The organism is Actinoplanes sp. NPDC051537 (genome assembly GCF_055586105.1).
The window spans coordinates 56,726-105,589 of the sequence record NZ_JBVJIU010000029.1 but is presented as its reverse complement, the minus strand read 5'-3'; the positions used below and the strand labels follow the sequence as shown (position 1 = coordinate 105,589).

The following is a 48,864-nucleotide window of genomic DNA, read 5'->3' as shown; positions in this document are numbered from 1 at the left end:
TGGGTGAGGGTGTCTGGGTGGGGGGGATGCGCGGGTTTGTGGGGAGTTTTTGTTCCTCCTTCTTCGCGGGGAGGGCTACCCCCACCGCCGACAAAGAGGCGCCCCGCACGGATCGTGCGGCCCGCTTCTTGCCGAACTGCTTACTCCCAGGGCGTTCTACTCCCAGGGCGTTCCGGGGCGCCGGCGCCGGGTCAGCGCCATGACCGTCAGGCCCGCCAGCATCAGCACGACCGCGCCGCCGAGGAAGGCGACCGTGTTGTTGCCGGTCAGCGCCAGCACGCCGCTCTTCTCCTGGGTGGTCTTCGCGGCCACCTGGTCGACCGTCGGCGGCTTCTCGCCCGAGTTCACCACACCGTCGTCGTTCGAGTAGGTGTAGTCGTCGCCCGCCGCGGCGGCCTCCGAGCTCTTGCTCGCCTTCGGCTTCGCGGCGGGCTTCTCGGTGGTGTCGCTGTCGGTCGAATCGGCACTCTCGGTGTCGTCCGAGGCCGTTTCGTCGTCGGCCGTACGCGTCTCCGCCGGCTCGACGGTCTTGGTGGACTCGGCCTTCTTGGTCGTCGTGGTCGCCGGCTTGGTCGTGCTCGGCTTCGTGGTGCTCGGCGTCGCCTTCGGCGTGAAGTCGTCCTTGGTCGTCGGCTGGGTGGCGCTGCCGGCCTTGGTCGGCGACGTCGTCGGCGCGGTGGTGGCGTTCTGCCCGCCGCCGTTGTTGTTCCCACCGGTGTTGCCACCCGTGTTCCCGCCGGTGTTGCCGCCGCCGGTGTTCCCGCCGGTGTTCCCGCCGCCAGTGTTGCCACCCGTGTTGCCGCCACCGCCGGTGTTCCCGCCGCCGGTGTTCCCGCCCGTGTTGCCGCCACCGCCGGTGTTGCCGCCGGCCGCGCGGACCGTGATGCGCACGGCGTCGATCGCGGGCGTCTCGTTGGCGCGCTCCATCATCGGCACCCGGTGCGAGCCGTCACCGGCCCATGAGGCGCACTGCGCGGTGCCGATCGCCGGCATGCCCGGCACCTGGATGGTCACCACGTCGGGCGTCTTGCCGCCCTTGGCGTCCTCGGTGGCCACGAAGAACGCCGGAACCGGCGCCGGGTCGGGCGCTTCCTTCGTGCTCGTCAGCATGCGGCAGGCCGTGTGGAAGTGGCCGCGCTCGATGCCGTCCTGCAGGACCGAGCTCTCCACGTAGTACCCGCCCTTGCCGGCCGCGAGGAAGCGGTCGCGGATCAGGTTCCGGGTGCTGACCTTGAGAGTGAACGGCGTGTTGACCGTGACCTGCCGGGGCGCGGCGGTGATCAGCAGCGACGAGTTGTTGGCGGCGGAGCTGACCTCGCCGAACTCGGTCGAGACGCAGCGATCGCCGATCTGGAAGCCGTCGTGCTGCTGGAGCTTGCTGTCCACGCACGTGTCGGTGAGGATCACCTGCCCGTTGACCACCTTGCCGGCGCCGCTGCCCGCGGGCGCGTCGTTCTCCGCGGCACTGGAGATCGTGGTGAACGCGACGACCGCGCCCAGCGCGGCGATGACCGCACCGACCGCGAGGAGCCGCCGGTTGCCACCTGGTGCGGCAGCACGGCGGTAAGCCGACCTACGCATGCGCGATACCTCTTCTTCGGAGAATCCGTCCGGCTCCCTGCAACCGGCTCTCAGACGGTAAGAGGAGAACTGCGAAATAGCAATTCACGCAGCGATTTTGATGAATTCTTAGCCCAAACTTAAAGAAGAAATATGCCGATCGATTCGAACCCCGAGCATCGTCCGAACGGAGGATGCTCGGAGTTCAACAAGATCGCGGAAATTTCCCGCTGACCAGCGACTTTCTGGAATCGCCGGTTCGAGCCCTCGTGACCGGTCGTGTCGCGACCGTGACGCGGCCCGGTACCAAGAAATGTAAACCATGATCGGGCCGGAGAAGCTGAGAATAAGCTAGGAGTGTGAATGGCGCGCCATTTTTATCGGGGCCATGCACCGCGTGCGAGATAGGTTTCGCGCAGCGCGTCGAGGTCGTCCGTCATGATGCCGTCGACGCCGAGGTCGAGCAGCCGGTTCATCTCCGCCGGGTCGTCGACCGTCCACACGTGCACCTGCAGGCCGATCCCGTGGCAGTACGTCACGAACCGCCGGTCGACCACCGTGACCGGTCCGTGCCGCACCGGCACCTGGGCCGCGACCATCGACGCCGGCGGCCGCAGCGGCACCCGGCCCCACGCCGCCAGCCGCAGCCGCGTCACCCAGCGCATGCCGGCCGACGTGGCGACCCGCGGCCCGGCCAGCGCCCGCAGCCGGGCCAGTCGCGCGTCGCTGAACGACGCGAGCAGCACCCGGTTCTCGGCCCGGGCCGCCTGGATCACCGACACGGTCGGCGCCGCCCCCGCGTCGGCCTTGATGTCGATGTTGAACCGCACGTCCGGCGAGGACCCGAGGATCTCGTCGAGCCGGGGGATCGCGGCCGCGCCGCCGACCCGGACCGTCGCGAGGTCGGCCCAGCGCAGATCGGCGATGCGATCGGGCCGGCCGGCCACCCGGGACAGCGTCGCGTCGTGGAAGAAGACGGGGATGCCGTCGGCGGTGGCGTGCACGTCCGTCTCGACGTACCGATAACCGAGCTTCACCGCCCGCTCGAAAGCCTCCGCGGTGTTCTCGTCGCCGGTGGCGGCGCCGCCGCGGTGGGCAAACGCGAGTGGTGTCGGAGCGTCCAGGTAGGCGTAACCAGGCACGATCGCATCCTACGGCGACCGATCTTGGCTGAAGATTTGCTGTGGGTGGGTATCCGTCCAATTTGAGGTAAATAAACGCGACTCGCTTACACGGCTCTGCGCGCTGTCCTACCTTTGGCGACGTCCAAGTGGGGCAAATCATCCGAAATGGAGCGCAGAACTGTGTTCTCTTCACGTTCCTCCAGAGTCGCCCGCGGCGGCCTGGTAGCGGCCCTCGCCTTGATAGCGACCGTCGCGTCGCCGTCCGGCGCGTTCGCCGCCGACGAGCCGCCGGTCTACTTCCCGACGTTCGCGGGCGCCTCGCACGAGCTGGACCGCAACGGGTCGGCCGACATCATCACGTCGTCCGGGCACCTGCGTCAGCGCATCCTTCGGCTCACCGCCGGTGGCTACCGCCAGATGGGCTCGGCCTGGGCCAAGCCCAAGATCAACCTGAACGAGTCGTTCGAGTCGACGTTCAAGGCGTACCTGCACCACGGCAAGCCGGGCGCGGACGGCATCGCGTTCCTGGTCCAGGCCGACGGGCCGCGGGCGCTCGGCGGCTGGGGCGGCGGTCTCGGCTACCGGGGCATCGCCGACAGCGTCGCGGTCGAGTTCGACACGTTCCAGAACACCACCGACCCGAGCAGCAACCACCTGGCCGTGGTGCTCGGCGGCAACCCCGACCACCACTCGGCCGTGGGCGAGCCCTCGATCCCGCTGTACGGCCGGCCGTTCTGGGCCCGGGTCGCCTACAACGCCGACCGCAACGACCTGCGGATCTACGTCCGCTCGCTGCGCGCCGGGGCGACCGAGGAGCTCGCCCTCGAGACCACCGTCGACCTGGCCGACGCGGTCGGCGCCGACTCGGCCTGGGTCGGCTTCACCGCGAGCACCGGCAATGCCCTCTCGAAGCAGGACATCTACTCCTGGATGGTCCAGGCGCCCGGCGCCTGACCGCGTTCGCCGTGGCCGGCGCCGCGCCTATCCCGCGGCACCGGCCGCGCAACCCGCACGCATCACGCACGCATCACCGAGCCTTGGAGAACAGTCATGTCCACGGTCCCCTACGTTCGCCGATCGGCCGGAACGGAGACCGAGCTGCCCCGGGTGGTCGTCCCGTCGGGCGAGCCACTGGTCAGCGTCATCGTGCCGGCCCTGAACGAGGCGCGGAACCTGCCGCACGTGCTGGCCCGCCTGCCCGAGGTCGACGAGGTGATCCTGGTCGACGGCGGTTCGACCGACGACACCGTCGGCGTCGCCCGCCGGCTGATGCCCGGCATCCGGGTCGTCACCCAGAACCGCCGCGGCAAGGGCAACGCGCTCGCCTGCGGCTTCGCGGCCGCCACCGGCGACATCCTGGTGATGATCGACGCCGACGGGTCGACCGATCCGAAGGAGATCCCGAGCTTCATCGCCGCGCTGCGCTCCGGCGCCGACTTCGCCAAGGGCACCCGGTTCACCGGCCCGGGCGGCAGCGCCGACATCACCCGGTTGCGCCGGGCCGGCAACAAGTGCCTCAGCGTGCTGGTCAACACGATGTTCCGCACCGGCTACAGCGACCTCTGCTACGGCTACAACGCGTTCTGGGCCCGGCACCTCGGCGTCTTCGACCTGGACAGCACGTCCCCGGCGCCGGAGGGCGGCGACGGGCGGCTGTGGGGTGACGGCTTCGAGATCGAGACGCTGCTCAACCTGCGCGCGGCCCGGGCCCAACTCAAGATCGTCGAGGTGCCGAGCTTCGAGCAGGCCCGGATCCACGGGGAGAGCAACCTGAACGCGATGACCGACGGCATCCGGGTGCTGCGGACCATCGCCCGGGAGTGGCCACGCCACCGCCGGTCCGGGGCCGGGCGGACGGCGAAGGCCGCGGAGCGCGCCCGGTGAGGATCGGCGTCGTCACCAGCGCGTACCACCCCGATGTCGGTGGGGTGGAGACGCACAGCCGGCGGCTGTGCGCGGCCCTGGTCGCGGCCGGCGACCGGGTGGAGGTGCTGACCCAGCACGCCGCCGCGGCCGAGGAGACCGTCGACGGCGTGCTGGTCCGGCGCTTCCCGCTCACGGTCGCGGCCCGCAACTACCGCTTCTCGATCGCCCTCTGGCAATGGCTGCGCGCCCACGCCGGCCGCTACGACGTGCTGCACGCCCACAGCTACCACGCCCTGGCCGCCCTGCCCGCCGCGCTCACCAACGCCACCCCGCTGGTCTTCACGCCGCACTACCACGGCACCGGGCACAGCCGGCTGCGCGCGGCGCTGCACCCGATCTACCGCCCGGTGGGTCGCCGGATCGTCGCCCGGTCCAGCCGGATCATCTGCGTCACGCACGCCGAGCGCGAACTGCTGGTCGGGCACTTTCCCGAGGCCGCCGACCGGATGGTGGTCATTCCGAACGGCACCGACCCGGCCCGCGCGGCCGTCGCGGAGCCGGACGCCGAGCCCGGCCGCAGCATCGTCTGCGTCGGCCGGCTCGAGCGCTACAAGCGGGTCGACCGGGTGATCCGGGCGATGGTCCACCTGCCCGCCGACCACCGCCTCGACGTGGTCGGCGCCGGGCCGGCCCGGGAGGAGCTCGAGCAGCTGGCCGGCCGCCTCGACCTCGACGCCGAGCGGGTGCGGTTCCACGGCCGCCTGCCCGACGGCGAGTTCGAGGCCCGGATGGCCGGCGCCGCCGCGGCCGTCTCCGCCTCGGCCCACGAGGCGTTCGGCATGGCGGTCGCCGACGCCCTCAACGCCGGCGTCCCGACCGTGGCCTCGTTCATCCCGGCGCACCGCGAGCTGGCCGTGATGGCCGGCGACGGCGTGCCGCTGTGGCTGGTCAACCCGGACGACGAGGCCGCGCTGGCCGACGCGCTGCGGGTCGCGGCGTCCGCGCCCCGGGCCGCCTACGGCCGGCACGCGCTGCCCACCTGGAGCGATGTCGTCCAGTCCACGCGGGAGGTATACGCGACCGTGGCGCCTCCCGTGCGCCTCATACAGCAGAGCGGAGCGGGAGCCACCGACCGATGACCTTGACCGCGCCCGTCGCCGTCCTGCCCGAGACCCCACCCGTGGCCCGCCCGGACCGCACGGCGCCGTGGTGCGCCGGGACCCTGGCCGTCGCGGGGGCGGCCGGGGCGGCGTCGCTCGTCGCGGCGGACCGGGCCGCGGAGTGGGGCCGCGGCCCGGTGTTCGAGCTGTTCTGGCTGGGCATGCTGGTCTTCACGCTGCCGGCCGCGTACTGGGCGGCCCGCCGCGCCGCCGGCCCGCGGCTGCGGCTCGCGGTGCTCATCGCGTACGCCTGCTTCACGTATTTGCCCAAGCTGCTGCGCAACCCGACCGGCCCGCTGTACCACGACGAGTTCGCGCACTGGCGGCAGAGCCGGGAGATCCTGCTGGACGGGCGGCTCTTCGAGGCCAATCCGATCGTCCGGGTGATCGGCGACTTCCCGGGCCTGCACGCCACGGTGGCCGCGATCTCGGCGATGACCGGGCTGTCCGTCTGGCACGCGGCGCTGGTCGTGCTGATCGCGGCGCACGTGCTGGTGGTGCTCGGCGTGGCGGTGCTGGCCGAGCAGATCTGGGGTGACCGGCGCACGGCGGCGGTGGCGGCCATCGCGTACGGGCTCAACAGCTCCTTTCTCTTCTTCGACACCCAGTTCGGGTACGAGTCCCTGGCGCTCCCGCTGATGATCTGGACCCTGGTGACGCTCCACCGGGCCATGCGCGCCCCCGACCGGCCGGCCCGCGCCGGATGGTCGGCCGCCACCGTGCTGCTCGCGGCCGCGACCGTCGCCACCCACCACCTGACCGCCCTCGGCCTGGTCGCCATCATGCTGATCATCGCGGCCACGGTGACCGTCCGCGCCGTCCGCCGGCGCGACGCCGCGGTGCCGGCCGCCTGGACCGCCTGGGCCCTCACCCTCGCCGCCGCGATCCTGGTCGTCGGCTGGCTGTGCTGGGTCGCGCCGCGCACGGCCGGCTATCTCGACCCCTACCTGGGCAAGGCGCTCGACCAGTTCGCCGGGCTGGCCGGGGAGGGCGGCGCCGGCGGGCGCACCCTGTTCAAGGCGTCGGTGGCGCCCTGGTGGGAGCAGAAGGCCGCGTTCGCCGCCCCGGTCGGCGCGTTCGTGGCGATGGCGGCCGCCGCCTGGCGGTTGCGCACCCACCGCGACGCCGACCCGGTCAACCGCAGCGCCGCGCTGGCCATGCTCGCGATCGGCGCCTGCTACTACCCGGCCGCGCTGCTGATCCTCACCCCGTCCGGGGCCGAGGGCGCGCGCCGCTCCTGGGCCTTCAGCTACCTCGGCATCGCGCTGGTGGTGGCGCCGCTCGTGGTCGCGCTGCTCGACCGGGCCGCCCGCGTCGCCGGGCCGGCCCTGATCGCGCTGCTCGCCGTGATGCTGGTCGGCAACACCGCGGCCGGCATGAACCCCTCGTACCGCTTCCCCGGGCCGCCCGTCTACGGCTCGGACACCCGCGCGCTCACCCCCGAGGTGCAGGCCGCCGCCGAGTGGCTGCGCTCCTCGCAGGGCCGCGACCTGCGGATCGTCGCCGACCGCTATTCGGGGCTGATCTTCGGCTCGCTCGGCGGGCAGTTCCCGGTCACCGGCTCGGTCACGTTCCCCACGTACGACATGTATCTCGCCCCGCCGGGCCGGCCGGTGCCGCCCGCGCTGATCGACCAGCTCCGGTCGTGGAACTTCCGCTACCTCATCGTCGACCGGCGGATGGCCGAGGAGGTGCCCGAGATCGGAATCTACTTCGAGACCAACGAGCCGATCCCGCACGACGGGCGGCCCGGGTTCACGCTCGGCCAGCTCACCAAGTTCGACCGCACGCCGTGGAGCATCAAGATCTACGACAGCGGCGACATCGCGATCTACCGCTTCGACTTCGCCTCGCTCGGTTTCGTCCCGCGGGGAGGCCGCAAGTGGTGACGACTCCGCGCCTGCTTCTGGTGGTGGCCGCCGCGCTCGGGACGCTCGTCCTGCCTTGGTTCCACCTACCGTTCCTGCTGGTCGCGCTGGCCGGGATCGGCGAGCTGTGGGTGCGCGTGCTCACCCGGGACGTGCTGCCGGCGGTCACCCGGATCGGCCTGGCCGCGACGACCGGACTGATCAGCCTGCCGCTCGCCGCCATCGCGCTGCACCTGGCCGGCGTGCCGATCCGGGCGCTGTCGCTGGTGGTCGCCCTGGCCGTGCTGACCGCCCTGCTCGGCGGCGCGGCGCTGCTGCGGCCGGGCTCGGTGGTGGCGCCGGACCTGGGGCGGACGCTCGCGGCGCTCACCATTCCCGCGGTGGTCGCGCTGGTCATCGGCGGTGCGGCGACCTTCGCGTACGCCCGGATGCCGCACCCGCCGCAGCCCGGATACACCAGCGTGGCCCTCGGCGGCTGGGCGTCCGGCATCGACCACCCGGTCACCATCCCGGCCCGCGGCCTGGTCGTGCCGCTGCGGGTGAGCAGCGCCGGCGAGCCCGCGGCCACCGTGCCGCTCTCGGTGCGGGTCGGTGACCGGCCGGCCGGCCCGCCGCGGCCGGTGACGATCGCCGCCGGCACCACCCGCGCGATGGACGTGCGCGTGCCCGCCCCGCCCGACGGCTGCCTGCACCGCATCGAGATCCGTCTCGGCGCCGCGAGCACCGTCTTCTACGCGAAGGGGCCGTCCGCGTGCTAGCCCGCGTCGGACGTGACTCGCTGGCCCGCAACAGCGTGCTGATCATGGCGAGCACGGTCGGGACCAGCGGGCTCGGCTATCTCTACTGGATGGTGGCGGCCCGCGAGCTGCCCCGCCCGGCGATCGGCACCGCCACCGCGCTGATCTCGGCGGCCACCGTGGTCAGCATGGTGGCCAACCTCGGCCTCGGGCACATGTTCATCCAGCGGCTGCCGGGCGCCCCGGCCGCCGCCTGGTCCCGGATCGTCAGCGCCGGCCTGCTGCTCGGCGGCGGCGCCACGGCCGGCGCCGCGCTCGCCGCCGTGCTGCTGCTGCCCCGCCTCGAGCGCAACTTCGGCTTCCTCGACGGCCCCGCCCCGGCCGCCGGGCTGGTCGCGACGGCGGTGGCGCTGACCGCGTCGATGCTGCTCGACTACGTCTTCGTCGCTCACCGGGCGAGCCAGGGCATGCTCTGGCGCAACCTGGCGCTGGCGGTCGGCAAGGTGGCGGCGCTGCTCGGCCTGACCGGGGCCGGGCTCGCCGGCGCCGAGGCGGTGGTGCTGGCCTGGACCATGCCGTCGCTCGCGGTCACCGTCGTCACGCTGCGATGGAGCCTGTCCCGGCTGCGCCCCGGCTGCCGCCTCGGCCGCGCCGGCGTGGCCCGCGAGCTGATCCACGTGCGTGGCGCCCTCACCGGGCACCACCTGGTCAACCTGGCCCAGGCCGGCCCGAGCGCGCTGCTGCCGGTGCTGGTCACGGCCCGGCTCGGCGCGGCCGACAACGCGCACTTCTACATGGCCTGGATGACCGCGTCGGTGCTGTTCATGGTGTCGCCGGCGGTGGCGGCGGCGCTCTACGCCGAGCGCACCAACGCGGCCGGCCGGTCGGCGTCCCTGCCCCGGGCGTCGGTGGTGACGCTGGTGGTGATCGGCTTGCCGGCCGCGGCCCTGTTCCTGTTCGGCGGCCGGATCCTGGCCCTGTTCAGCCCCGCCTACGCGGCCGGCGGCGGCGCGCTGCTGAAGATCCTGGTGCTGGCCGCGCTGCCGGACGCCATCACCAACCTGGCCGTCGCGCACTGGCGATCGCAGAACCGGTTGCGCCGGTGCCTGCGCCTGAACCTGCTGATGGCCGCCACCTGCCTGACCCTGACCTGGCTGTGGCTCCCGTCGTACGGCATCGAGGCGGCCGGTTACGCCTGGCTGATCGGCCAGTCCACGGGCGCGGTCGTCGTCGCGGCGCATGCGCTGCTCGGCCGCCGGCCGGCGGACCCCGCTTCGGGCCGCCGGCTAGCCACCCCACACCCCCGCGCCGATCCCCGGCGCCGCGACCCCCGGCCGCTGCTCCACCCGATGATGCGCGGCCGCCCGGCCGTCCGGTTCGGCAACCGCACCCGCCCGGCCCCGCACGCCCGGCCTCGATCGCGATCTTGGAGAGTCCCGTGAGGATCCTGCACCTGGCCAACCTCTACGCCCCGGTCATCGGCGGCCTCGAGCGCAGCATCGCCACCAGCGGCGAGGAGCTGGTGCGGCGCGGCCACGAGGTCACCGTGCTCACCCTGGCCACGCCGAAGACCGCGGCCGAGGAGAACCTCAACGGCGTCCGGGTGGTGCGCGTCCGCAGCGTCGCCAACACGGTGCTGCCGGGCATCAACCAGGACCCGGCCAAGCCGTTCCACCCGACCGCGCCCGACCCGCTGACCACCGCGGACATCCGGCGCGAGCTGCGGTCGGGCGGTTACGACCTGGTGCACAGCCACGACTGGCTGATGTATTCGTACCTGCCGCTGCGGTTCGGCCGGGACGGCCTGCCGCACGTGCACACCGCGCACGACTTCGGGCTTTCCTGCGTCAAGAAGACGTACGCCCGGCCCGGCGGCAGCTGCCAGACCGGTCCCCGCCTCGCGCGCTGCCTGTCGTGCGCGACCCACCAGTACGGACGTCCCCGGGCGGCGGCGCTGACCGCCGCGCTGCGATCGCACCGGCACCGGGGGATCGACGCGCTCATGGCGATCTCGCCGTCGGTGGCCAAGGCGCTCGAGCTCGCCCGGCTTCCCGAAGGCCTGCCCGTACGCGTGGTCTCGAGCCTGGTCCCCGACGGTCTCGACGAGCTGGCCCGCAACACGCCCCGCCCGTCCTGGCTGCCCGACCGCTCGTACCTGCTGTTCGTCGGCGCGCTGGGCCCGCACAAGGGCGTGGACGTGCTGTTCACCGCGTACCGCCGCCTGGTCGAGAGCTGGCGCGGCAGCGAGCCGCCGCCGGACCTCGTCTGCGTGGGCACCGCCCGCCCCGACACCCCGCCGATCCCGCCCGGCGTGCACGTGCGCCACGACGTGCCGCACGCCGAGGTGATGGCCGCCTGGCACGGCGCCGCGGCCGGGGTGGTCCCGTCCATCATGGAGGCGATGGGCCAGGTCGCGGTCGAGGCGCTGCTGGCCCGCACCCCGCTGATCGCCTCCCGCACCGGCGGCCTCACCGACATGATCCGCGACGGCGAGAGCGGCCTGCACGTGCCACCCGGCGACGCCGACGCCCTCTACACGGCGCTGCACCGCCTGCTCACCGACCCGCTTCTGGCCGACCGCCTGCGCGCCAACGGTTACCGCCGGGGTCTCGACTTCACCGCGGCCCGCGTGGTGCCGCAGATCGAGGAGATCTACCGTGCCTGCCTCGCCCTCCCCTTCTCCCTTCCCCGTTAGCCCGCTTCCCTTGAAGATCCTCGTCGTCGGCTCCGGCTGGCGCTTCCTGTCCGGGATCAGCTATTACACGTGCCGGCTCGCGAACGCGCTGGCCGGCCGCTACACCGTCGGCGCGATCCTGATGCGTCAGCTGCTGCCGACCCGCCTCTATCCCGGCCGCGACCGGGTCGGCCGGCGCCTCAACGACCTTCGCTACGGCGACGACGTGAGAGTCTTCGACGGGATCGACTGGTGGGCGCTGCCGAGCCTGATCCGCGCGGTCCGGTTCCTTTCCTCCTTCCGGCCGGACGTGCTGGTCCTGCAGTGGTGGACGGGCGCGGTGCTGCACTCGTACCTGGTGCTCTGCCTGGCGGCCCGGCTGCTCGGCGCGCGCGTGGTGGTCGAGTTCCACGAGGTGCAGGACACCGGCGAGGCCCGCCTGCGCTGGGCGGCGCGCTACACGAGGTGGCTGATCAAACCCTTGCTGGCGGCAACCGCGGGCGTCGTCGTCCACTCGCGCTTCGATCAGGAGGCACTGCGGCGGACGTACGCCCTGAGCACCGTCCCCCAGGTGATCGCGCGCCATGGCCCGTACGACCACCACGACGCCGCCCCCCGCCAGCGAACCGCCCCGAGTGACCACCGCCGGTTGTTGTTCTTCGGAACCATCCGTCCCTACAAGGGCCTCGAGGACTTGATCGAGGCGTTCGCGCTGCTGCCCGCCAACCATTTCCTGACCGTCGTGGGCGAGACGTGGGAGGGCTGGACCCGGCCCGCCGACCTGATCGCCGAGTCGCCGGTCCGGGACCGCATCGAGTTCGTCAACCGGTACGTGACCGACGCCGAGGTCGACAGCTTCTTCGCGGCCGCGGACATGGTGGTGCTGCCGTATCGCCGTAGTTCCGCGAGTGGTCCGTTGCATATCGCGATGAGTCACGGTTTGCCGGTCGTGGTGACCGCGGTCGGGGGCTTGGTCGAGGCGGCGGGGGATTATCCGGGGGTTTGTTTTACGCCGGCGGGGGATCCGGCCGCGTTGGCGTCCGCTATCGCTTTGGCGGGCTCGCTGGTGGGGCGCCGCCATGCGGACCCGTCGTCGTGGGAGGGGACGGTTGCCGCCTATGAGGACCTGTTTACCCGGATCGGGGTGCGGCCGGCTGGTGTGTCTACGTCGGCTCTGCCTGTCCCGGGGGCCGCGTCGCCGTCGGAGGCCGTCACGCCTCCGCCGTCCCCGCGGGCGGAAGCCGCTGCGCCGCCTGCCGAGCGTCGCTGAGCCCTCGGCGCCGCGGCCTCTGTGGACGGTTGCGGGAAAGTGTCGTAGGGGGCTGCTTTGCTGGCCCCACCCAAAAACGGGTGGGGTACGGACGGACGGGCGGCGTCTGTGGATGGTCGGCTGCTCTGCTGGCCCCACCCAAGAACCTCGGATTCCTTGGGTCGTTGCAACATCCGATCGAAGGGTGTTGATGATGGGGTTTGAGGAACGGTTTACCTTGCCTTGGTGGGTCAGGGGATGAACTGTTAGCAGGCGTCCCGGGTGGTTGGGATCAACCCACGGACCGGTAGACGGTGGCGGCACGGCCCGAACCCGATCACCGCCACCGCCCGGCGTGCGGTGCGGGGGCCGGTATGTGAACGAGGACGAGCGGGTGCATATCGCCGACCGCAGGCGGGAACACGCGACGATCCGGCAGATCGCCGCCGCCGAACTCGGCCGGGACCCGTCCACGGTCAGCCGCGAGTTACGCCGCAACGCGCATCCGAGCAACGGCGGCTATCGGCCGCGCGCGGCGTAGCGGCGGGCCGAGGCCCGCCGGCCGCGCCCGAACCCCGCAAGCTCACCACCAACCCGGTCCTGCAGGCCCTCGTCCAAGCTGGGTTGAACCAGCGGTGGAGTCCGGAACAGATCGGGGCACGCGTACGCCGCGAGGATCCCGACCGGCCGGAGCTTTCCGTGACACCCGAAACCAACTACCAAGCCCTCCACCTGCAAGGCCGCGGCGCACTGCGCCGCGAGATCGCGGCCGCGCTGCGCACCGGCCGGGTGATACGCCGCCCCCGCCGGGTAGCGCAGCAACACTCCCCGCGGATGGCCACGCCGATGGTGCTGATCAGCGAACGACCCGACGAGCCGGACGCCGTCGCCGTGCAACTCAACAGCCGACCCCGCAAACCCCTCAACGGGGACACCCCCGCCAAACGCTTCACCACCCTCGTCACACAAGCCAGCTGACCAGCCATGTTGCAACGACCCCAGAATCCGCCAACGGGGGTGGGGGCCAGGCGGGCAGCAGCCTCTGTGGACGACCGCGGAAAAGTGTCATAGGCGGCTGATTAACTGGCCCCCACCCAAGACGAGGGTGGGGGCCAGACGGGGCCAGACGGGGCCAAACAGGGCCAGGCGGGGCCAGACGGGCAAGACGGGACGACGGGACGACCCCGAAGCCGCTCAGGAAGCGCTAACCGCCACGTCGTCGAACCACACCGTGCCGGCGTTGTCGCCTGACTTCAGGTGGATCTGCATGCTGGCCGAACCAGCGGGAGCGACCCCGTCCACCGCCAGCTTGGTCCAACCGGTCGTGCCGGTCGGCAGGGACGCCGACGACGTGCCGCCCAGCCACTTGTCGTTGATGTCGAACCAGCTCACCGCGATCTGGGACTGGCCGGTGGCGGCGTTGCCCCGGGCCCACACCTCGGCGTGCCACCTCTGGCCGGACTGGACCGGGGCGATGGGGGCCACGCGGAACGACGGGGAGCCGGCGGTGGTCTTGCCGGTGGCGGTGAGGCTGACCGACCACTTGCCGGAGTGGGCCGCGCTCGTGGTCTTGACGGCCATGCCCAGCTCCGGCATGAAGGCACGCCACGGGCTGAGGCCGGCCGCGTTCTCGAAGTTGAAGTCGGTCAGCGTCGACGGCATCGCGGTGCCCGTCCAGGCGGCCTTGACCACGGCCGCGGCGGCCTTGGCGGCGCCGTTCGTGCGGTACAGGCCGTAGTTGTACTGCGCCTGCAGCTTGGCGACCTGCGAGTCGGGGATGGCGCCGGCCGCGAAGTCGGTCAGCGTCCACGGGGCCACCGACTGCACGCCGGCGACCGCGGCCGCCTGGAAGACCCGGGCCAGGAACGCGGCCTGCTCGCCCTCGGTGTTCTGCAGGGTGTTGAGGCCGGCCTCGCCGATCACGATCGGGGTCGGGGCGACCGTCGCCTGAGCCCGCTTGATCATCGCGAGCGCCCGCTCGGAGTTGCCGTAGAAGTGGAAGTCGTAGTAGTCGATCGGGCTCGCCGTCATGGCTTCCTTGATCTTGGCCATGCCGGTGGCGCCGGCCGTGCCGTCCACCGAGAACGTCAGCGGCATGGTCGGGAAGTCGGCCTTGACCAGCGGGACGATCTTCTTGGCCCAGATCATGGTGTCGGCGTCGTCGACGTTGAGCTCGTTCTGAAGCTCCACCGAGATCACGCGCGGGTCGGCGGCGTACGGCCGGAGGATGCGGTTCGCCCAGTTGTGGCTGTTGGCGACCTCGGAGTAGGCGTCCCACCAGTCGAAGAGCGTGAGCTTGACGCTCAGCCCGTGCGCGTCGGCCAGCTTGACGAACGTCGCGAGCTCGTCGGTGTACTTGGTCTGCGGCTGGGGGTACCCGAACGTGGTCGGGAAGATGATCGCCCGCACGCTGGTGGCGCCCAGCGCGTCGGCCTTGGCCAGGTCCGCGTCGATCTGCGTGGCGTTGAAGTTCGTCCACATCTTCGACCAGCCCGCAACCGACGGGTAGTAGTTCATCTGCTTGGCCGTCTTCACCGCGGCGAGACGGGAGGCCAGCGTCGGGACCGTGGCGGCCGTGAGCGCGACCGTCTTCGCCACCGGCTTCTTGGCGGCCGGCTTCTTCGCGGCCGGCTTCTTGGCGGCCGGCTTCTTCGCGGACTTGGCACGCGACGCGGCGTGCGAAGCGCGCGAAGCGGCGTGCGAAGCGCGCGAAGCGGCGTGCGAAGCGCGCGAGACGGCGTGCGACGCGTGCGAAGCGGCGTGCGACTGAGCGACGGCGGGGGAGGCCGGCACGGTCAGACCGAACAGCAGGGCGGAGGCGAGGACGGCGGCGCGGCGGCGGGAAAGCTTCACGGGGGGATCGGTCCTTCGTCAAGTATCTTTTCGGGTGCGGCGTGGCCCTTCCTTTCGGCGGGTTGCATCTGGGGTGTCACGGTTCTTTGATTGCATCGGCGGTGTCTCTCGGTGGCACGACGGTTGCCGGCGTTTCCCGCTTTGGCGGCAAGCAATGCTTTATGCCGTCTGAGCTGCGGTTATACAATTGTTAACGCCGTTTGCTGGGCCATCCCTAAAGTTGCCGCCAGGGAGTGGGCACACGAGAACGGTCCGAATCGCGAGGGCGATCCGGGCCGGTCGGCGGCGCGCTTTCGGTGAGTGGGTTGCGAGCTGGTTTCAGCCGTACGGGTAATGCCGTGGCGTGAAGACGCTGGTGACACCGTCGGCCGCCGTCACCACTCTGGTCTGGGTCGAACCGATGAGCAGCAGGCAGCGCATGTCGACCGTCGCCGGGTCGAGATCGGCGAGCGTCGTGACGCGTACCGACTCGGTGGGCCCGCCCACGTCCCGCCCGATCACCACCGCCGTCGACCGGTCGCGGTGCTCGAGCAGCAGCTCACGGGCCCGGACCAGCTGTTCGGTGCGGGACTTCGAGGCCGGGTTGTAGATCGCGATCACCAGGTCGGCGGCCGCCGCGGCGGCGAGCCGGCCCTCGATCACCGACCAGGGCTTGAGCCGGTCGGAGAGGGACAGCACGCAGAAGTCGTGGCCGAGCGGCGCGCCGACCCGGGCCGCGACCACCTGCGCCGCGGTCAGGCCGGGGACGATCCGCACCGGGACGTCCTTCCACTGCGGGTCCTCGGCCACCTCGAGCACGGCCGCGGCCATCGCGAAGACACCCGGGTCGCCGGCCGAGATCACCGCGACCCGGCGACCGCCCTTGGCCAGGTCGAGGGCGAAGGCGGCGCGTTCGGCCTCGACCCGGTTGTCGGACGGGTGGCGGCGCTGCCCCGGGCGGGCGGCGACCCGATCGAGGTAGGGGCCGTAGCCGACCAGGTCCTCGGCGGCGGCGATCGCGGCCCGGGCCTCCGGGGTCAGCCAGCGCGGGTCGCCGGGCCCGAGGCCGATCACGGTGACCTCGCCCCGGGCGCCCGAAGGCGGACGACCGAACGCGGCCGCCGCGGGGCTGGGCAACAGGGCGAGCGAGAAGTACGGGACGGTGTCCGCGTCGACCTCGGCGAGCGGGACCGTCCGCTCGCCGTCGGTGGTGGCGCGCTCGACGTACCAGGCGTCGCCGAGGCGTCCGGACCGTTCGAGGGCCTCCCGGACGGCCGGGAACGTGCGCCCGAGCTTCATGATCGCGGCCGACTCGGTGCCGGTGAGGTGGGCGGTGAGCTCGGCCGCGGGCAGCGTGCCGGGCAGGATCGTCAGCACCTCGTCGCGTTCCATGAGCGGCCGTCCGACGGCGGCCGACGCGGCGCTGACCGAGGTGACCCCCGGGACGACCGTCGTCTCGTACCGGCCGGAAAGCCTTTTGTGCATGTGCATGTAGCTGCCGTAGAAGAACGGATCACCCTCGGCGAGTACGACCACATCGCGTCCGGCGTCGAGATGGCTCGCGAGCCGGGCCGCCGACTCCGCGTAGAAATCGTCGATCGCGCCCTGATATCCGCCCGGATGGTCGGTGCCCTCGGTGGTGACCGGGTAGATGAGCGGTTCCTCGATCTGCTCCGGCCGCAGGTAGGCCTCGGCGATGGCCCGCGCGTTGCTCCGGCCGTGCCGGGCCGCGTGATAGGCCACCACGTCGGCCGCCCCGATGAGCCGTGCCGCCTTCACGGTGATCAGCTCCGGGTCGCCCGGCCCGACGCCCACACCCGCAAGTTTCCCTGGCCCAGCTTTTCCTGCCACAGTCTTTACTCCGCTTCCGAGGCCAGCGCGTTGACCGCGGCCGCCGTGATCGCGCTGCCGCCGCGCCGTCCCCGCACGACCAGGTACTCCAGGTCGGAGGCCGCGAGCGCCTCCTTGGACTCGGCCGCCCCGATGAACCCCACCGGGATCCCCAGTACCGCCGCCGGCCGGGGCGCCCCCGCGCCGATCATCTCGAGCAGCCGGAAGAGCGCGGTGGGCGCGTTCCCGATGGCCACGACCGCGCCGCCGAGCCGGTCGCCCCACAGCTCGAGCGCCGCCGCGCTGCGCGTGGTGCCGAGTCGTTGGGCCAGTTCCGGCACGCGCGGATCGCGCAGCGTGCAGATCACGTCGTTGCCGGCCGGGAGCCGCTTGCGCGTGACGCCGGAGGCCACCATCTCGGCGTCGCAGAGCACAGGCGCCCCGTCGAGAAGCGCCTTCCGGCCGGCGACGGCGACGTTGGGGCTGAACCCGATGTCCCCGGTCAAGTCGACCATCCCGCACGCATGGATCATCCGGACCGCGACCCGGGCCACATCGCCGGGCATGCCGGCGAAGTCCGCCTCGGCGCGAATGGTGGCGAACGATCGCCGGTAGATTTCCGCGCCGTCGCGCTCGTACTCCATCAGACCCTCCTCGCGGCCGAGATGCTCCCGGCCAGGTCGTCGGTGGCCATGCCGTTGACGGTGTAGCCGCCGGCGGTCGCCTCCACGCGCACGTGCTCGCCGGTGGGGGAGCCGCAGCCACGGGCGCAGCCGAGCCAGTGGACGGGCCGGCCCTCGACGTAGCGAGTGGCCCCCAGCGCGTCGGCGCGGACGTCGGCCAGGGACTTCGCGCACCCGGGCCGCCCGGCGCAGGCGGTCACCCCGGACCAGCGGGAATCGGACTTGGTCGGCAGCCCGGCGGTGGGCAGCGCGGTAAGCCAGCTCGCGGCGTCGGCGGGCGACAAGTCCGGAATTATCACCCCGCGCGAGGGGGTGAGGACCAGGCCGCCGGCCGTGGCGAGTAGCGAGATCTGGGCTTCGGTGAGTCGCCCGAGCGGGACGATGGCGCCCACCGCATGGCGGCCGTCCGGCTGGGGGACAAGGCCGATCAGCGTGGATGGCTCCGGGGCCGATCCACCCGCCCCGGGCCTCGCCCCCATAAACGAAATTTCGCGATTTGTCGGGCAAGAAGGATGCGGCACCGCGGGGTCTGGGGCGGTGGGGGAGCGCACGGGCAGGGGGAGAGCCGCGGTCACGCGGGCGGCCACCCGGCGCGGGCCGTCGGGGAGCTCGGCCAGGCGCCATGCCTTTGCGGCCGTGGCGGCGCGCTCATCGAGGAACGCGTGGGCGCTCGCGAGCAGAACGGCGATCACCTGGGCCTCGGGGACTCGCACGCCTTCGTCGTGGCCGGCGAAGACGATCGCGTAACCGTCGGCGGTGGGGAGGGCGGCCACGTCGGCGGCCAGCGGGACCTCGCCGATGGCGAACAGGAAACGGCCGGGCAGGGCGGCCAGGTCCGGGTCGGCGCAGAGGGCGCGGTCCAGGGCGCGGACCAGCTCGCGGATCGGGGGAGCGGCCAGAGGTGGGGCGGCTATGTTGCGTACGACCTCGTGGGTCTCGGACGGCAGCAAGCCGGCGGCGGACAAGCGGGCCGCCAGCATCGTCGGGTTTGCGCTCGTCAATGCCCGCAGCTGGACGTTCGCGCGGGAGGTCAGCTCCAGGCCGCCGTCGCCGTGCTCCGCCGCGATCGCGCCCAGCTCGGCCAGCTGGTCGCCGGTGAGCATGCCGCCGGGGAGGCGGACGCGCGCCAGGGGACCGTCGGCCGCGGCATGCAGCCGCAGCGCGCCGGGGCACGCGTCGGTCTCGGAGGCCCGAGGTGGGCGAGGTGGGCGGGGTGGGCGGGGCACGGCCCGGATACTACGGAGGCGCACCCGCCCGGACGCAGCCTCGGGTCGGGATCGTCACACCGGTGACACCCGCTTGACGGCGAGCGTCGCGGGCCGGAAGGGTGAGGGCCACGAGCGGCGACGCCGCGGAGGAAGCCGGTGTGAGTCCGGCGCGGTCCCGCCACTGTCACCGGGTTTCGAGCCCGGGAGCCAGGAACTCCGGTCGCCGCGATTCCGGCTACCCGGGGCGCGGACCCCGGTGGGGAGTGCGCGTGTTCCTGCTGCTGTCGACCTCCGACACCGATCTGCTCAGCGCCCGCGGCGGCGGGGGGTCGGCCTGGCGGCCGGCCAACCCGGCTCGCACCGGCCTCGACGATCTGCCGGGGCTGCTCGACGGGGTCGAGCTGGTCGTCGTGCGGATTCTCGGCGGGCGACGGGCCTGGGAAGAGGGCATCGACACGCTGCTCGCGGGCTCCGTGCCGGTGGTCGTGCTCGGCGGTGAGCAGGCGCCGGACGCCGACCTCATGAAGCTCTCCACCGTGCCGGCCGGGGTGGCGGCCGAGGCGCATCAGTACCTGGCGTTCGGCGGGGCGGACAACCTGGCGGCGCTGCACGACTTCCTCTCCGACACCGTGCTGCTCACCGGCAACGGGTTCGCGGCGCCGGTGGCCTCGCCCGACTGGGGGCCGCTGCCGCGCGTGGCGGCCGCGAACGACGGGCCGGTCGTCGGGGTCCTCTACTACCGGGCCCACCACATGGCCGGGAACACGGCGTTCGTCGAGGCGCTGTGCCGGCAGATCGAGGCGAAGGGCGCGCGCCCCCTGCCGATCTTCACGGCTTCCCTGCGTACGGCCGCCTCGGATCTCCTTGCCGAATTGCGCAAGGCCGACGCCCTCGTCGTCACCGTCCTCGCCGCCGGAGGCACCAAACCGGCGACCGTGGGAGCGGGCGGCGACGACGAGGCGTGGGATGTCGGCGTGCTCGCCGACCTCGACGTGCCGATCCTCCAGGCGATGTGCCTGACCAGCGGCCGCGCCGCGTGGGAGGCGAGCGACGAGGGCCTCACCCCGCTCGACGCGGCGACCCAGGTGGCGATCCCCGAGTTCGACGGGCGGATCATCACGGTGCCGTTCTCGTTCAAGGAGCTCGACGAGGACGGCCTGTCGGTCTACGTCGCCGACGACGAGCGGGCCGCGCGGGTGGCCGGCATCGCGGTCGCGCACGCCCGGCTGCGGCACATCCCGCCCGCTGACCGGCGCATCGTGCTCATGCTCTCGGCCTACCCGACCAAGCACTCCCGGATCGGCAACGCGGTCGGCCTGGACACCCCGGCCTCGACGGTCGCGCTGCTGGCCGCCCTTCGCGAGGCCGGCTACCAGATCGGCTCGTTCGGGGACTACGACGGGGACGGGCTGATCCACGCGCTCATCGCGGCCGGCGGGCAGGACCCCGACTGGCTGAGCGAGGAACAGCTGTCGGGCAATCCGGTGCGCATTCCCGGTTCCGTGTACGAGGAGTGGTTCGCCACGCTTCCGCAAGACCTCCGGGACAGCGTCACCCGGCACTGGGGTCCGCCCCCGGGCGAGCTCTACGTCGACGACGGCGACATCGTGCTGGCCGCCCTGCGCGACGAGAACGTCGTGGTCATGGTGCAGCCGCCGCGCGGGTTCGGGGCCAACCCGGTCGCCATCTACCACGACCCGGACCTGCCGCCGTCGCATCACTACCTGGCCGCGTACCGCTGGGTGGCCGACTCGTTCGGCGCGCACGCCGTGGTGCACGTCGGCAAGCACGGCAACCTCGAGTGGCTGCCCGGCAAGAACGTGGGCATGTCCGCCTCGGACGGCACCGACGCCGCGCTCGGCGACCTGCCGCTGATCTACCCGTTCCTGGTGAACGACCCGGGCGAGGGGACGCAGGCCAAGCGCCGCGCGCACGCCACGCTGGTCGACCACCTCATTCCCCCGATGGCCCGGGCGGAGTCGTACGGCGACATCGCCCGTCTCGAGCAGCTGCTGGACGAGCACGCCATGATCGCCACCCTCGACCCGGCCAAGCTGCCGGCGATCCGCGCGCAGATCTGGACCCTCATCCAGGCCGCCCGGATGGACCACGACCTCGGCCTGAACCTGCGCCCGGCCGACGAGGAGTTCGACGAGTTCATCCTGCACGTCGACGGTTGGCTGTGCGAGGTGAAGGACGCGCAGATCCGGGACGGGCTGCACGTGCTGGGCGCGGCGCCGGAGGGCGAGGCGCGGGTCAACCTCGTGCTCGCGATGCTCCGGGCGCGGCAGATGTGGGCCGGCAAGGTGGCCGCGCTGCCCGGGCTGCGGGAGGCGCTGGGGCTGGCCGAGGACGCGTCGACCGCCGAGACGGACCGGGTCGAGGGACGGGCCCGGGCACTGGTCGCCGCGATGGAGGAAGCGGGCTGGCCGGTCGAGTTCGCTGTGGACGGTGACCGGATTTTGTCGTACCCCGGTGCTCTACTCGACGCCCACCCAGAACAGGGTGGGGGAGGCGGCGGCTCCGCCGCGCTCCCCGAAGATCAAAAAGACGACGACGTCGCGCGGGTGCTTCGATTTGCGGCGACGGAGATCGTGCCTCGGCTGGCGCGGACGACCGACGAGCTCACCAACGTGCTGCACGCGCTCGACGGCGGCTACGTCCCCGCCGGCCCGAGCGGCTCCCCCCTCCGCGGCCTCATCAACGTGCTCCCCACCGGCCGCAACTTCTACTCGGTCGACCCCAAGGCGATCCCCAGCTCGCTGGCCTGGGAGACGGGCCAGGCGATGGCCGACTCGCTGCTGGCCCGCTACCGCGCCGACCACGGCGACTGGCCGCGCTCGGTCGGCCTCTCGGCCTGGGGCACCAGCGCGATGCGGACGGCCGGCGACGACATCGCCGAGATCCTCGCGCTGATCGGCGTGCGCCCGGTCTGGGACGCCGCCTCGCGCCGGGTCACGAGCCTCGAGCCGATCCCGGCCGGCGAGCTCGGCCGGCCCCGCATCGACGTGACGGTCCGCATCTCGGGCTTCTTCCGGGACGCGTTCCCGCACGTCGTGGCCCTGCTCGACGACGCCTTCCGGATGGTCGCCGAGCTGGACGAGCCCGACAACTATGTGCGCGAGCACGCACTGCGCGACCGGGAACAGCACGGCGACTGGCGGCGCGCCACCATGCGGATCTTCGGTTCGCGGCCGGGGGCGTACGGTGCCGGGATCCTGCCGTTGATCGACAGCCGGAACTGGCGCGACGACGCCGACCTCGCCGAGGTGTACGCCGTGTGGGGCGGCTTCGCCTACGGCCGCGGCCTCGACGGCGTGCCCGCCCGGCCGGACATGGAGAACGCGTACCGCCGGATCGACGTCGCCGCCAAGAACATCGACACCCGCGAGCACGACATCGCCGACTCGGACGACTACTTCCAGTACCACGGCGGCATGATCGCCACGGTCCGGGCGCTGACCGGGCGAGCGCCCGCGGCGTACGTCGGCGACTCCACCAACCCGGACCACGCACGGACCCGCAGCCTGACCGAGGAGACCGCGCGGATCTTCCGCGCCCGCGTGGTGAACCCGCGCTGGATCGCGGCCATGCGCCGGCACGGCTACAAGGGCGCGTTCGAGCTGGCCGCCACCGTCGACTACCTGTTCGGGTACGACGCGACGGCCGGCGTGGTGACCGACTGGATGTACGAGCAGCTGGCCACCACGTACGCCCTCGATCCGGAGAACCAGAAGTTCTTCCAGCAGTCGAACCCGTGGGCGCTGCACGGCATCGCCGAGCGCCTGCTCGAGGCGGCCGACCGCAAACTGTGGGAGTCGCCCGAGCCGGCCACGCTGACCGCGCTCCAGGAGCTCTACCTGGCCACCGAGGGCGACCTCGAAGAGGGGTGATGCGGGTCGCCGGCCGGCACCCAGACGCCCGGCTCGTCGAGGCACAGCCGGCCGACCGACCGAGTCAGCGCCTCGATCAGAGCTCTTATGGCCGGGCGCTGCTCGTCCCGGCGGCTGACCAGCGACCACGTCCAGTACGGCTTCGGCGCCTCGATCGGCCGGGCGACCAGATCGCCGGGCACGGGCGTGGTCTGGCTCTTCGGGTTGTTGACGACCGGGAGGCGCAGCCGGCGGACGTGGTCGAAGAACGCCGGCCCGGTCACGCCGCCCTCCGGCACCCGCACCGCCCGGGCGCCCGTCTCCTCGGCCATCGCCATCGCCCAGACGTTCCACGACGACCAGCTGGTCTCGTCGGCGTCGATCAGCACCACGGTGTCGCGGGCCCGCACCGGGGCGTCGGTCGTGCCGGTGCTCACGGCGAAGAGCCGGTCGACCCCGAGCAGCCGCGCGTCGAGCTTGCCCTCGGCCAGCGTGTCCTCCGGCGCCCAGCAGATCGCCAGGTCGAGACCGCCGTCGACGACCCGGGCGGCCTGCGCGTGCGACGGCAGGACCCAGGCGTCGACCAGCAGCTGGGCGACGCCGGCCGCGCGATCCTCGAGGTCGGGCGGGCGCCAGTTGACGTAGCCGAGGCGGACCGGGTCGCTTTTTTCGAGCCCTTGCGCCGTACGCCGTAATTCGTCGGCCTGGCGCAGCAGCTCCCGCGCCCCCGGCAGCAGCGCCGCGCCGGCCGCGGTGAGCGCGACCGTGCGCCGGTCCCGGTCGAAGAGCCGCGTGTGCAGATCGCGTTCCAGCGCCTTGATCTGCTGGGACAGCGAGGGCCCGGCGATCCGCAGCCGTTCGGCGGCCCGGGCGAAGCTCAGCTCCTCGGCGACCGCCACGAAGTAACGCAGCTGGCGTAGCTCCATCCGCCCAGCGTACGGCCCTGGTAGGCGCGGCCTCTCAGCCGGGAGAAAGATGGACGTGTCAATCACATCGCGGCGACAGATCCTCTCCTTAGATCTAGTCGAGGAGACCGAAATGTCGAAAGTTGTCGTCGTCACCGGAGCTTCGCAGGGCATCGGCGCCGCCACCGTCGCCGCGTACCGCAAGCGGGGCTGGAACGTGGTGGCCACGTCCCGCACCATCAAGCCGTCCGACGATCCCGGCGTCCTGACCGTGGCCGGCGACCTCGCCGACCCGGCCGTGGCCGCCCGCGTGATCGGCGCCGGCCAGGCCGAGTTCGGCCGCATCGACACGCTGGTGAACAACGCCGGCGTCTTCATCGCCAAGCCGTTCACCGAGTACACCGGCGACGACTTCGACGCGATGACCGGCGTCAACCTGCGCGGCTTCGTCGCCATCACCCAGCCGGCCGTGGCCGCGATGCTGTCGCAGGGCGGCGGCCACGTCGTCACGATCAGCACGAGCCTGGTCGACCACGCCAACGTCAACCTGCCGTCCGTGCTCGCGTCCCTCACCAAGGGCGGCCTCAACGCCGCGACGAAATCCCTGGCCATCGAGTACGCGACCCGCGGCGTCCGCTTCAACGTGGTGTCACCGGGCATCATCCGCACCCCGATGCACCCGGCGTCGACGCACGAGTTCATGGCCGCCCAGCACCCCGTGAACCGGATCGGCGACGTCACCGACATCACCGACGCGATCCTCTACCTGGAGAACGCGCCGTTCGTCACGGGGGAGATCCTGCACGTGGACGGCGGCCAGAGCGCCGGCCACTGACCCCGCCCACCGACCCCGCCCACCGTCACCCCTCGGGTCGGCCCGAGCCCTCCGCGCGGCGCCGGCCCATTCCTCCAGGAGAGTGTCGCCATGACCGACGAAGCCATCTTGCGCCCGGTCCTGAACGCCTGGCAGCAGGCGATAGCCGAGCACCGCCCCGACGACGTGGCCGCCCTGTTCGCCCCCGACGCCGTCTTCAAGGGCTTGCGCCCCTATTCGGTGGGCCGCCCCGGGGTAGCCGCCTATTACGACTCCCAGCCCGCGGGCATGACCGTCGACTACCGCATCCTCGAGTCCCGCCGCTTGGCCCCCGACGTGGTCCTGGGCTGGCTGGAGGCCGATTTCCACTTCACCGACCGCCCCGCAATCGAGCTGAACCTGACCGTGGTGGTGGCCGCCGGCCGGATCGCCCACTACCAGGTGAGTCCTCGCTAGCCCTTTGCTCTGCTTACCAATACGCGCATCGTCCCCGCCGCCTCCCGACCTCGCCGCCCCAGCCCTTCGCCGGCCGGGAGTGGACGAGTTCCGGGAGTGCGGCGCCGCGCGTAAGACGTCCCCGGCCATCAAGATCCGCGGCCGGCGGACTGCGAACCGACAGCGATGAAGAATTTGTGTCTCCCAGGCGCACAATCTCTCCAAGATCGGGCTGGGCCGGGCCGTCTGGCTGTTGTGTGCGCCTCGTGCTGCCGACCGTGCCGGGTCAGGCGTCATCCTGGCGGGCGTGCCCGGCGGCCGTCCGGGTCCCCGGCCAGGCGCTGAGGAGGCAACCGGGCCGGCGGGCGCGCCCGGTCGCTCGCTTTAGGTCCGCCGCCCCGCGAGTCCGCCGCTCGTGAGCCGGCGCCCGCAAGGGCTGTCGTCGAGCCGAGGCCGCTGTTGTCGAGCCGAGGCCGCTGTTGTCGAGCCGAGGCCGTTGCCCCGCCAAAACCGCCGCCCGGCAAAGCCCGCCCTCCCCAAGGGGGTAGCCCCCGCTGGTCATTGTGGTTGAGGAAGCGACTCCCGTGCGCACCCGAGCCCCAAACCCTGTGCACAACCCGCCGTTGTGGAAAACCTCCACCGACCAACCCAACCTGCTAAGCGGCCGGCACCCCTCACCCACGCCGCAACAGGTAGGTGTCCATGATCCAGCCGTGAAGTGAGCGGGCCTCCTCCCGTACCCGCAAAATCTCCTCGCCGACCTCGGACACCCGGCCCGACCGCAAGATCTCGTCCGGCGTGCCGATGTACGCCCCCCAGTAGATGTAGGCGTCCGGATACGCCGCGAACGCCTGCCGGGCGTCCAGCATCACCACCACGTCCGCGACCCCGTCCGGCCACCCTTCCGCCAGCCGCCGTCCGGTGGTCACCGAGAACGGCTGCCCCACCTGGTTGAGCCCGGTCCGGTGCCGCGCCGCCAGCGCCGACACGCTGCTGATGCCCGGGACCACCTGGTACTCGAAGAGGGTCTGCCCGCGGCCCAGGATCTCGTCGAGGATCGCGATCGTCGAGTCGTACAGCGACGGGTCGCCCCACACCAGGAACGATCCGGTCTCGTCGTCCAGGAGGTGCTCGGCGATCAGCGCCTCGACGACGGCGGAGCGGCGGCTGCGCCAGTCGGCGACCGTGCCCTCGTAGTCGGCGGGCGTGCGGTCCCGGGCCGGGTCGGCTCCGGAGACCACGCGGCGGCTGGGGCGGCCGTACGCCTTCATGAGCCGGCGCCGCAGCTCGATCATGCTGTCCTTCTCCTCGCCCTTGTCGAGGAGGAAGAAGACGTCGGTTCGCCCGATCGCCTTCGCCGCTTGCAGGGTGAGGTGGTCCGGGTCGCCCGCGCCGATCCCGATCACGTAGATCTTCCGCACGATCAGGAGGTTAGCCGGGACCGGGGGATGTTCAGTAACGTCGATGTCATGGGGAGCGAGCCGACCGCCGGAGCCCTTCTCGCCGCCGGCAGTGAGGCCCTGGTCGAGGCCGCCTTCCGCACCGGCGACTTCCGGGTCGCCCGCGAGCTGCTGGAGGCCGCCCGGCAGCGGGCCCGGCAGACCCGCGACCGCATCGACGAGGCGTCGGCGCTGACTCGGCTCGGCATGCTGCTGCACTTCGAGGCGCTCGGCGGCGATCTCGGGCACGCCGACCGGGCGGCCGAGGAGCGCCTGTTCGCCGAGGCGCTGGTCATCCAGCGGGCCGCGGACGATCCGGCGGGCGCGGCCGAGTCGCTGTTCGGGCTGGGGCTGGTCCATCAGGTGCTGCGGGCCGACTGGGCGTCGGCGATGCCGTTCTACCGGGAGGCGCTGACGCTGGCCGAGCGCTACGCCGACGAGATGGTCCGCTCCGAGGTGCACCGGCACATCGGCTTCTTCCACGTCTATGCCGCCGGCGAGCCCGAGCCGGGGCTGCGTCACCTGCGCATGTCGCAAGTTCTCCGGGAGAGGTACGGCGATCCGCGCCGGGTCGCGACCGGGACCCTGGCGCTCGGGGAGGCCGAGCTCGCCGCCGGCAATCGGGGCGAGGCGCTGCGGCTGCTCGCCGAGGCCGTGCACCAGGCGCGGACGGCGGGGCTGACGGCGGAGCGGATCGGGTGGGCGGAACGGGCCCTGCGCGCCGCCGAAGGGGTCACAAGTCCTTGACCATCTGCTGCGAGACCAGCGGCATCGCCAGGGCCGCCGCGAAGCCGAGCGCCTCGGGACGGCCGGGGACGTTCAGCCCGACCCGGGGCACGCCGTGCCGGGCGAGCTCGGCCTCGGCGGCGGCGACCATCCGCCGGCCCAGGCCGTGGCGGCGCAGCTCGGGAGCGACCTCGAGATAGACGATCAGGCCGATGGTGGGCCGCTCGGCGTTGGGCATGGTGATCCAGAGCCAGCCGACCTGCCGGCCGTCGTCGTGGGCGGTGAACAGCAGCACGCCGGGACTGGTCACGCCGTCGGGGGCGATCCGGCCGGCCGCGCGGCGGGCCTGGTCGGTGGTGGCGGCCGGGTCGCGGACCAGGGCGAAGGGGTCGCGGGCGACCAGGGCGGCGATGTGCTCGTCGTAGTCCGCCGGGGTCATCGGCGCCAGCGTGAGCCGATCGGCGCCCGGGTCGAGCGGCCGGGACCGCACCTGGGAGAGAACCCGGTAGCCGAGCCGCTCGTAGAGGTGCTGGGCGACCTCGTTGTGGCCGAACACGTGCAGGCCGACCCGGCGAACGCCGCGGGCGGCCAGATCGGCCTCGCCGGCCTCGATGATCTGCCGGCCGAGGCCGCGGCCGCGCTGGTCCTCGGCGACCTCGATCTCGGAGATCCAGGCCATGTCGGTGTAGACGGTGCCGGGCAGCGAGATCCAGAGGAAGCCCACTTCCCGGTCGCCGTCCATCGCCTTGCGCAGCAACTGCCCCTGCGTGCGTACGCCCTCCGGCAGCCCGACGTGCAGCTGCTCGGCCGACTGCTTCCGGGCGTCGTCCCGCGGGACACCGAAGTTCAGGGCGATGTCGTGCGCGTAGTCCTCGGCCATCCGGTCACGCCGGGCCTCGTACTCGGCCTGGGTCAGGTCGATCAGCTCAAGCCCCATGAGCATGAACTCTTTCACGTCCGGCCATCGGCGGCGACTCGGCTGTCCAGCGTTCGTCGGATGTCCGACGGATCGACGACGGTCAGTTCTGTCGGCTAGCCGACCGGTGTAACTTCACCGGCATAAGCCTGGTCAAAGGGGGCGGCCTTGACCGAGCACGCGTCTGCTTACCATCCGGTCGTCGGCATCGATCTCGGTACGACCTCCTGCACGATGTCGGTCTGGAACGGCGCCGAGGTGGTGGTGATCCCCGGGCCGATCCCGTCGGTGGTGACGCAGAACGCGGCGGGCCAGATCGTGGTCGGCCGGGAGCCCGACGGCGACGGCCAGCCGGTGATCGCCGGCTTCAAGCGCGGCCTCAGCGAGGGCGACCGCGAGCGCCTGCGGCTGCGCGGCCGGCAGTACCGGCCGCCCGAGATCTGCGCCTTCCTGCTGATCGAGCTGAAGCGGCAGGCCGAGGCGTTCCTCGGCGGCCCGGTGCACGACGCGGTGATCACGGTCTCCGGGTCGGCCGGCGAGCCCGAGCGGCGCGCGATCCGGGAGGCGGCCGGGCTGGCCCAGCTCAACGTGCGCCGGCTGGTCGACGGCGCGGTGGCGGCCGCGGTGGCGCTGGGCGCCGACGACCGGGAACGGACCTACGCGATCTACGACCTCGGCGGCGGCGCGTTCGACTCGGCCATCGTGCGGGTCGGGCCGGAGGGCATGGCGGTGCTCGGCGCGGCGGGCGACCCCCGGCTCGGCGGCGACGACTTCGACGAGCACATCGTGGGGTACGCGTTGCGGCAGATCCGCGAGCGGCACCACGTCGACCTCAGCCGCGACGAGCACGTCCGCATCCGCATCCGGCGTGAGGCCGAGCGGGGCAAGCGGGAGCTGTCCACGGCCGAGACCACGGTGCTCGACCTGCCGCTGCTCACGGCCACGGTCAGCGCGAGCGTGCCGCTGTCCCGGCGGGCGTTCGAGGCGATGATCGAGCCGGACGTGACGAAGTCGCTCGGCCACCTGACCGCGGCGCTGGCCGCCGCCGAGGCCGAGCACGGCATCGGCCGGGACGGGGTCGACGAGGTCGTGCTGGCCGGCGGCTCGACCCGGATCCCGTCGATCCGGGCCCGGCTGGCCGGCTACTTCGGCGTCGGCCCCGGCGGCATCCGGGCCGACCTCGACCCCGGCGAGCTGAACGCGCGGGGCGCCGGCCTGATCGCCCGCGAGTTCGAGCCGGCGCTGACCTTCGAGGGCCTGCGTCCCGGGCTGCTCGGGGCGAACCTGCGGCTGCGCGCCGAGATGGCCGACCCGAGCCCGGCGGCGCCCGACCCGGCCGCGGCCGGGCCCGCCGACCTGCTGCCCGGGGTGCCGGCCGAGACGCCGGCCGACTTCCGCCGGGTCGCCGACGCCAGCCACGAGTTGCTGGCCGCGACCCTGGACGGGGCCCGCCCGGGGCTGCGCTCGGCGTACCTGAGCTTCGTCGCCGCCATCCAGGCCGCCGCGCCCGACGGCCGCCTGGCCGAGCTCGGCCGCACGCTGTCGGAGGAGTACGTCCGGACCGGGGCCTGATGTCCGGTTACGGTTGTCTCATGCTGATCAGCTGTGGCCTGCCGGTTTCCGGGGCCTGGGCGACGCCGGAGTCGCTCGCCCGCTTCGCCGTCCGGGCCGAGGAGCTCGGCTACCACGGCCTCTGGTCGTTCCAGCGGCTGCTGGTCGGCGACGGGCAGGAGATGGCGCCGGTCTACCGGAGCGTGCTCGACCCGATGGTCGCGCTGAGCTATGCGGCGGCCCGCACGGAACGTGTCCGGCTGGGCGTCGCGGTGATCAATTTGCCGTACGTCTCACCCGCCTACCTGGCCAAGCAGGCGGCCACCCTCGACGTGCTCTCCGGCGGCCGGCACGACCTCGGCCTCGGCACCGGGTGGTCGGAGCCGGAGTTCGTCGCCACCGGCTCGCGCCCGGAGCCGCGCGGCCGCCGGATCGAGGAGTACCTGGCCGTTCTGCGCACGCTCTGGAACGACGAGATCGCCTCGTTCGACGGCGAGCTGTACACGGTGCCGCCGAGCACGATGGCGCCGCGCCCGATCCGGCCCGGCGGACCGCCGGTGCTGCTGGGTGGCACGGCCGACGCGGCGCTGCGTCGGGCCGGCCGGATCGCCGACGGCTGGGTGAGCAGCAGCCGGGCCGACCTGGCCGACATCCAGCGCGGCGTCCAGCTGGTCCGCCGGGCGGCCGAGGAGCACGGGCGCGACCCCGACCAGGTGCGGATCGTCGTGCGCGGCGTGGTGCGGGCCGGGCGGCGGGACGACGCCATGCCGCTCTCCGGGGACTGGGCGCAGATCCGCGGCGGCGCCCAGGCGTACGAGGAGGCCGGCGTGACCGAGCTGTTCTACGACCTGAACTGGGACCCGCTCATCGGCGGCCCGGACGCCGCCCCGGAGGCCGCGGGGGAGCGGGCCGAGGAGATCATCTCGGCTCTGGCGCCCACCGGCTTCGGCACGTACGGATGACGCCCGTCGAACTCCCGGAATGGCGGGGAATGGCGGTCGATTCGTAATCAGAATGGCGCGCGGGAGCCGTTCCGACGGCTCCGGTGAGTGACGGAGATCAACACAGAACCGTATCTCGTCGAGCCGAGTGACCGTTGATCCGGCCCCCGATGGACCGATCGGCCGTAGATCTTCCGGGTTGGAGCGCTCTCCGCCGGAGGATCCGACGGTCGAGGTCACCCAAGATCGACATCCCGGCGAAACCCCGACGAAACAGCGGCCCGCGAACCCGAGAACGTGACTTCAATGACTTTGCGCAACAGTACGATTGCCCTTTGGGTTGTGATTTCGGACATATGGCACAGTCCTGATCGTCAAGATGGGTGTTTTCCGCCCTCAAGGTCTAGTTCGTGCACTGCTGGGGGGCCACCGGATGTGACGCCGACAACCGGCGGCTTTCAGCGGGCCGTTATTCATTCGATGCGTCAACTCATTTCCTACGGCCAGTTTCCGGACTACCTTCCCAACCGCAGCATCCGAATACCTCTCGCGCACGGCGCATGTGAGGGTGTGTCGTTCGATGGAGGTGATTGAGCGTGGAACCGCTGATCGAAGAGGCGGCCCATGACCGTGAGGGCATCTCGTTCGGCACTATGACCGCGCCCACCGGCGACGGTAAGAAGGTCGAGACGCGGCGCAAGTCGCCGACCCAGATCGCCCTGGCCCGCCTGCGGAAAGACCGTCTCGCGATGGTCTGCCTGGGCGTCTTCCTGTTCTTCCTGGCGATCGCGATCTTCGCGCCGCTGCTGGCCAAGATCGAGGGCCAGGACCCGACCACGCTGCACCAGGACCTGCTCGACCAATACGGCCTGCCGACGATCGCGTCCTCGCCGGACCACTGGTTCGGCATCGAGCCCCGGCTCGGCCGCGACCTGTTCGCGCGCTTCGTCTACGGCGCCCGGCCGTCACTGATCGTAGCGATCTCGGTCACCTTGATCACCGGCGTCGTCGGCGTCGTGATGGGCCTGCTCGCCGGCTTCATCGGCGGCTGGGTCGACCGGATCATCTCCTGGATCATCGACTTCGTCCTGTCGCTGCCCTACCTGCTGTTCGCGATCGCGGTGCCGGCGGTGCTCCTGACGATCTTCGTCGGCGACGCCACCACGGCGGGCACGTCCGACGTGACGAAGGCGCGGTTCGCCTCGCTGATCCTGGTGCTCTCGTTCTTCGGCTGGGCCAGCCTGGCCCGGCTCATCCGCGGCGAGGTCTTCTCGCTGCGCGAGCGTGAGTTCATCGCCGCCGCCAAGGTGCTGGGCGTGCCGACCCGCAAGGTCTTGTTCAAGGAGTTGCTGCCGAACCTGGTGGCGCCGATCATCATCTCCACCTCGCTGGCTCTGCCGTCCTACATCGTCGCCGAGGCGGGTCTGACCTTCCTCGGCGTGGGTCTGGTCGAGCCGACCCCGTCGTGGGGGCTCACGATCGCCTACGCGACGACCTACTACCGGGCCGACCCGCTCTACCTGTGGCTGCCCGTTCTGGCGATCAGCATCCTGGTGCTGGCGCTGAGCCTCCTCGGTGACTCCATCCGAGACGCTTTCGATCCCCGCACCCGACGGTGACCCCGTCGACGCCCTGTAAAGAAAGAGGAGAAATGGCAAGGCGCTTCAAGGTGGCCGTGGCGGCAACTGCCGCCGTGGCCCTTGGGCTTGCGGGCTGTGGCAGCCCGTCGTCCAAGAATGATTCGGGCAAGGCCGACACCGGCGCGATCAAGGCTCAGCAGGCAGCGACAGACCCGAACGCCAAGGGTCCGGCTCCCGAGGCCGCCGGCGTGCACAAGGGCGGCACGATCAACATCTACGCCCAGTCGACCCCGTCGACGCTCGACCCCACGGACACGTACTACACCGACTCGAACGAGATCGAGAAGCTGACGTTCCGCACCCCGACGCAGTACGCGGTCCGTAACGGCCAGCCCGTGCTCGTCCCCGACCTGACCGACCTCGGTACGGTCTCGGCGGATAAGCTGACCTGGACGTTCAAGCTGACCGGTCAGTACAAGTACGAGGACGGCACGGACGTCAAGGTCGAGGACATGGCGTACGCGATCAAGCGTTCGTTCGCCCACGACGTCTTCCCGAACGGCCCGGCCTACCAGCTGAGCTACTTCAAGGACGGCGACAAGTACAAGGGCCCCTACAAGGACGGCGACACCTACGCCGGCGTGGAGACCCAGGGCACCGACACCCTGATCATCCACCTCGCGAAGCCGTTCGCGGACCTTCCGTTCTACATGACCTTCCCGATGTTCACGCCGATCCCGAAGGCGAAGGACACGAAGCAGGACTACAAGAACCACCCGCTGTCCACCGGTCCGTACATGTTCGACCAGTTCGTGGCCGGCACCTCGCTCACCCTGAAGAAGAACCCGAACTGGGACGCCAACACCGACCCGGTGCGGCACCAGTACGCGGACGCGTGGAGCTTCAAGTGGGGCGGCGAGATCGTCTCCACCCAGCAGAAGGTCCTCAACTCCTCGGGTGACGACGCCAACGCGATCCAGTACGAGGAGATCGACGCCTCGCTGATCCCGCAGCTGACCGGCGACAAGGCCAACCAGCTGATCAAGGGTGAGAGCCCCTGCCTCTACGTGCTGAACATCGACACCCGCAAGATCCCGGACATCAACGTCCGGAAGGCGATCGCCAAGGCGATGCCGTGGAACGCGATCTCGAAGGCGAACGGCAACAACGACTACACCGCCGAGTCCGCCAGCACGTTCCTCCCGCCGGGTGTCCCGGGCTACACCAAGTACACGCCGTACCCGGACCTGACCGGCACCGGCGACGGTGACGCGGCCGGCGCCAAGAAGCTGCTCACCGACGCCAACAAGCTCGGCTTCGAGGTCAGCTGGTACTACGACAACACCAAGCCGCTGCCGCAGCAGATCTCGAACATCCGCGCCGACGCCCTCACCAAGGCCGGCTTCAAGGTCAAGGCGATCGGTGTGGCCACGGCCGACCTGCGCGCCAAGATCTCGGACTACAGCGCCCCGGTGAACCTGGCGCAGGGCCCGCGCGGTTGGTGCTCCGACTGGCCGACCGGCTCGTCGTGGCTGCCGGTGCTCTTCGAGACCCGCTCGATCAGCGACGGCATCAGCTGGGGCTTCCTGCAGGATGCGGCCCTGGACAAGAAGATCGAGGACGTTGCCCAGCTGCCGACCGACCAGGCGACCAGCAAGTGGGCACCGCTCGACCAGGAGATCATGGGTCAGTACGTCGCGCTGCCTTGGTACTACACCAAGATGGCCGTCCTCCAGGGCACCAATGTCGGTGGTTCCGTCGGCGACGCGACCATGGGCATGCCGTTCTTCCCGGAGCTCTACCTGAAGAGCTGACCTAGGTCAGTTCTTCCCGGTGGCCCGGCCGCTCCGGCGGCCGGGCCACCGGTCCACCGGCTTCGCCCGGCTCCCGCACCCATCGCATCGATCTCTTAATTAACGATCTTCTATCTCCAGAGGTGCTCGTCGTGCTGCTGTACATCCTGCGACGCGTGATCAGCGCGATCTCGGTCGTGATAGTCACAGTGGTGGCCAGCTTCATGCTGTTCTTCCTCGCGCCGACCGACCCCGCCGGCGTCATCTGCGGCCCGCGGTGCACTCCCGAGCGGCTCGACAACATCACCAAGAGCCTCGACCTCGACCAGCCACCGGTCCAGCAGATCGCGCTCTACTTCAAGGGCATCGTCGTCGGCCGTGAGTACACCACCGGCGGCGTGACGCGCCACTGCGACGCCCCCTGCCTCGGCTACTCCTACGTCCTCGGCATCCCCGTCACCGACCTGCTGGCCAAGGCCGTCCCGGTGACCCTGTCGATCGTCATCGGCGGCGCGACCATCTACCTGCTCTTCGGCGTCCTGATCGGCACGACCGCGGCCCGGCTCCGAGGGACGACCCTCGACCGTGTGTCGGTCGGCAGCTCACTGGTGCTGGGCTCGGTCCCGTACTTCGTGGTCGCCCTGATCATCGCGCTCTACGCCACATTCCTGCCGAAATCGCAGTACGTGCCGTTCTTCGAAAATCCGCCGCAATGGGCCGCCGGCCTGCTCGCGGCCTGGATCTGTCTGGGCCTGACGAACTCGGCCTCGTACACCCGGTACTCCCGCGCCTCCATGATCGAGGCACTGGGCCAGGACTTCACCCGCACCGCCCGCTCGAAGGGCATCTCGGAACGCCGGGTGATCTACCGGCACGGCCTGCGCGCCGCCATGACCCCGGTCATCACGATCTTCGGCGTCGACGTCGCGTTCCAGCTGGTCAACACGATCTTCACCGAACGCATCTTCCAGCTGCCGGGCCTCGGCCTGCGCCTGCTCAACGCGTTCAACCAATACGACCTGCCGGTGCTCATGGGCGGTGTCGTCGTGGGCGCCACGGTGCTGGTGACAATGAACCTCGTGGTGGACATTCTGTACACGGTCCTCGACCCCCGGGTCCGGCTCGGATGAGCGACGCCGACCCGAAAACCCCATCTGTCCCGCAAGGCGGCAACATGACCGACTCACCCGTCCGGGCCCCGCAGACCGTCGAGCGCACCGCTCGTGTGCGCGCCGAGAACGAAGAGGCCTACCTCGAGGTCAGCGACCTCCACGTGCAGTTCCCCACGGCGGACGGCAAGGTCAACGCGGTTCAGGGCCTGAGCTACGCGCTGCCGCTGCGGCGCACGCTGGCCATCGTCGGCGAGTCCGGCTCCGGCAAGAGCGTCTCGAGCATGGCGATCATGGGTCTGCACGACCGGAAGTCGACCTGGATCTCCGGGTCGATCAAGGTCGGCGGCAAAGAGGTCGTCGGCATGTCGGAGAAGGAGCTGATGAGCTTCCGCGGCGCCGACGCCGCGATGATCTTCCAGGACCCGCAGTCGTCGCTGCACCCGTTCTTCACGATCGGCGACCAGATCACCGAGTCGTACCGCGCGCACAACAACGTGTCGAAGCGGGCCGCCAAGGCGCGCGCCGTCGACATGCTCGGCCGGGTCGGCATCCCGAACCCGAAGCGCCGCGTCGACCAGTACCCGCACGAGTTCTCGGGCGGCATGCGGCAGCGCGCGATGATCGCGATGGCCCTGGTCAACGACCCGAAGCTGCTGATCGCGGACGAGCCGACCACGGCCCTCGACGTGACCGTGCAGGCGCAGATCCTCGACCTCATCGCCGACCTCCAGCGCGACTTCGGCTCGGCCGTCGTCTTCATCACCCACGACCTCGGGGTGGTGGCCGAGATCGCCGACGACATCCTGGTGATGTACGCCGGCAACGCGGTCGAGCACGGACCGGTCGACAAGATCCTCGGGGCGCCGCTGCACCCGTACAGCTGGGGTCTGCTCGAAAGCATTCCCGCCGTCTCGGGCACGCCCGGTCCGCTCCACCCGATCCCGGGTTCCCCGCCGAGCCTGCTGGCCGTGCCCAGCGGTTGCGCCTTCCACCCCCGGTGCGAGTTCCGGGACCGGGTGGGCGGCGACCTGTGCCGGACGCTCAAGCCCGAACTGATCTCGCGGACCGCGGACCTCGGACGCACCTCCCGGTGCCACCTGAAGGAACCCGACAAGGTGTTCGAGACCGAAGTCCTGCCCCGGCTGCCGTAAGAGGCTGTTGTTCCCAGAGAGATGGCGACGATGACCGCTGCTACCACCACCGCCAAGTCCGGCGTCCGCTCGGTGGAGGGTTCCCCTCTGCTCGAGCTCGAAGACGTCAAGATGCACTTCCGGACGAAGGGCGACGGCCTTCTGGCCCGCGGCACCAAGTGGGTGCAGGCCGTGGACGGGGTCAGCTTGACCGTGCAGCCCGGCGAGACGCTGGGCCTGGTCGGCGAGTCCGGCTGTGGCAAGTCCACGACGGCCCGCCTGATCACCCGGCTGCTCGAGCCGACCGCCGGCCAGATCCGCTACCAGGGCGTCGACATCGCGCACATGTCCGAGCGACAGCTGCGCCCGTACCGCCGCGAGATCCAGCTGATCTTCCAGGACCCGTACTCGTCGCTGAACCCGCGGCACACGGTCGGCACGATCGTCGGCACCGCGCTGCGCACGCACGGGATGGTGCCCAAGAGCGGCGAGCTCAAGCGGGTGCAGGAGCTGCTCGAGGTCGTCGGCCTCAACCCCGAGCACTACAACCGCTACCCGCACGAGTTCTCCGGCGGTCAGCGGCAGCGCATCGGCATCGCCCGCGCGCTCGCCGCCCGGCCGAAGATCATCGTGGCCGACGAGCCGGTCTCGGCCCTCGACGTGTCGATCCAGGCCCAGGTCATGAACCTGCTGGAGAACCTGCGCTCGGAGCTCGGCATCGCGTTCGTGTTCATCGCCCACGACCTCGGCGTGGTGCGGCACTTCTGCGACCGGGTCGCGGTCATGTACCTCGGCCGGGTGGTCGAGGAGGCGCCACGGGACACGCTCTACGAGAAGCCGCAGCACCCGTACACCCAGGCCCTGCTCTCCGCCGTGCCGGACATCGCCGTGGTCCGCGGCGTGCCGCCGAAGCAGCGCATCCGCCTGGTCGGCGACGTGCCCAGCCCGGTCGACCCGCCGTCCGGCTGCCGCTTCCGCACCCGCTGCTGGAAGGCGCAGGACATCTGCAGCACCAACGACCCGGCGCTCGAGGAGAAGGCTCCGCACCAGGAGGTGGCCTGCCACTTCGCCGAGCCGCCGGTGGAGTCGATCGTGGCGGAGATCGTCTGATTTGGTCGCTCCGCCCCCGGCCCCGTCCGTCTATCGCACTCGCGCCTACCGCACCCGGCAGCGGGTGCTCATCGGCCTTGCCGCGGTGGGCCTGCTGCTGCTCGGTTACCTGATCGGGCGGTGGCAGGACACCCCGGCACCGGCCGCGGCCACCCGGCCCGCGGCGTCGGTGGCCGCCGCGCCACCGGCTTCGCCCTCGGTGGCGCCGACCACCCCGCCGCCGTCACCGACGGTCTATCCGACGCTGCAGGCCGAGGCGGCCGCCGCGCTCAACGGGATCCAGTCCCAGGACACCGAGGACGAGGGCGGCGGCAAGAACGTCGGCTGGATCGCCACCGGCGACTCGCTGCGCTTCGACAACATCGACTTCGGGCCGGTGCCGGCGACCAAGGTCGACGTGCGGGTGGCTTCCGACGCCGACCAGGGGCGGATGGACGTACGCCTGGACGCGCCCGACGGCACACCGGTCGGCACGATGCGGGTCACCCGCACCGGCGGCTGGCAGACCTGGCGTACCGACGAGGTGACGCTCACGCCGGTGACCGGCACGCACACGGTCTACCTGACGTTCGCCGGCGACGGCGAGTTCCTCAACATCAACTGGCTGCAGTTCGGGCACTGAGCGCCTTCTCCCGCACGGGAATGCGCACGGTCAGCACGCCGCTCTCGTAGCGGGCGTCGAGGCGGTCGGTGTCCAGCGCGTCGTCGGTGTCGAGCGCCTCGGCCAGGAAGATCTGGCGCTCGCCCTCGCAACGCTCGCCCTCGACGCGCCGGCGCTCGCAGCGGACGGTCAGGGACTCGTCGTCGGCGGAGATGTCGATGCCGGCCGGGTCGACGCCGGGCAGGTCGATGTCGATGTGGAAGGTGTCGTCGATCCGGTACGCGTCGAAGCGTGCACCGGAGGTCCGGTTCGCGGAGTCGAACACGCGGGCCGTGAGCCGGTCGAGGTCGCGCACGGTGGCGCTACCGAGCAACATGGGTGGTTCCTCCAGCTACAGCTTTCGCAGGTTGAGCATGGGTGGCTCAACCTTCGTCTCCAACGGAGATTCTCGCTGTGGAATTCCCCGGACATGACCGTGGGGCGGGCCATCGTGGCCCGCCCCACAGTTACCTCCGCGTGCTACTTGAAGAAGTTCGGACCGGGGACGCCGACGCCGGTCTCGGCGTCGTAGCCCCGCGTGCTGTGGATCGTCGTCGACTGAACGTCGACCCACTGCAGCTGGTACGTGCGGCCGTCGGAGGCGTCCACCGTGTTCGCGAAGTTGGCGCGAACCTGGTTGACCGGCTTCTTCGGCGCGACGATGTCGGTGATCTTCTTCGTGTTCATCGCCCGGTAGTACGCCGGGTTGGCGAACCCGACCGGGTGGTGCTGCTTCTGGCTCTGCACGGCCTGCATGCCGGCCAGCAGCGGGGACGCCAGGCTCGTGCCGCCGATGCGGTACTCGTCGTAGTACGTCCCGTCCGGGAACTCCTGGGTCTGGCCGACCCGGAAGCCGGTGTTCGGGTCGCCCGGCATCGAGATGTCCGGCACGGCGCGCATCCGCGTCGAGCCGAAGTACTTCGAGATCGAGTCGGGCACGACGCCGCGCTGGTAGAACGGCTGCCCGAACAGGATGCTCGTGCCGCCGCCGCCGCCGGACGAGTAGACCGGCGCGCCCCACGACTTGCCGTCGGCCGAGAGCGCCGAGTACGCGGTCTGCCAGCCGTGCTCCCACACCCGGTTGCCGTGCTTGTCGATGCCGACGCTGGTGCCGCCGACCCCGGTCACGTACGGCAGGTCGGCCGGGAAGTCGACCGTCTTGAGCTCGGGGTGGGTGTTGCCCTGGGTCTCGTCGCCGGCGTCGCCGCTGGAGAAGTCGACCGTGATGCCGGTCAGCGCCGCTTCCAGCGAGAACTGCTGGTAGAAGTCGATGTACTCCTGGCCCAGGTCGGCCACCTTGTCGGTGCCGGTGCCCCACGAGTTCGTGACGATGTCCGCCACGTGGTTGTCGATCGTGGTCGCCCACGCCTCGTCCAGGCCGGTCGAGCAGTCCGCCCCGGCCACGTAGACGATGTTCGCCCCCGGGGCCATCGAGTGCACGGCCTCGATGTCCAGCGTCTCCTCGCCGTACCAGCCGGCGCCACCGCACTCGTCGATCAGGCCGTAGCCGTCGGCGGGCGGGGTGATCTGGGTGAACTGGTGCCGCCCGAAGGCGGGCAGGCCGTGCTTGCGGTTGTACGTCCGGGTGTCCGGCACGATGGTCGGCGAGGCGAACGCGTCGGTCACCGCCACGGTCACCCCACGGCCGTTGATGCCGTGCTTGATCAGGTCGCTGACCCCGTACGCCTGCTGGTACTGCTTGGGCTCGTATCCGCGTACGACGTAGGGCTGCTTCTTGCCGTTCGCGGCCGGCTGGGCCGTCGCGATCTTCTCGCCGTAGTACGCCGAGGACGGCGTCCCGGGGCGGAAGCCCACGTCCGGGCCCGGCAGCGTGTCGGCCGGGGTCTTGAGCGCCTGACCCTGGTCGAGACCGAGCACGCCGGAGACGACGCCCAGCACGGAGGCCGGGGTGTTCTCCGGGAGAGACAGCGCCGTGCTGTTCGCGTGCACCGTCTTGCCCTGGTACGAGTAGTTCTTCAGCGTGGTGCCGAAGACCTTGTTGATCTGCGCCGTGCTGCCGGACGCCTCGACGTACATGCCGCCGAGCGTGCTCCGCAGCCCGAAGCCCTGGCCCTGGAGCCAGGAGCGGACCGCGTCGACGTCGGCCGTCGCCGGGGCGAACCGGGACTTGAACTGGCTCGAGGTGAGCCACTTGCCATAGGACGCGCCGGCCGGGTCGGAGATCGAGGCCAGGGTCGCCTCGGCCGACGCGCCGTCGCGCAGGTTGAGCAGCACGCCGAACTGGATCTGGTCGGCGGCGGCCGGTGCGCCGCCGGTGGCCCGCGCCCGGGTCAGCCATCGTGGTTGACTGCCGGAGAGGACGTGCCGTCCGGGACGGGCCGCGGCGGTGGCCGGGCCGGCCCCGAGGACCGAGGCAGCGGCGGTGCCGAGTGCGACAGCCAGCGCCAGCCGCGACCTCATGGTCGTACTTCTGATCACTTCGCCTCCACGTTGAGTGGCCAGTGAATTTAGTGGATGGACCTCCCCACATAACGCCGCATGAATACTCTTGGTCAATATCTGGAGTGCAAAAACTTAGATCCATTGTTGTTGTCTTGATGAATATCTTCCCAGCTCATCTGGTATGAGTCGAACAGGCGTCCTAAACTCCTCTGCGTGACGATCCTGCACGCCGACCTGGACGCTTTCTACGCGTCCGTCGAGCAGCGGGACGACCCGGCGCTGCGCGGCCGGCCGGTGCTGGTCGGCATGGGCGTGGTGCTCGCGGCGAGCTACGAGGCAAAGGCGGCGGGCGTCCGCACGCCGATGGGGCTGACCCAGGCCCGGGCGCTGTGCCCGCGCGCCGTCGTGGTCCCGCCGCGCATGTCGGCGTACTCGAAAGCCAGCAAGGAGGTTTTCGAGATCTTCCGGGACACGACGCCGATCGTCGAGGGCATCTCGATCGACGAGGCCTTCCTCGACGTGACCGGCCTCTACAAGATCCGCGGTCCGGCCCGGCAGATCGCCGCCAAGCTGCGCGCCGACGTGCGGGCCGGCGTGGGCCTGCCGATCACGGTCGGCATCGCCGGCACCAAGTTCCTGGCCAAGGTGGCCAGCGGCGTCGGCAAGCCGGACGGCCTGCTCGAGGTGCTGCCCGGCAAGGAGCTGGAGTTCCTGCACCCGCTGCCGATCGAGCGTCTCTGGGGCGTCGGCCCGGTCACGTCGGGCAAGCTGCGCAAGCACCAGATCACCACGGTCGGGCACGTGGCGCGGGTGGGTGAGGCGGCGCTGGTCGCGATCCTCGGCGGCCACCACGGGCGGCATCTGCACAACCTCGCGCACAACCGCGATCCCCGGCGCGTACGGGTGGGGCACCGCCGTGGCTCGATCGGCTCGCAGTGCGCGCTGGGCCGCCGCCCGCGCCCGTTCGAGGAGATCGACGCGACGCTGGCGGCGCTGGTCGACCGGGTGACCCGCCGCATGCGGGGCGCCAACCGGGCCGGCCGCACCGTCACGCTGCGCCTGCGCTTCGACGACTTCGGCCGCGCCACCCGGTCCCGCAGCCTGCTCAAGGCGACGATGCAGACCCGCACGGTCCTCGAGACCGCCCGCGCGCTGCTGGTCGAGGCCCGCCCGCTGATCGAGACCCGCGGCCTGACCCTGGTCGGCGTGGCGGTGAGCAACCTGGAGGGTGACGGCAACGTGCAGCCGTCGCTCTTCGACGAGCTCACCGACGACAGTCTCGACGTGGCGATGGACGCGGTGCGCGACCGCTTCGGCTCGAAGTCGCTGACCCGGGCCGCCACCCTCGGGCGCGACCTCCACCCGTCGGTCCCGATCCTCCCGGACTGACCCGCGACGCTTGCTCTTCCGGCCGGCCGGCCGGCCGACCACCGGGCGGTCGCGGCGGTAGCGTGTCCGCCATGGAGACCGAGGTCGTCAAGTACACCGCCGGCGATGTGACCGTGTCGTTCGAGGTCGAGCCGGCCGACGGCTTCGTGCCCGCGGCCTCGGCCGAGGAGGTTGTCGGCCGGGTGCGCGAGGCCGTCGCCCCCGCGATCGCGGCGGCCCGGGTCGTGCTCGAGCAGGTGCGTGAGATGAGCCCGGACAAGGTCGAGGTCAAGTTCGGCATCAAGGCCACCGGCACGATGAACTGGTTGGTCGCGAAGGCGGCCACCGAGGGCAACTTCGAGGTGACCCTCTCCTGGGAGCCCTCCCGCGGTCACAAGGGCTGAGGCTGTCCTTCCCTCACGGTTCCGGAACCGTGTGCTTTCCCGGCGTCGACCTGCGTCTACTCGTTCGTCAAGATCGGGAAGCGCTTCCCGGGCCTCTACCAGGCATTGACAGGGCTTGAAGCGGCGGTTCACAGTGGCGTATCGAAGAGCGCTTTCACGGCCCGTTCCCCGACGGGTCATCTCTTCGAAACATCCCCCGAACTGGAGTCGCCCATGACCTCCCCAGTCCTGGACGGGCTCGCGACGCGCCGGCGCCGGCCGTCACCCGCCCGATTCCTCGCCTTCACCGCCGCGCTCGGCGGGCTGCTGGCGGCCTTCCTGGTCGCCGCGACATCCAACGCCGAGGCCGCCGAGGTGGTGGTCTCGCAGGGCAAGCCGGCGACGGCGTCGTCCACCGAGACCGCCAACGGCTACCAGCCCTCCGAGGCGGTCGACGGCAACAACGGCACCCGCTGGGCCAGCGCCTGGTCTGCCGCTCAGTGGTTCCAGGTCGACCTCGGCGCCTCGACCTCGGTCAGCCGGATCGCCATCAACTGGGAGGCGGCGTACGCCACCGCGTTCTCCATCCAGTTCTCGGCCAATGGGTCTTCGTACACTCAGGCCTACGCGACCACCACCGGCACCGGCGGGCAGCAGAGCATCGCCGCCTCGGGCACCGCGCGCTACGTCCGGATCAATCTGACGACCCGGGCACTGGCCGCCTACGGGTATTCCTTCTGGGAGTTCCAGGTCTTCAGCGGCGGCACGACCACGCCGCCGACGACGACGCCGGCGACCACGCCGCCCACCTCCTCGGGCGGGGCGAAGCTGCTGTCGTACAACAAGCCGGCGCGGGCCTCGACCGAGCAGAACGACGCCCAGTGCAACCCCTGCACGGCGGACAAGGCGTTCGACAACGACCCGGCTTCGCGCTGGGCCACCAACCCGACCACCGGCTGGGTCGACCCCGGCTGGATCTACGTCGACCTCGGGGCGACCGCGCAGGTCAGCCAGGTGGTCCTGCAGTGGGATCCGGCGTACGGCAAGGCGTACCAGATCCAGGTCTCCGGTGACGCCGTCAACTGGACCACGATCTACTCGACCACGACCGGCGACGGCTTCAAGGACGTCATCAACGCCACCGGCTCCGGGCGGTACGTGCGGATGTACGGCACCGCGCGCAGCGGCCCCTACGGCTACTCGCTGTGGGAGTTCAGCGTCTACGGCACCGGCGGCAACCCGACGACCCCGCCCGCCCGGCCGGCCGACCCGACCTTCCCGGCCACCCGCCTGGTCTTCGACGACGAGTTCAACGGCGCGTCCGGCTCGGGCGTCGACACCTCGAAGTGGACGATCGACTCGGGCACCGGGCAGAACGGCGAGCAGGAGTACTACACCAACGGCAACAACGCGGCCATGGACGGCCAGGGTCACCTGGTCATGACCGCCCGCAAGGAGGCCGTCGGCGGCCGCGACTACACCTCGCACCGGATGAACACCGGCGGCAAGTTCACCTTCCAGTACGGCCGGGTCGAGGCCCGCATCAAGGTGCCGAAGGGCCAGGGCTTCTGGCCGGCGTTCTGGATGATGGGCGCCGACTTCCTCACCGGGCGGCCGTGGCCGTACAACGGCGAGGTGGACATCATGGAGGTGCTGGGCAAGGACACCTTCACCAGCTACTCCACGCTGCACGCCCCGATGTACAACGGCGGTGGCGGCTACGGCCAGTCCTACAAGGCCGCCGGCAACGCCGACCTCTCCAGCGACTTCCACACCTGGGCCGCCGAGTGGGACAGCAAGGGCATCAAGTTCTTCCTCGACAACACCCAGGTCTTCTACGCCAGCCGGGAGACCGTGGAGAACACCAAGGGCGCGTGGATCTACGACCACCCGTTCTACATCATCCTGAACCTCGCGGTCGGCGGCGACTGGCCGGGCGCCGTGGACGGCACCACGCCGTTCCCGTCGCAGATGCTCGTCGACTACGTCCGCGTCTACCAGTAGGGAATCGACGATGAGCACGGGCGCCGCCGCTTCCCGCGACGGCGCCCGTGGCCCTGAGAGCGCTCTCCACGCGCTCGGGCCCGGTGCTATAACAGACCGCATGAGTTCCCGGCCGGCCCGCGGTGGCCAGCACCCGACGATGGACCAGGTGGCCGAGGCCGCAGGGGTCTCCCGGGCCACCGTCTCCCGCGTGATCAATGGCGCGCCCAGCGTCGACGCCAAGATCCGCGAGATGGTGCAAAGAGCGATCGCCGACACCGGGTACGTGCCGAACGTCGCCGCCCGCAGCCTGGTGACCCGCCGCTCGAACTCGGTGGCCCTGGTGATCAGCGAGCCCGACCGCCCCGACAACCACAGTTTCCTGAACCGCATCTTCACCGACCCGTACTTCGGCCGCATCACGGCCGGCGCCACCAGCGCGCTGCGCCCCCACGACATCCACCTCGTGGTGATCCCGACCGACTCGACCGACCACCACCAGGTGGTGCGCTACCTGCGCCAGGGTCACGTCGACGGGGTGTTGCTGATCAGCAGCCACGAGCAGGACACGCTGCCCCGCCAGGTGCACGACCTCGGCATCCCGGCCGTGGTCTCGGCCCGGCCGACGTCGCCGATCGCGGTGAGCTTCGTCGACGTGGACCAGAAGCTGGGCGCCCAACTGGCCGCCGAGCGCCTCCTCGCGCGCGGTTGCCGGCGCCCGGCCACGATCAGCGGGCCGCTCGACATCCCGTCGGGCCTGGATCGCTTGGACGGCTTCCGGTCGTACCTCGTCTCGCGTGGTTTTGCCGCCGTCCCCACCGTCGAGGGCGACTTCACCCGAGCCGGCGGCGAGGCCGCGGCCCGGCGGCTGCTGGCCACCAACCCCGACATAGACGGTCTCTTCGTGGCAAATGACCTCATGGCGGAGGGGGCGTTGCGGGCCGTGCAGGACCTGGGCCGCCGCGTCCCCGACGACATCGCCGTGGTCGGCTTCGACGACAGCAGCGCGGCGCTCGACTGCCGGCCGTTGCTCACCACGATCCGCCAGCCGGTCGAGGAGATGGCCGCGGAGATGGCCGAGGTGTTGCTGGCCCACATCGCCTCGCCGGGGCGGCTGCCGCGCTCGGTGACGTTCCAGCCCACCCTGGTGATCCGCGATTCCGCCTGATCACCCCAGTCGAGCTGGCTCTCCGGGATGCCCGCGCGCAACCCGTAGTCGACCGCCTCGGCCCGGCCCGCCCGCTCCCGCCAGCATCTCGGCCAGCTCGCCCGCCCGCTCGCCCCCGCCCGCAGGCTCTCGGCGATCAGGCACCCGGTCAGCATGAGCGCATCCGATAGTCCATTTCCGGTTCGGGCCACGTTCAACGACAATCCCACGGTGACATTCCGTGGGTGGCCGAGTGAGGCGCTCGAGTTCTACGAGGGGCTCGAGGCCGACAATTCCAAGACGTACTGGACGACACACCTCACCGTGTACGAGACGCAGGTGCGCGAGCCGATGCAGGCGCTGCTGGCCGCGATCGAGCCGGAGTTCGGGCCCGGCAAGATTTTCCGGCCCTACCGTGACGTGCGGTTCAGCGCCGACAAGACGCCCTACAAGACGCACCTGGGGGCCTGGCTGTCCTACGGCGGGTACATCCAGTTGTCGGCGGACGGTCTCGCGGCCGGGAGCGGGATGTACCAGATGGCCCCCGACCAGCTGGCCCGCTACCGGCGGGCGGTCGCCGACGACGTGGTCGGCGCCGAGCTGGAGCGGCTGATCGAGCGGCAGAAGGTCGACGTGGTCGGGCACGGAAGCCTGAAGACCGCGCCGCGCGGCTTCCCGAAGGACCACCCGCGGATCGACCTGCTGCGCCACAAGGGACTGACCACCTGGAAGGACTGGGAGCCGGCCGCCTGGCTGGGCACGGCCGCCGCCCAGAAGCGGATCGTCGAGTTCCTGCGGGCCAGCCGGCCGCTGCGGGAGTGGCTGGACCGCAACGTCGGGCCGACCACCGAAGGCTCATGACAGCAATACGACATGGCCATCGGCGCCGGGCGGTGGTTTGCTGAGGCATGCCGCGTGACCGACGAGCTCACGACAAGCAGGACCCGGACCTGACGACGGGCGCCCACGGGCCGGCCGATCCGGCGGTGCCGCGCAAGAGCCTGAACAGCGAACTGCTGCGGCTGCAGGGCGCCGGCGGCAACCAGATGGTCGTACGCATGCTCGAGGCGGCGAACGAGACGCAGGGCGCCGCGGAGCAGATGCGCGAGCGCGTCGCGTCCCAGCTCGGGCGCGGCGAAGCGCTGCCGCACGACGTCGCGGCGGAGGCGGAGTCCGATCTGGGCGGCTCGATGGGCGGCGTGCGGGTCCATCGCGACACGGCGGCGGCCGACCTCGCCGGCGATCTCGGCGCGCGGGCGTTCACCACGGGACAGGACGTCTTCTTCGGCGCCGGTGAGTACGACCCGTCGTTCAAGAGCGGCTACGGCCTGCTGGCCCACGAGCTGGCGCACACCACCCAGCAGTCCGACGGCCAGGTGGCGGCGAAACCGGTCGGGCCGGGCCTGGCCGTCAGCTCGCCCCACGACCACGACGAGCGGGCCGCCGACCAGGCGGCAGACCGGGCATCGGCGCGGAGAGAAGCCCGAGGACCGGCCGGCGTCACGGAAACAGGCGGCGAGATCAAGGCGGCCCGCAAGGCGACCGGGGCGGGCGAGGTGATTCAGCGCAAGCCGACCGAGATGGACCTCAAGTTCATGGCGAGCGGCTCCGACGTGACCTTCACGCCGAAGGGACTGGCGCTCTCCCCGGGAACGAACGCCCTGCTCGACTTCAGCGACTTCCCCGACGGGCTGACCGGCGAGGTGCACATCGACGCCGGCACGACCGCGCTGGTGCGGATCATGATGCACATCCACATCTTCGAGGACAACTGGATCATCAACGAGCGGCTGGACCAGCAGATCGCCGTCGACTGGAACGTGACCGCCGCGGCCGACGGCAAGCTCACGATCGAGCCGACCTCGAAGACGTGGCGGGGGGAGCCGAGCAACAGCGACATCAAGGCCGGCCTCACCGACATCAACGCCAAGGACGGCAACGGCTACGTGATGATCAATCCGGTGATCGCGAGCGGCGGCGGCTCGGGTGGCATCTCGATCGGCGTCGGGGTCTCGGCGAACACGCCGCCGCAGAGCGTGTCCCTGCCCTTCACGCTGAAGATCGGGGTGGACAACATCAAGCCGCCCAAGGAGCCGACCGGCACGGTGACCATCGGCGAGATCAGCATGCAGAAGACCCACGGCGTCTACTTCCCGGCCCCGAAGAACGGCAAGGGCCAGTCGGCCGTGGTCAACGACGAGATCACCAAGTTCGCGATCTGGTACAACTCGCTGAGCGAGACGACCCGCAAGCGCATCGAGAAGGGCGAGCTGGCGGTCGAGCTGACGGCCTACACCAGCACGACCGGCGACATCGCGTACAACGAGCAGCTGGCCGACGACCGCCGCGAGACCGTCGAGCAGTTGCTGCGGCGCCGGGCCGGCCGCGACGCCAAGATCGATCGCAGCCGGGCGCTCGGCAAGCTGGACACGCCCACCCCGGATCAGAAGGAAGACGCGGAGTGGCGCAAGGTCGTCATCACCGTCTTCGATGTGATGTCGGAGGGCGAGAAGCCGCCGGCGGGGGCGATTCCCTAGGCGCGCATCACCGTCGCGATCGGGATGCGGGCGGCGCGCAGGGCGGGGACGAAGCCGCCGAGGACGCCGGCCACGATGCCCGCGATGATGCCGGCCACGCCCGCCTCCCAGGGGAACTGGACGTTCTGCAGCAGCGGCTCGGAGTGGCCGACCAGCGACGAGACGACCTTGAGGGCGGCCGCGCTCACCCCGATCGCCGCGGCCGCCGTCAGCAAGCCGGTCAGCAGGGTCTCGGAGAGCACGATGCCGGCCAGCAGCGCGCGGGGCGTGCCGACGGCCCGGCGCAGGGCGAACTCCTCGACCCGCTCGCCGACCGTGGCCAGGCCGACGTTCAGGATGCCGGCGACGCCGATGAGCAGCACCAGGCCGGCCATCGAGAAGAAGATCAGCCGCATCAGCGAGAGCTCCTTCTCGCGTTCCTTCTTGGAGTTGATGGTCGACACGTACGGCTCGGCGCCGATGCCCTTGAGCTTGGCGGTGAGGACCTGCTCGGCCGGGGTCGTGGGCGTCATCAGCACCTGCAACTCGCCGCCGCCCGTGTTGGGGTCGGAGAAGCCGGCCGCCGGCAACCAGTTGGTGAGCTCGTCGAGGCGTACGTAGGCGCGGGGTTGTTGATCTCCGTCGTCCACCACGCCGACGAACTGGGGCGTCAGGTTCGCGGTGGCGCCCCCGACCCGCATCTCGGCCGGCACGTGGTGGCGCGCGAAGCCCTTGGCCGCCTCCTTGTTGAGCACCAGGTGCGGCGCCATGGCGGGAATCGTGCCGAAGTCGAGCCACCGCCCGGACTCGAGCCGGAAGGGCCGGAACACCCGGATGTCCCCGGTCAGCGCGGTGAGGCGTACCTCCACCGCTTCGCCTTTCGGTCCGCTCGGTCCCTGGCAGTTGCCGTTGGCGTCGCAGTATTGCGGCGAGCCCCAGTCCTGGTCGATCGGCGAGCCGCCCTCGTTGACCGGCCGGACGCCGGGCTCGCCGATGATCGCCTGGGTGCCCATCGCCGCCACCGCGTCCGACCGGCCCTTCAGGGTGCCGACCACGATGTCGGTGACGCCCGGCTGCGGGCCCATGTCCATGACGTGCGTGCCCTCGATGCCCTGGGTCAGCTCGATGTCGGCGAGCAGCGCGTGCTCGGCGATGCTGGCGCCGGCCTGCACGACGACCACGGCGAGCACGCCGAGAAAAAGGCTGACCATCGAGAGCAGGGTGCGAAGCTTGCGGGCGCGGATGCCCTGGACGCCGATGATCAAAGATGAGCGCGTACGCCCGGAGAGCCGTCTCATGCCGGGACCCG

The 48,864-nt window shown here is 71.2% G+C and carries 41 protein-coding genes and 1 riboswitch (1 of these 42 running past the window's edge); of the genes, 28 read left to right on the top strand and 13 right to left on the bottom strand.

What is annotated here, in order from left to right; translation table 11 throughout:
• Window positions 1-156 precede the first annotated feature (156 nt).
• Together ACZ6TB_RS45690 and ACZ6TB_RS45685 are read right to left on the bottom strand one after the other, a co-directional pair.
• The gene (locus ACZ6TB_RS45690; RefSeq protein ID WP_465567140.1) at window positions 157-1,581 is read right to left on the bottom strand and encodes a hypothetical protein; all 1,425 of its coding nucleotides are present in this window, start codon (window positions 1,579-1,581) and stop codon (window positions 157-159) included.
• A gap of 356 nt (window positions 1,582-1,937) precedes the next feature.
• Window positions 1,938-2,702 (bottom strand): glycerophosphodiester phosphodiesterase family protein, encoded by a 765-nt coding sequence (locus ACZ6TB_RS45685; protein ID WP_465567137.1) that lies wholly within the window; start codon window positions 2,700-2,702, stop codon window positions 1,938-1,940.
• A 219-nt stretch (window positions 2,703-2,921) separates the two neighbouring features.
• Between ACZ6TB_RS45685 and ACZ6TB_RS45680 the strand changes: the two genes are divergently transcribed.
• From ACZ6TB_RS45680 to ACZ6TB_RS45635, 10 genes are all read left to right on the top strand, one after another.
• Window positions 2,922-3,638 carry an L-type lectin-domain containing protein gene (locus ACZ6TB_RS45680; protein WP_465567135.1) on the top strand — a complete coding sequence of 239 codons (717 nt, stop codon included), beginning with the start codon at window positions 2,922-2,924 and terminating at the stop codon, window positions 3,636-3,638.
• Window positions 3,639-3,734: 96 nt separating this feature from the next.
• Window positions 3,735-4,568, top strand: coding sequence for a glycosyltransferase family 2 protein (locus ACZ6TB_RS45675; RefSeq protein WP_465567132.1), 834 nt, complete (start codon window positions 3,735-3,737; stop codon window positions 4,566-4,568).
• Entirely contained in the window at window positions 4,565-5,689 is a 1,125-nt protein-coding gene (locus ACZ6TB_RS45670; protein WP_465567129.1) for a glycosyltransferase family 4 protein, read from the top strand. Before ACZ6TB_RS45675 ends, ACZ6TB_RS45670 begins: the two co-directional genes overlap by 4 nt.
• Window positions 5,686-7,599: a hypothetical protein gene (locus tag ACZ6TB_RS45665; protein WP_465567127.1), complete on the top strand. Its 1,914-nt coding sequence runs from the start codon at window positions 5,686-5,688 to the stop codon at window positions 7,597-7,599. The genes ACZ6TB_RS45670 and ACZ6TB_RS45665 overlap by 4 nt, the downstream gene beginning before the upstream one ends.
• Window positions 7,593-8,336 carry a hypothetical protein gene (locus ACZ6TB_RS45660; protein WP_465567124.1) on the top strand — a complete coding sequence of 248 codons (744 nt, stop codon included), beginning with the start codon at window positions 7,593-7,595 and terminating at the stop codon, window positions 8,334-8,336. Before ACZ6TB_RS45665 ends, ACZ6TB_RS45660 begins: the two co-directional genes overlap by 7 nt.
• Complete coding sequence (locus ACZ6TB_RS45655) at window positions 8,330-9,757, top strand: lipopolysaccharide biosynthesis protein (RefSeq protein WP_465567121.1); 1,428 nt, start codon at window positions 8,330-8,332, stop codon at window positions 9,755-9,757. Before ACZ6TB_RS45660 ends, ACZ6TB_RS45655 begins: the two co-directional genes overlap by 7 nt.
• Window positions 9,754-11,010, top strand: coding sequence for a glycosyltransferase family 4 protein (locus tag ACZ6TB_RS45650; protein ID WP_465567118.1), 1,257 nt, complete (start codon window positions 9,754-9,756; stop codon window positions 11,008-11,010). The genes ACZ6TB_RS45655 and ACZ6TB_RS45650 overlap by 4 nt, the downstream gene beginning before the upstream one ends.
• A 10-nt stretch (window positions 11,011-11,020) precedes the next feature.
• A complete protein-coding gene (locus ACZ6TB_RS45645; protein WP_465567115.1) occupies window positions 11,021-12,259 on the top strand; it encodes a glycosyltransferase in 1,239 nt (412 codons plus the stop codon).
• A 355-nt stretch (window positions 12,260-12,614) separates the two neighbouring features.
• On the top strand, window positions 12,615-12,779 hold the full coding sequence (locus tag ACZ6TB_RS45640; protein WP_465567112.1) for a helix-turn-helix domain-containing protein: 165 nt from the start codon (window positions 12,615-12,617) through the stop codon (window positions 12,777-12,779).
• Window positions 12,780-12,937: 158 nt separating this feature from the next.
• Complete coding sequence (locus tag ACZ6TB_RS45635) at window positions 12,938-13,216, top strand: hypothetical protein (protein ID WP_465567109.1); 279 nt, start codon at window positions 12,938-12,940, stop codon at window positions 13,214-13,216.
• A 216-nt stretch (window positions 13,217-13,432) separates the two neighbouring features.
• Here the strand turns inward: ACZ6TB_RS45635 and ACZ6TB_RS45630 are convergent, their stop codons facing one another.
• The 4 genes from ACZ6TB_RS45630 to ACZ6TB_RS45615 all read right to left on the bottom strand — a co-directional run bounded on the left by ACZ6TB_RS45630 (window position 13,433) and on the right by ACZ6TB_RS45615 (window position 18,809).
• Complete coding sequence (locus tag ACZ6TB_RS45630; protein ID WP_465567106.1) at window positions 13,433-15,091, bottom strand: glycoside hydrolase 5 family protein; 1,659 nt, start codon at window positions 15,089-15,091, stop codon at window positions 13,433-13,435.
• Between the two features lie 318 nt (window positions 15,092-15,409).
• Entirely contained in the window at window positions 15,410-16,921 is a 1,512-nt protein-coding gene (locus ACZ6TB_RS45625) for a precorrin-2 C(20)-methyltransferase (protein WP_465567103.1), read from the bottom strand.
• Between the two features lie 5 nt (window positions 16,922-16,926).
• Window positions 16,927-17,544 carry a precorrin-8X methylmutase gene (locus tag ACZ6TB_RS45620; RefSeq protein WP_465567100.1) on the bottom strand — a complete coding sequence of 206 codons (618 nt, stop codon included), beginning with the start codon at window positions 17,542-17,544 and terminating at the stop codon, window positions 16,927-16,929.
• A complete protein-coding gene (locus tag ACZ6TB_RS45615; protein ID WP_465567097.1) occupies window positions 17,544-18,809 on the bottom strand; it encodes a precorrin-3B synthase in 1,266 nt (421 codons plus the stop codon). The genes ACZ6TB_RS45620 and ACZ6TB_RS45615 overlap by 1 nt, the downstream gene beginning before the upstream one ends.
• A gap of 128 nt (window positions 18,810-18,937) precedes the next feature.
• Window positions 18,938-19,008, top strand: a riboswitch (cobalamin riboswitch).
• Window positions 19,009-19,054: 46 nt separating this feature from the next.
• On the opposite strand from ACZ6TB_RS45615, the gene cobN reads away from it, so the two are divergent.
• On the top strand, window positions 19,055-22,684 hold the full coding sequence (cobN, locus tag ACZ6TB_RS45610) for a cobaltochelatase subunit CobN (RefSeq protein ID WP_465567095.1): 3,630 nt from the start codon (window positions 19,055-19,057) through the stop codon (window positions 22,682-22,684).
• Here the strand turns inward: cobN and ACZ6TB_RS45605 are convergent.
• Window positions 22,648-23,589 (bottom strand): LysR family transcriptional regulator, encoded by a 942-nt coding sequence (locus tag ACZ6TB_RS45605; protein WP_465567092.1) that lies wholly within the window; start codon window positions 23,587-23,589, stop codon window positions 22,648-22,650. The two genes, cobN and ACZ6TB_RS45605, sit on opposite strands and share 37 nt — an antisense overlap.
• Window positions 23,590-23,701: 112 nt before the next feature.
• On the opposite strand from ACZ6TB_RS45605, the gene ACZ6TB_RS45600 reads away from it, so the two are divergent.
• Both ACZ6TB_RS45600 and ACZ6TB_RS45595 read left to right on the top strand, forming a co-directional pair.
• Window positions 23,702-24,403: an SDR family NAD(P)-dependent oxidoreductase gene (locus ACZ6TB_RS45600; RefSeq protein WP_465567090.1), complete on the top strand. Its 702-nt coding sequence runs from the start codon at window positions 23,702-23,704 to the stop codon at window positions 24,401-24,403.
• A gap of 90 nt (window positions 24,404-24,493) precedes the next feature.
• Window positions 24,494-24,838: an SgcJ/EcaC family oxidoreductase gene (locus ACZ6TB_RS45595; protein WP_465567087.1), complete on the top strand. Its 345-nt coding sequence runs from the start codon at window positions 24,494-24,496 to the stop codon at window positions 24,836-24,838.
• Window positions 24,839-25,491: 653 nt separating this feature from the next.
• Here ACZ6TB_RS45595 and cobF read toward each other — a convergent pair.
• Window positions 25,492-26,238 carry a precorrin-6A synthase (deacetylating) gene (gene cobF, locus ACZ6TB_RS45590; protein WP_465567085.1) on the bottom strand — a complete coding sequence of 249 codons (747 nt, stop codon included), beginning with the start codon at window positions 26,236-26,238 and terminating at the stop codon, window positions 25,492-25,494.
• A 48-nt stretch (window positions 26,239-26,286) separates the two neighbouring features.
• Here cobF and ACZ6TB_RS45585 point away from each other — a divergent pair, with 48 nt between their 5' ends.
• Window positions 26,287-27,003, top strand: a complete 717-nt coding sequence (locus ACZ6TB_RS45585) for a tetratricopeptide repeat protein (RefSeq protein ID WP_465567082.1) — start codon at window positions 26,287-26,289, stop codon at window positions 27,001-27,003.
• Here ACZ6TB_RS45585 and ACZ6TB_RS45580 read toward each other — a convergent pair.
• Window positions 26,990-27,919: a GNAT family N-acetyltransferase gene (locus ACZ6TB_RS45580; protein WP_465567079.1), complete on the bottom strand. Its 930-nt coding sequence runs from the start codon at window positions 27,917-27,919 to the stop codon at window positions 26,990-26,992. The two genes, ACZ6TB_RS45585 and ACZ6TB_RS45580, sit on opposite strands and share 14 nt — an antisense overlap.
• 147 nt (window positions 27,920-28,066) lie before the next feature.
• Here ACZ6TB_RS45580 and ACZ6TB_RS45575 point away from each other — a divergent pair, with 147 nt between their 5' ends.
• From ACZ6TB_RS45575 to ACZ6TB_RS45540, 8 genes are all read left to right on the top strand, one after another.
• Entirely contained in the window at window positions 28,067-29,470 is a 1,404-nt protein-coding gene (locus tag ACZ6TB_RS45575) for an Hsp70 family protein (protein WP_465567077.1), read from the top strand.
• Window positions 29,471-29,490: 20 nt separating this feature from the next.
• Window positions 29,491-30,411, top strand: coding sequence for a TIGR03619 family F420-dependent LLM class oxidoreductase (locus ACZ6TB_RS45570; protein ID WP_465567074.1), 921 nt, complete (start codon window positions 29,491-29,493; stop codon window positions 30,409-30,411).
• Between the two features lie 575 nt (window positions 30,412-30,986).
• Window positions 30,987-32,009 (top strand): ABC transporter permease, encoded by a 1,023-nt coding sequence (locus tag ACZ6TB_RS45565; RefSeq protein ID WP_465567071.1) that lies wholly within the window; start codon window positions 30,987-30,989, stop codon window positions 32,007-32,009.
• 32 nt (window positions 32,010-32,041) lie between these two features.
• Window positions 32,042-33,784 (top strand): ABC transporter substrate-binding protein, encoded by a 1,743-nt coding sequence (locus tag ACZ6TB_RS45560; protein ID WP_465567069.1) that lies wholly within the window; start codon window positions 32,042-32,044, stop codon window positions 33,782-33,784.
• Between the two features lie 131 nt (window positions 33,785-33,915).
• Entirely contained in the window at window positions 33,916-34,893 is a 978-nt protein-coding gene (locus ACZ6TB_RS45555) for an ABC transporter permease (RefSeq protein WP_465567066.1), read from the top strand.
• 44 nt (window positions 34,894-34,937) lie between these two features.
• The gene (locus ACZ6TB_RS45550) at window positions 34,938-36,026 is read left to right on the top strand and encodes an ABC transporter ATP-binding protein (RefSeq protein WP_465567063.1); all 1,089 of its coding nucleotides are present in this window, start codon (window positions 34,938-34,940) and stop codon (window positions 36,024-36,026) included.
• 30 nt (window positions 36,027-36,056) lie between these two features.
• Entirely contained in the window at window positions 36,057-37,115 is a 1,059-nt protein-coding gene (locus ACZ6TB_RS45545; RefSeq protein WP_465567060.1) for an ABC transporter ATP-binding protein, read from the top strand.
• A gap of 64 nt (window positions 37,116-37,179) precedes the next feature.
• Window positions 37,180-37,737: a carbohydrate-binding protein gene (locus tag ACZ6TB_RS45540; protein ID WP_465567056.1), complete on the top strand. Its 558-nt coding sequence runs from the start codon at window positions 37,180-37,182 to the stop codon at window positions 37,735-37,737.
• Here ACZ6TB_RS45540 and ACZ6TB_RS45535 read toward each other — a convergent pair.
• Window positions 37,712-38,092 (bottom strand): Hsp20/alpha crystallin family protein, encoded by a 381-nt coding sequence (locus ACZ6TB_RS45535; protein ID WP_465567053.1) that lies wholly within the window; start codon window positions 38,090-38,092, stop codon window positions 37,712-37,714. The two genes, ACZ6TB_RS45540 and ACZ6TB_RS45535, sit on opposite strands and share 26 nt — an antisense overlap.
• Window positions 38,093-38,235: 143 nt before the next feature.
• On the bottom strand, window positions 38,236-40,176 hold the full coding sequence (locus ACZ6TB_RS45530; protein ID WP_465567051.1) for a S53 family peptidase: 1,941 nt from the start codon (window positions 40,174-40,176) through the stop codon (window positions 38,236-38,238).
• A 195-nt stretch (window positions 40,177-40,371) separates the two neighbouring features.
• On the opposite strand from ACZ6TB_RS45530, the gene dinB reads away from it, so the two are divergent.
• From dinB to ACZ6TB_RS45500, 6 genes are all read left to right on the top strand, one after another.
• Window positions 40,372-41,547, top strand: a complete 1,176-nt coding sequence (gene dinB / locus ACZ6TB_RS45525; RefSeq protein WP_465567049.1) for a DNA polymerase IV — start codon at window positions 40,372-40,374, stop codon at window positions 41,545-41,547.
• A gap of 71 nt (window positions 41,548-41,618) precedes the next feature.
• On the top strand, window positions 41,619-41,930 hold the full coding sequence (locus ACZ6TB_RS45520; protein ID WP_465567047.1) for a CU044_2847 family protein: 312 nt from the start codon (window positions 41,619-41,621) through the stop codon (window positions 41,928-41,930).
• A 213-nt stretch (window positions 41,931-42,143) separates the two neighbouring features.
• Window positions 42,144-43,913 (top strand): discoidin domain-containing protein, encoded by a 1,770-nt coding sequence (locus ACZ6TB_RS45515; protein WP_465567045.1) that lies wholly within the window; start codon window positions 42,144-42,146, stop codon window positions 43,911-43,913.
• A gap of 100 nt (window positions 43,914-44,013) precedes the next feature.
• On the top strand, window positions 44,014-45,060 hold the full coding sequence (locus ACZ6TB_RS45510) for a LacI family DNA-binding transcriptional regulator (protein WP_465567042.1): 1,047 nt from the start codon (window positions 44,014-44,016) through the stop codon (window positions 45,058-45,060).
• 210 nt (window positions 45,061-45,270) lie between these two features.
• Window positions 45,271-45,900, top strand: coding sequence for a DUF2461 domain-containing protein (locus tag ACZ6TB_RS45505; RefSeq protein ID WP_465567039.1), 630 nt, complete (start codon window positions 45,271-45,273; stop codon window positions 45,898-45,900).
• Between the two features lie 47 nt (window positions 45,901-45,947).
• Window positions 45,948-47,576, top strand: a complete 1,629-nt coding sequence (locus ACZ6TB_RS45500) for an eCIS core domain-containing protein (RefSeq protein WP_465567036.1) — start codon at window positions 45,948-45,950, stop codon at window positions 47,574-47,576.
• Here the strand turns inward: ACZ6TB_RS45500 and ACZ6TB_RS45495 are convergent.
• Both ACZ6TB_RS45495 and ACZ6TB_RS45490 read right to left on the bottom strand, forming a co-directional pair.
• A complete protein-coding gene (locus tag ACZ6TB_RS45495) occupies window positions 47,573-48,853 on the bottom strand; it encodes an ABC transporter permease (RefSeq protein ID WP_465567034.1) in 1,281 nt (426 codons plus the stop codon). The genes ACZ6TB_RS45500 and ACZ6TB_RS45495 overlap by 4 nt on opposite strands.
• On the bottom strand, window positions 48,850-48,864 hold the 3' portion of the coding sequence (locus ACZ6TB_RS45490; RefSeq protein ID WP_465567031.1) for an ABC transporter ATP-binding protein. The gene runs 708 nt beyond the window's last position; the window shows 15 of its 723 coding nt (coding positions 709-723); its start codon lies off the right edge, out of view — the gene reads right to left on this strand; it ends in the stop codon at window positions 48,850-48,852. Before ACZ6TB_RS45490 ends, ACZ6TB_RS45495 begins: the two co-directional genes overlap by 4 nt.

Excerpts from the sequence above, each read along its gene's own strand:
- ACZ6TB_RS45690 (WP_465567140.1), bottom strand. The coding sequence starts at position 1,581 with ATGCGTAGGTCGGCTTACCGCCGTGCTGCCGCACCAGGTGGCAACCGG.
- ACZ6TB_RS45675 (WP_465567132.1), top strand. The coding sequence starts at position 3,735 with ATGTCCACGGTCCCCTACGTTCGCCGATCGGCCGGAACGGAGACCGAG.
- ACZ6TB_RS45665 (WP_465567127.1), top strand. The coding sequence starts at position 5,686 with ATGACCTTGACCGCGCCCGTCGCCGTCCTGCCCGAGACCCCACCCGTG.
- ACZ6TB_RS45620 (WP_465567100.1), bottom strand. The coding sequence starts at position 17,544 with ATGGAGTACGAGCGCGACGGCGCGGAAATCTACCGGCGATCGTTCGCC.
- ACZ6TB_RS45605 (WP_465567092.1), bottom strand. The coding sequence starts at position 23,589 with ATGGAGCTACGCCAGCTGCGTTACTTCGTGGCGGTCGCCGAGGAGCTG.
- ACZ6TB_RS45600 (WP_465567090.1), top strand. The coding sequence starts at position 23,702 with ATGTCGAAAGTTGTCGTCGTCACCGGAGCTTCGCAGGGCATCGGCGCC.
- ACZ6TB_RS45595 (WP_465567087.1), top strand. The coding sequence starts at position 24,494 with ATGACCGACGAAGCCATCTTGCGCCCGGTCCTGAACGCCTGGCAGCAG.
- ACZ6TB_RS45585 (WP_465567082.1), top strand. The coding sequence starts at position 26,287 with ATGGGGAGCGAGCCGACCGCCGGAGCCCTTCTCGCCGCCGGCAGTGAG.
- ACZ6TB_RS45580 (WP_465567079.1), bottom strand. The coding sequence starts at position 27,919 with ATGGGGCTTGAGCTGATCGACCTGACCCAGGCCGAGTACGAGGCCCGG.
- ACZ6TB_RS45570 (WP_465567074.1), top strand. The coding sequence starts at position 29,491 with ATGCTGATCAGCTGTGGCCTGCCGGTTTCCGGGGCCTGGGCGACGCCG.
- ACZ6TB_RS45560 (WP_465567069.1), top strand. The coding sequence starts at position 32,042 with ATGGCAAGGCGCTTCAAGGTGGCCGTGGCGGCAACTGCCGCCGTGGCC.
- ACZ6TB_RS45550 (WP_465567063.1), top strand. The coding sequence starts at position 34,938 with ATGACCGACTCACCCGTCCGGGCCCCGCAGACCGTCGAGCGCACCGCT.
- ACZ6TB_RS45545 (WP_465567060.1), top strand. The coding sequence starts at position 36,057 with ATGACCGCTGCTACCACCACCGCCAAGTCCGGCGTCCGCTCGGTGGAG.
- ACZ6TB_RS45535 (WP_465567053.1), bottom strand. The coding sequence starts at position 38,092 with ATGTTGCTCGGTAGCGCCACCGTGCGCGACCTCGACCGGCTCACGGCC.
- ACZ6TB_RS45530 (WP_465567051.1), bottom strand. The coding sequence starts at position 40,176 with ATGAGGTCGCGGCTGGCGCTGGCTGTCGCACTCGGCACCGCCGCTGCC.
- ACZ6TB_RS45520 (WP_465567047.1), top strand. The coding sequence starts at position 41,619 with ATGGAGACCGAGGTCGTCAAGTACACCGCCGGCGATGTGACCGTGTCG.
- ACZ6TB_RS45515 (WP_465567045.1), top strand. The coding sequence starts at position 42,144 with ATGACCTCCCCAGTCCTGGACGGGCTCGCGACGCGCCGGCGCCGGCCG.
- ACZ6TB_RS45510 (WP_465567042.1), top strand. The coding sequence starts at position 44,014 with ATGAGTTCCCGGCCGGCCCGCGGTGGCCAGCACCCGACGATGGACCAG.
- ACZ6TB_RS45500 (WP_465567036.1), top strand. The coding sequence starts at position 45,948 with ATGCCGCGTGACCGACGAGCTCACGACAAGCAGGACCCGGACCTGACG.
- ACZ6TB_RS45495 (WP_465567034.1), bottom strand. The coding sequence starts at position 48,853 with ATGAGACGGCTCTCCGGGCGTACGCGCTCATCTTTGATCATCGGCGTC.